This is a genomic window from Ruegeria sp. HKCCD4884 (genome assembly GCF_013110855.1).
In the GTDB taxonomy this organism is placed as follows: Bacteria; Pseudomonadota; Alphaproteobacteria; order Rhodobacterales; family Rhodobacteraceae; genus Ruegeria.
The window spans coordinates 56593-113217 of record NZ_WVRJ01000009.1 but is presented as its reverse complement, the minus strand read 5'-3'; the positions used below and the strand labels follow the sequence as shown (position 1 = coordinate 113217).

Here is a 56625-nt window from a genome sequence, read left to right as displayed (position 1 = left end):
ATCCCGGGTTTTGGACGGTATTGCCGGTTTCCTCTTGCCGGACCTGATCCTGCGAGAGGACGAGTTGGCGACAGCACTTCCCGCACTGGCACGCGAAGTTGGACATTCGAACCCGTCCGAGCCGGGCCCATGCGCACCCGATGTGCCATTTACGTTGAGCCAGATTTACGACGCAGAGCTTGAGGCGCTGGCAGCAGAGGTCTACCAGCGCGACTATGAAGTGTTTGGGTTTGGTGCCTGGGCGCCGGACGCCACTAAGGGCGCAAGGTGATAAGCGTACCTTTGTTCACCATGGCATAGATCTCTTCCATCTCGGCATTCTTGACCGCGATGCATCCCGCCGTCCAATCCGGTGTTTTGCGCGCACGCTTGAACTCGGACCGAAGATTGGGCTGGCCGTGGATGAAAATATCGCCCCCCGGATCAACGCCCGCTGCCTTGGCCTGCGCGACATCCTGAGAATTGGGGTACGAAATACCCAGCGACAGATGATAGCGGCTGCGGGGGTTCCGGCGGTCGATCAGGTATGTGCCCTCGGGCGTTCGACCATCGCCTTTCTTAGTCTTTGTTCCGCGTGGCGCAAAGCCCAAATCAACTTCATATTCACGCAATACCTGCTCATTATGCAGCAGATAGAGTTTGCGCGCGCCCTTGTTGACCACCAAAGAGGTCACTTCGGGTCCATTATATGTCAAAAATCTTGGGCTGGCGGAGGCACAAGCCGAAAGGCTCAGCGTTGCCATCGCCCCCAATCCGAATGCTCGACGATCCATTTTTTCACTGCCTGCTCTGTTTTTTGGGATTAATATGCCAAAAACCTTCAGAAACGGAAATCACTTTTTGCTGTTCATCTGCTCGGTCAGGCGACGTTCGATATTTTCTAGCCGTTCCAGCACCTCATCACGATAGGCGTCGGTTTTGACTTCATCCTCGGCGTGATGTGCATCCTGCATCGAGTTCACGATCAGACCGACCAGCAGGTTCACCACGGCAAAGGTCGTGACCATGATAAATGGCACAAAAAACAGCCATGCGTAGGGATAAACCTCCATAACGGGGCGGACGATGCCCATGGACCAGCTTTCCAACGTCATGATCTGGAACAGGGTGTAAGCCGACAGGCCCAGATCACCGAACCAAACGGGAAATGACACCGAGAACAACTTGGTCGAGATCACCGCACCGATGTAGAACAGGATGGCCATCAGCAGGAAGACGCTGGCCATTCCCGGCAGGGCCGAAATGAATCCTTCGACCACGCGCCGTAGACGGGGTGCAACAGAGATAACCCGCAACACCCGCAGAATTCGCAGGGCCCGCAGCACAGACAAGCTGCCGGCACTGGGAACAAGTGCAATGCCCACGATAAGAAAGTCGAAAATATTCCAGCCGCTGGTAAAGAACCTGCGCCCGGTCGCAATCAGCTTCATCGTGATCTCGGCAACAAAGATCGCAAGGCACAGCTTGTCCAGCGTGACAATCAGCGGTCCTGCTGCCTCCATCAGGGTGGGCGACGTCTCCATCCCCAAGAGAATCGCGTTGAAAATGATGACAGCCGTGATGAAACGTCCGAAAGCCGGGGCTTCGATGATGGTCAGCAAGCGCTGTTTGACGCCCATGTGTCGCGTTCTCCTGTCTGGTCAAGATGCGGCGTTCAGGACGAACCGCGCAGCAAGTTCCGTATGTGACGACCACCGAAATTGGTCAACGACCTGTACCCATTCAAGGGTGTAGCCTGCGTTAAAAAGGATTTTCGCGTCCCGCGCAAAGCTCACCGGGTTGCACGAAACGTAAGCAATCACCGGGCGCTTGGCTTTGGCCAGCTCTTCCACCTGCGCCTCGGCTCCGGCACGGGGTGGATCCAACACGATCGCGTCAAACGCCTTCAACTCATCGGGCATCAATGGACGACGGAACAGGTCGCGGGCCTCAGTCGTTACGCGCTTCAAACCATGCGCCTTGCGCCAACCCTGATCCAATGCCTGAACCATGGCGGACTCGCCTTCCACAGCATGAACTTCAGCAGTTTGGGCCAAGGGAAGGGAAAACGTACCGCTACCTGCAAACAGATCGACAACGCGCTTGGCGCCCTGTGTAGCCTCTGAAACAGCCTGTAATAGAGCCTGTTCTCCGTCCTTTGTCGCCTGCAGGAACGCGCCGGGTGGCGGTGTGACTTCAGCCGTTCCAAAACGTTGAAGCGGCGCTTGTCGCATGGCGATCACTTCATCATCCCAACTCAGCCGCGCCAAACCGTGTTTCTCTGTCGCTTGAGCCAGTGCCAGTTCCAACGGCCCGTCCAATGGTTTGCCGCCTTTGACGGCTACATCCAATCCCCCTTCGGAGAGTGTAAGCGTCACCGCCAGAATACCCTTACGGCTTCCTCCCAGAACGGCCAGCGCCTCGGCCACAGGAATGGCCGCGATCAACTCGGGATCCAGCAACCGGCAGTCGGGGATTTCCGTGATCGTGTCCGACGCGCGACCATGAAACCCGGCCAATGTGCCCTTCTTTGTTCGCCTTACGGCAACCGTTGCACGCCTGCGCGACTGTTCGGGTGACGTGTGGATCGGGCGCATCTGTGCATCCAGACCCTGCGCGGCCAAGGCGTTACGCACAATTTCAAGCTTCCAATCGGCCACAAAGGCGTCAGAGGCATGCTGCAACTGACACCCGCCGCAGGCTTTGTAGTGCCGACAAGGCGCCTTGACCCGATCTTCGGATGGCGTTTCCACCCGGATATCGGTCAGCACTTGACCCGTCAAAGTGCCGCTTACGACCTCACCGGGCAGGGTGCGCGGGGCATAGACCGGGCCATCGGCAATACCATCGCCCTGATGGCCAAGCCTTGTGATTGTGAATTGCTGCGTCATGAAGGGCCTGATAGCCGGGCTTTCACGTCAACAAAACCCCTTAGGGCACTTTGCGCTTGCATTGAATCGCAATACGCTGTCTCTCCCTCCGGTCGAACGCGCATTCCGATACGGTGTGGTTAAGAAAACCGCAAAGGTTCTTATTCCGCAGCTTCCGCCTGAATGAAGCCGCCTGATTGACGATGCCAGAACCGCGCATAAAGCCCGCCTTGATCCAGCAGCGCCTCATGCGTTCCGCTTTCGACAATCCGCCCCTGGTCCAGAACAACGATCCGATCCATCTCGCTGAGGGTGGACAGGCGGTGCGCAATGGCCAGAACGGTCTTACCCTCCATCACCCGATGCAGCGCGGTCTGAATCGAGGCTTCAACCTCGGAATCCAGCGCCGAGGTCGCTTCGTCCAGAACCAATATCGGCGCGTCCTTCAAAATGGCACGGGCCAAAGCGATCCGCTGACGCTGCCCGCCGCTGAGTTTTACACCCCTTTCGCCCAGATGAGCGTCATAGCCTTGGCGACCATTGGCATCCTCAAGGCTGAGGATGAATTCATGCGCCTCGGCCTTTTTCGCGGCGGTGATCATCTCATCCTCGGACGCATCCGGGCGACCGTATAGGATGTTTTCGCGCGCCGAACGGTTGAACATCGCCGTTTCCTGCGTGACCATACCGATCTGGCGGCGCAGGCTGTCTTGTGTCACCTGCGACACGTCCTGCCCGTCAATACAAATAGCGCCATTTTCCCTGTCATAGAGTCGAAGCAGCAAGGAAACGAGCGTCGATTTCCCCGCCCCTGAAGCGCCGACAATACCCAGTTTTTCGCCGGGTTTTATGGTCAGGGACAGATCGATGACGCCACCAACATCCCGACCGTAAGCAAAACTGACATGCTCGAACGAAATAGATCCGTCGTTCACGGCCAGGTCTTTTGCGTCCCCCACATCCTCGACCCGGTCCCGCTTGGCCAGCGTTTTCATCCCGTTTTCGATTTCGCCCACATTGGCATACAGACCCATCAGCGTGAAACTGACCCAACCCGTCATTTGCGCGATGCGGATTGAGACCGCACCGGCCGCAACAATATCTCCTGCGGTTGCCATGCCGAGTTGCCACAACCAAAGCGTCGCTCCCAACAGCAGCACGGGCAGTACCCCGGCCAGCGTCATCAGGATGAACCGGAAACTGGCGGACAGTTTTCCAAAATCCAGCGACCGTTCGCGCAGTTCCACCATCGAGTCGCGCGCAGCCTGATCTTCGAAAGCCGAATGCGCAAACAGCTTTACGGTCTTGATATTGGTGATCGTATCGACCACCTGTCCCGACACCATTGCTCGCGCCCCGGCTCGTGCGGCTGAACGTTTTCGGATACGCGGCAGATACCAGCGGACCAGAATAAAATAGACAACTAACCAAGCGGCAAAGGGCAGCATCGCAAGCGGGTGAATAGACCCTAACAAAAGCAAAGATCCCGCCAAAGACGCCAAAGCGAACACAATGGCGCTGATCGTTTCCGACACGACGGAAGCCATCGCGTTCGACGTTTGCATCTGCTTCTGCGCAATGCGCCCAGCAAAATCATCGTCGAAATACGTCACCGACTGGCCCAGCGTCCAACGGTTCAGCTTGGCCAACACCAAAGGGGTGATGTTGGGCATAACGATGTAGTTGTTCGACAAGGACGACAGGCCAAACAAGATCGGACGCACCAGCATAAAGAACGCAACCGCGCCGAAAATCATCCACATGTTTTGCGCGGTCAGAAACTGTTCGGGACCGCTGGACGTTGCCACATCAATCACGCGACCCAAAATCCAGGCCGTGCCAGCCTCCATCGCACCGGCAGTGGCCGAGAAGAAGGCTGCAACAAACAACATCGGCCAGGCCCCGGACAGACTCCAGCGAATGAACGCCCCCAACGTCTGTGGTGGGGGCGTTTCAGTGGTTTTGAACGGTTGGATGAGGTCAGCAACCCTCATTCCGCGGCCTCCGGATTCATGAAGCCGCCAGATTGCCGCGCCCAGAACTGCGCGTAAAGGCCACCTTGCGCCAGAAGGTCAGAATGCGCGCCTTCTTCAACGATACGGCCACCGTCCATGACCAGAATACGGTCCATCTGCGCGATCGTGCTGAGCCTGTGCGCAATGGCGATCACGGTTTTGCCTTGCATCATGCCGTAAAGGGTTTCCTGAATTGACGCTTCAACCTCGGAATCTAGGGCGGATGTCGCCTCATCCAACAACAAAATCGGTGCATCTTTTAGGATCACCCGCGCCAGTGTCACGCGCTGCCGCTGCCCGCCGGACAGCTTTACACCACGCTCTCCAACATGCGCATCGTACCCGGTGCGTCCCTGCGGATCTTGCAGGTCAAGGATGAAGTCATGCGCTTCGGCCTGCTTGGCGGCCTCTATCATCTGTGCTTCGGTCGCGTTGGGGCGTCCATAAAGGATGTTGTCCCGAACCGACCGGTGCAGCAAAGCGCTGTCCTGCTGAACCATGCCGATATGGCTGCGCAGGCTGTCCTGCGTGACATCCGCGATGTTCTGCCCGTCAATCAGGATCGCACCGCGTTCGACGTCATAAAACCGCAAAAGCAGCTTGACGAGGGTCGATTTACCAGCGCCAGACCGCCCAATCAGACCGATCTTTTCGCCGGGCTGAATGGTCAGGTTGATATGGTCCAGGCCACCGGTTTCACGGCCGTAATGGTGCGACAGGTCGCGGATTTCGATCTCGCCTTTGTTCAGCTTTAGCGACTTGGCATCAGGCGCATCCAGCAACTGGATCGGCTGGGCAATCGTCTCCAACCCCTCGGCAACTACGCCAAGCTGGCGGAACAGGCTGGTCAGCGCCCACATGATCCATCCGGTCATGGCATTCAGGCGCAGGGTCAACGCGGTTGCCGCTGCGACCACGCCAACCGAGGCTTGGCCCTGCATCCAAAGCACAATCGCCCAACCAACTACCCCGACGATCAAAAAGCCGTTCAGAGTGACCAGAAACGCATCCATAATGGTGAAAATCCGCATCTCAACCTGCACGGTTCGGCGGGTTTCTTCGATTGCCTCGCGGGCATAGGTCATTTCTTGATCCGCATGCGCGAACATTTTGACCGAATGGATGTTTGTGTAGTTGTCGACCACACGCCCCGTCACAGTCGAACGTGCATCAGATGCCGCCTTGGACGCCGGACCAACACGCACGATCGCCCATCGGACCAACACCGCATATAGCGCAAACCAGATAACCAACGGCAAAAGAAGCCGCGGATCGGCGGCCATCAGCAAGACAGCAGCCCCAATCAGATAAGCCAGCGAGAAGGAAATCGCGTCAAAGACCTGAAAGACCACCTCACCTGCGGCAGGCGGTGTCTGCATGATCCGGTTGGCAATCCGCCCGGCAAAATCGTTTTCAAACCAACTGACCGACTGACGCAAAACGTGTTTATGCGCCCGCCAGCGGAACAGAGTGCCGTATTGAGGTAGGATCGCATTGTTGATCACCAGCACATCCAGAATATGCAGAACCGGCCGCAGCAGAAGGATGAACGCCGCCATCAGCAGCAATTCGGTCCCGTGATCCTGCCAGACTTCGGTGGGAGAGCCGACAAGCAAATCTACGACGCGCCCCATGTAATAGATCAGACCGACCTCAACCCCCGCCACAACAATGGATAGCAGCGTGGCCCAGACAAACACGCGGAAAAACGGCCGGGAATAGTCCAGCATGAACGGCCACAGCTTTGTCGGTGGCGCGTTGGACTCTTTGTAGGCGACAAAAGGGTCAATGAGGTTTTCAAAATAGCGAAACATGGAGAGTGCTCCGATTGAGCAGAAATGTAGACGTGCGAAGAAGAATGGCGCCTGAACACCACCCTTTACGGGGCAAGTGTCCTGGCTTTAGCCGAACCAGATCCCGTAATACATTCGCTGTCCTCCATCCATGTGACAGCCGCACGTAAGCACAATCTTTTTGATTTGTCATCCCCTTTTGAGACTTAGCGCTAACTTGCCAGCAACTCCTCGCGCGACAACGCAAAGCCGGACGCGATCCAGCGGCTTTCAAGCTCGGCCAGTTTCTGGCCCAGCGCTGGGCCTGTGAAGTTGGGGATCAGATCTTTGGCTTGAATTGGGAAACGGGCAGCCGCCCCTGTATGTAAGTCATGCCTCAGGTCTTCGGACCAAGGTTGTTCCAAAAAGGCGCAACGCAAAAGTGTCTCGTGCAAACCGCCTTCATCGCCATAGCGATAGCCCAACTCGGCCACGCTGGTGGTGGCTTGTGCCTCCTCTCGCATCCGGGTCAGACGTTGCAGCTGCGAACGGCTCAACCGCAATGTCGCTGCGTCTTCGGGCGTGGCAATGGCTGCCAGCCGTCGCACCGGATCGGGATCAGCACCTGCGGCTTGTTCGAGGGCGACAAGAGGCGAAAGGGATCGGTCATTTGCACCCGGCAACAACTGTGCCAAGACACCCGTGCTGCGCATTGTTGCAATGGCAGGGGCGGGATCGGGCGCTGCCAGTAGTTTCAGCAGTTCCGCCCCGACCCGTTCGCGCGACAGTGATTTCAACCCATCAAGATTGGCACCAATGGCGGCCAGAGCGTCGGGATCAAATCCAGCGCCCGCGTCACCATACCAGGCATGAAACCGGAAATACCGAAGCGAGCGCAAATAATCTTCGCGGATACGATTCTCTGCCGTTCCAATGAACCGAACCCGACGTGCCTGTAGGTCGGGTAATCCACCGAGCGGGTCTAACACTGCGCCATCGGGCCGTGCGTAGATCGCGTTCATGGTGAAATCGCGCCGGGCCGCGTCTTCCTCGACGTGATCAGAGAACGCAACAACAGCGCGCCGCCCGTCGGTTTCCACGTCACGTCGGAAAGTAGTGATCTCGTGAGGGATACCGGCACTGACGACCGTGATCGTTCCGTGATCGATACCCGTTGGAATAGCCTTGAGCCCCGCAGCCTGCGCCATCTCAACAACCTGCTGGGGTCGCGCGTCGGTGGCAATATCGATATCCGAGACAGGTGCGCCCAAAAGCGCGTTGCGCACACAGCCACCCACAAAAAGTGCCTGCGCACCAGATGCAGTCAGGGCGGCGCACACCAGTTGGGTCGCTGGTTCACTGACCCAAGGCTCGTTTATCTGCATCATTCATTCACCCGTGCTGCAAGCCCGCGCAATATGCGGGCCGTCGCGCCCCAAATATAATAAGGGCCGTACGGAACTGCGTAGTATCTGCGTTTCTGACCACGCCAGCGACGCGACTCAATCAGATAATTCTCGGGATTTAGAAGATGGGCAAGAGGGGTCGAGAAAACCTCGTCCACCTCGCCGGGCTCGGGCACAGGCTTGAATGTGTCTCGCACGATTGCGACCACAGGGGTGACGTTGAAAGAGGTGACCGTTTCATGCATGGGCAGAAACCCCAAAACCTCGGGCTGGTCAACGGGCAGCCCAATCTCTTCCTGCGCCTCGCGCAGGGCTGCCGCGGTTACGTCGGCGTCACCTTCATCCTGCTTACCGCCCGGAAATGCGATCTGACCGGGGTGATGCTTCAGGGCTGAGGACCGTTTGGTCAAAAGCACCCGAGGCGTTTCATAAGCCAGAGAGATTGCCACCAGAACACCGGCAGGGCGCAGCCGCCGCCCGGGTGGCAAAACAGTGTCAGGGTTCAGGTCAAAGTCGCTGGACCCGTGACCGGGGCGGCGCAAGGCCGCCCGGATCTTTTCAACCGGATCATGCACCTTTGCTGTCTTCAGCTTCAAAGCCCACAGTTGCCGGATCCAGCACGTAATGCGCACCACAGAACTGGCAATCAGCCGTAACCAGACCTTCAGGCGTTGTCATCTTTTCGATGTCCTTCGCCGAATAGATCGACAAGCTCTGGCGCACTCGGTCCTCGGAGCAGGTACAGCCAAATTGAACCGATTGCGCATCATAGACACGTGGATGTTCCTCATGGAACAGGCGAACCAAAAGGTCGGTCGGCGCAACCGAAGGGCCGATCATTTCCAGATCTTCGACAGTATCCAGCAGGATATTGACGCGGCCCCAGTTCTCACCCTCTTCGCCGTCTACCAGATCGCTGGCGGTCAGGATCTCACCGGTACCTTCGCCAGATGCTGCAAAGGGCGACGCTTTGGGCATGTGCTGCAACATGATGCCGCCAGCGCGCCAATGCTCGCCCACGCCGGGCTCGGTCGATTTACCAAAGCTCAGCGAAAACCGCGTCGGCAACTGCTCAGACTGGGCGAAATACGCCTCGGCACATGCGCTCAGCGATCCACCCGCCAGCGGCGTGATGCCCTGATACGGTTGCGTGCCTTCGCCCTGGTCGATCATGATGGCGAAATACCCCTCGCCCACCTGATCAAAAGGCGCCGCGTCGGTCAGCCGGTCGCGGTCAAAGCTGGCATATGCGCGGATTTGAGCGGCTTGGCCCTCTTCCTGCGGCGCGTAATAGTCGGTTGCGATCATGCGCACCGCCCCTTTGGACTGCACCTGCAACGACAGCTTCCAGCGCAACGCAACGGTCTGGCCGATCAACGCGGTCAGCAAGGCCATTTCAGCCACCAGCGCTTCGACTTGCGGCGGATAGTCGTGCTGCTTCAGGATGCCATCCAGCACGCCATCCAAACGGGCCACGCGGCCGCGCATGTCGGATGCATCAAGTTGAAAGGGCAGGACGGTATCGTCCCACGCGATTTTTGTTCCAAGAGACATGGGGTTTCCTTACACGCCACAGGTTGGCATACCGGCACCATATAGGTCGTACAGATTGGGTTTTAAGGGGCCTTACATGATCAGACGGTTTGGCGAAACCCCTCAGGCAGGGCAGAAATACACGCATCGACCCGGCGTGTACGTGCTTTTGCCTCGTGGACGATCATTGCTGGTGACATGGTATGACGACGGCCTCAACCCAGAGCTGCAACTGCCGGGCGGAGGAATTGATCCGGGCGAATCGCCAATCACGGCCCTGCATCGCGAGGTATACGAAGAAACAGGCTGGCTGGTTGCCAACCCGCGCCGTGTCGGTACCTTTCGCCGCTTTACCTATATGCCTGAATACGATCTGTGGGCGGAAAAGGTCTGCATGATCTATCGCGCGCGTCCCGTCCGCCGCATCGGACCGCCAGCCGAGGCGTTTCACGAAGCACGATGGATAGATACGGCAGATGCGATTGAAAAACTGGGCAATGACGGTGACCGACATTTTGCCAGAATGCATCTTTGGTCGCTTTAAGGGCCGTTATATTCGAAGAACACGGCCGAAACGTCATCGCCGATTCCTTCTTTGGGCGACATGACCTGGGTCAGTCGCCAGAACATGTCATCCAGAAACTCGGACCCGCCATTCTCTGAAACACAGTTTTGCGCCATTTCTTGCAAACCGCCTTCATCCAAAAGGCCACCATCTGCCAGAGGGCATTCGGTAAACCCGTCAGAATACAACAACAGCTTGTCCCCGGGTTGCAGTTTCGTCTCGATCTGATGGAAGCCCGCATCCTCGATCAAGCCTATCGGCAAACCACCGTCACCCAGAAATTCACTGCTGCCATCTTTACGTAACAAAAGGGGGTGCGGATGCCCGGCCTGCACCATCTTCATAAGCCCGTTGCGCAGATCAACAATGGCATAGACCATCGTGAAGTATTCCTCGATCCCCGTATCTGCCATCAGGCGGGAGTTGAGCGTTTTGGCGACATCCTCGGGCGGCAAGAGCGCGTAGAACTTGTTGAACCGCTGTTCCATCGCAACGTTCTGGTCAAAGTGCTTGCTGGACAGATAGCCTCCCAATCGGGCCGTCATCATGGCCGATGTGATGCCGTGGCCGGACACATCAATGCTGTAGAACCCCAACCGATTCACGCCGGGCGAGAACATGCCAACAAGATCGCCGCCAATATGGCCGCATGGCTTTAGCAAAAGGCTGACGCGCGAGTTGCCAAAATCCCGAGATAGCTCGGGCACCAGGGATTCTTGAATCTTACGCGCCTGCATCAGATCTTTGTCGATCGCGTCATGCGCCAGTTTCAGCTCTTCCAACGCGGATTCGATCAGGCGGTTTTTCTGCGAAAGCTCGCGCTGCATGTCCAGAATACGCGCCCCGGCGGAAATGCGCGCCCGCAATTCGTCGGCTTCTAGAGGTTTGATCAGAAAATCATCCGCCCCGGCATCCAGACCGCGTGCGACCTCTTGCTTTTCGCTTTTGGACGTTAGCAGGATGAAATAGCTGTATTGATCCGTTTCCAGAGCGCGAAATGCGCAACAGAACTCCAGCCCGCTCATCCCCGGCATAACCCAGTCGCTGAGCACAAGGTCGGGCGGGTCTGTCCGACACAGCTCCAACGCGGCCTCCCCAGTATCAGCCTCGACTACATCAAACCCCCATTTTCTGAGCGAAGCCACCAGGATGCGCCGCTGCAAACGGCTGTCATCCACAACCAGCACCTTGCGGATCGCGCCGAAGTCCAGATCTGATCTGGTGTCCTCAAGACTCGCCCCTGGCACCATTTACCCTCTGCTCTCATGAGATTGACCGGTCAGGGCGACCCTAGCCTTCGTGGGTTTAACATCCGGTGAAGACATGACCCACGTTCAGACATTGCCGTTAACTGGGCTTTTACCAGCCGTGGCTTACCCAGAACCTTACAGATAGGTCGACGGGTAGCGCATCATGATCCACTGGGACAGAGTCAGGCAATTGCGGGACGAAGTTGGCCCCGATGAATTTGACGAGGTGGTCGAGATTTTTCTGGAAGAGGTGCAAGAGGTCATTGCGCGCCTGCATCACGACACCAACCGGATCGAATTGGAACAAAACCTGCATTTCCTGAAGGGTAGCGCGCTCAGCCTTGGCTTCGATCAGTTCTCGAAACTCTGTCAGGACGGCGAACGGCAGGCCGCAGCAGGTCAGGGTGCGGAGGTTGATCTGCCAGCCCTGCTGGCCGTTTATGACAGCTCGAAACTCAAATTCGTATCAGAGCTGTGCGAAAACCTGAGTTAGATTACAAACTGCGCAAGTGTCTCGTCTTCGGTGATGTCGGTATAGGTGAACCCGGCCTCGTCCAGATGCGCAAACAAGCGCATGAAGTTTTCAGGCTTGCGGGTTTCAATCCCGATCAGGACCGAGCCGAAATTGCGCGCTGATTTTTTCATATACTCAAAGCGGGCGATGTCATCTTCGGGGCCAAGAATGCCCAGAAACTCTTTCAACGCGCCCGGGCGCTGCGGCAGGCGCAGGATGAAGTACTTTTTCACCCCGGAATAGCGCTGCGCGCGTTCTTTGACCTCGGGCAAACGTTCGAAATCGAAATTACCGCCGGACGTCACGCAGACTACGGTCTTGCCGCGCACAAAGCTTTGAACATCGCCCACTGCTTCAATCGCCAAAGCCCCAGCCGGTTCAAGCACGATGCCTTCGACATTCAGCATCTCAATCATGGTGGCGCAGATACGGTCTTCGGACAGGACCAGCACATCCGACAGGTGGCGCGATTTCAGCAAATCGAACGGCTTCTCACCAATTCGTCCGACCGCCGCGCCATCGACGAAGGTATCCACATGATCCAGCGCAACGGGATGCCCCGCCGCCAATGCGGCACGCAGACATGCGCCCCCAGCGGGCTCGACAAACAAGCAATGACTGCGATCCCCGAACCACGTCGCCACGCCGGAGGACATTCCGCCACCACCAACCGGCAAAACGACATGATCCGGTACACCGCCCAGTTGCTCTTCGATCTCGACCGCCAATGAGGCCTGACCTTCGATTACATCCGCGTCGTCAAACGGTGACAGGAAATGCCCGCCCTGCTGTGTGCACCAAGCTTGGGCAGCAGCCAGCGTGTCATCAAAATAATCGCCGGTCAGGTGAATCTCGATATTGTCGCCGCCAAAGATTCGGGTCTTTTGGATTTTCTGCTGTGGCGTCGTGACCGGCATGAAGATCACGCCTTTGACCCCCAGATGCTTGCACATGAACGCCACGCCCTGCGCGTGATTACCCGCACTGGCACAAACGAACAGATCCTGGCCCTGCTGCTTGCGCATCGCATTGAACGCGCCCCGGATCTTGTACGACCGCACCGGGCTGAGGTCTTCGCGTTTGAGCCAGATGTCCGCACCATAACGGTCGGACAAATGGGCGTTCCGCTGCAACGGCGTTGCTGGAAACACAGAGCGCATCGCCTGTTCGGCGGCGCGGGCGCGGGTCATGAAATCAGTCATGACCGTTTCACTGCCGCATCACCGCGTTAAGGGCAAGGAATACATATGTGTACGCGGGTCAGGAGAGTTCGCGTTTTTCGATGAACACGCCGTACATGGTTGTAAAAATGCTGACATTGATCATCGGAAGGATAAGCGTGCCGAAAAACACGGTCAGCAATATCCCCAGAACCGGAATGAAGGCCAGCAATGTAAAAACAAGCTGAACAGCAAACTGAAACAGAAAGGCTACGATGAGCAGGACTAGAATCGCACCGGCAGTTCCTGCTGTGTTTTTCCAAGCTTCGCCAAGTGTTATGGGGCTGCCAATAGCTGCTGCGGGCAAAATAATGGAAAGCCGATACAAGCAAACGGCCAGAAACAGCAGATATGCCACAAGCAATAGAATTCCGAGAACAGGCGAACTTTGAACGAAAGTGCCGAGAACCACGCCACCCGGAAGCCACGCGATTGCCATCAATAGTACAAGCAATATAGCGCGCCCGAAATATGCGAGAATTCGGTCAGAACGGAATGTTGGCAATATACCGTTGGGATACTCTTCCAGCAGAATGAACCTGTGCCACGACACCGCAATCCAGAACATGGTTACAAAGATCACCGCAATCAGCCCAAAAACCAAAAGCAGGATAGAGCCAGGCGACGTGCCGGGCGGCAATTCTCCCGTTTCTGCTTCAAACGCTTCCAGCGGAACGCCTGACACCATGAACAATGCGACAATCAACGCGGTGGCAATCAACGCAGGACCAAATGTGATCTGTAGCACCTGCTTGAGATTTCCAAAAACCATCCGCACCGAATGCACAAAAATCTGCCATCCCAACATCCGAATACTGCCCCTTCAACCAAACATTGTTTTAATTGCGTATGTTTCACCTTAATTCCCGTTCTGCGTCAATCCACACAGCTTGCCCCCGCGTTCAAAACCCGCTAGGGGCCAATCGTTCTACGCATAAAGGGAAGTCAGATGTCCGCGCCCAAGAAAGTTGTTCTGGCCTATTCCGGTGGCCTTGATACCTCGATCATTCTGAAATGGCTGCAGACCGAGTATGGGTGTGAGGTCGTGACCTTCACCGCCGATCTGGGTCAGGGAGAAGAGCTAGAGCCCGCACGCCAGAAGGCCGAGCTGCTGGGGATCAAGCCCGAGAACATCTATATCGAGGACATCCGCGAAGAATTTGTACGCGACTTCGTGTTCCCAATGTTCCGCGCCAACGCGCAGTATGAAGGGCTGTATCTGCTGGGTACGTCCATCGCGCGCCCGCTGATCTCGAAACGTCTGGTTGAGATCGCCGAAGCCACCGGCGCCGATGCCGTGGCCCACGGCGCGACCGGCAAGGGCAACGATCAGGTGCGGTTCGAACTGGCAGCATACGCGCTGAACCCCGAAATCAAGGTCATTGCCCCCTGGCGTGAATGGGACTTGACCAGCCGCACCAAGCTGCTGGAGTTCGCCGAACAAAACCAGATCCCGATTGCCAAGGACAAGCGCGGCGAGGCGCCCTTCTCGGTCGATGCGAACCTGCTGCACACCTCGTCCGAGGGTAAGGTTCTGGAAGACCCTGCCGATATGGCACCCGACTATGTCTATCAGCGCACCGTCCACCCCGAGGATGCGCCGAACGAGCCCGAGTTCATCGAGATCGGCTTTGAAAAAGGCGACGCGGTCAGCATCAATGGCGAGGCGATGAGCCCGGCCACCATCCTGACCAAGCTGAACGAATATGGCGGCAAGCACGGCATTGGCCGTCTGGACCTGGTCGAAGGCCGGTTCGTGGGCATGAAATCGCGCGGCATCTATGAAACACCGGGCGGCACCATCCTGCTGGAAGCGCATCGCGGGATCGAATCCATCACTATGGACCGCGGCGCAATGCACCTGAAAGACCAGCTGATGCCGCAATATGCCGAGCTGATCTATAACGGCTTCTGGTATTCGCCCGAGCGTGAGATGCTGCAAGCCGCCATCGACAAATCGCAAGAGCATGTCACCGGCACCGTTCGTGTGAAACTGTACAAGGGTCTGGCCTCGACCGTAGGCCGCTGGTCGGATCACTCGCTGTACTCTGAGGCGCACGTGACCTTTGAGGAAGACGCTGGTGCATACGATCAGACAGACGCAGCCGGTTTCATCCAGCTGAACGCACTACGCCTGAAACTTCTGGCCGCACGCGACAAGCGTTTGTCCAAGTGATCGACGAAGACGATAACGACGACGAACTCGATATGTTCATCGAGGCGCAGGACACGGTTTGGGCCGATGTCCTGCGTGAATTGGAACAGGGGCAGAAAACCAGCCACTGGATGTGGTTTGTGTTTCCGCAACTGGCCGAGCTGGGCCAATCTCATATGGCGCAGCTTTACGGCATAGAAGATCTGGACGAGGCAACGGCCTATTTGGCCCACCCCGAACTGCGCCGTCGGCTGACGGAAGCAGCGTCGCTGATGCTGTTGCACAAAGGGCGAGATGCGGCTGACGTCCTGGGTGGGGTTGATGCAAAGAAGCTGCGATCTTCGATGACGCTGTTTTCTTCTGTCGCGGATGCTCCGGTCGAGTTTCAGGCCGTTCTCGACGCCTTTTACGATGGTCGGGCCTGCGATCGGACAACGCAGATACTTGGTGCGTCATAAAGCCAAGCTCCCGTTGGGTCAGCCTTGCCTGCGCGCCGTCTGACCCTTTACGCATTCGGAAACTGCGAAAGGAACCCGGATGCTTGAAGACATCGCTGATGGAATTCAAAAGGGCTTAGACGGCAAAACCTTTGATGGCTCGTTGAAATTCGACTGTGGCGCAGACGGGGTGATTGTTCTGGCCGACAATCAGGCCACGACGCAGGATCAGGACACGGATTGTACCATCCGTATCTCACAAGACAACCTGACCAAGCTGCTGACAGGGAAACTGAACCCGATGACGGGTGTCGCTATGGGCAAGCTCAAGATTTCGGGCAATATGGGCGTCGCGATGAAGCTGGGTCAGCTGCTCGGCTAAACTCAGCGCAATTCTGCAATGGATTTCTGCATTGCCAGAATCAACGCGTCCCGTTGCTCGGACAGCTCGGCTTGGGTTTTCCCTGCGGCCTCAGCCATCACACCTTCTGTAAGCTGCTGGGCGACATCATCAGTCAAATAGACCTGACCCAAATCATCCCACCATCCATTGAACGTATCGGTGAAATGGTCGCAAAAGGCTTTCAACCCACCCTTGCCAGCGCCGAGGTTGAATAACATGGTCGGCCCCATCGCCGCCCACCTTACACCCGGTCCTGCCCAGACGGCTTTGTCCACATCTTCGACCGACGCAACACCCGACACCACAAGATGAATGGCTTCACGCCACAAAGCAGCTTGCAACCGGTTTGCTACATGGCCGGGCACCTCTTTGTTGACCCGGATCGTGGTCTTACCCACGCTTTCATAAAACGCCTGTGCCGCATCAACCACACCATCGGAAGTTTTCTCATTCCCCATCACCTCAACCAGCGGGATTAGGTGCGGTGGGTTGAAGGGATGTCCCAAAACAAAATGCGACGGGTCAGACCATCCAGGCTGCATTTGGCCAAGTGTTAGACCCGATGCAGAGCTGGCGACGATTGCGCCCTTGGACAAAGCAGGCTCAATCTCGGCAAAGGTTGCATGTTTTATCTGCAAACGCTCAGGCACATTTTCCTGAACAAATCCCGCATCAGCCACTGCGGCAGCAGCGCTGGAATGAAACGTGATGGCGTCCGGGTTTCCATTCTCTGTCAAGCCCAGCGCACCAAGGGTCGACCATGCATTCTCTACATACTGGCATACTTTCCTTTCGACGTTCGGGTCAGGATCAAAGAGGGCAACAGAACGCCCGGATGCCAGAAAAAGAGCTGCCCAACTAGCGCCAATGACGCCTCCGCCCAAGCAGGCCGTGTGTTGTATTTCCATCAGAACAATCCCGGGTTCAAAGGTGAAGCTGCTGTCATACCACCATCCACGGTGAAAAGCTGACCTGTGGCAAAGCTTGCCTCATCCGAAGCCAGCCAGACCGCCATGCTCGCAATATCCTCGGGTTTCCCAAAACGACCTGCAGCATGGCGGGCAATCGCATCCTTGTGCGCGGCATCAGGGTCATTGGCCAACTCGAACGCGGCGTCCAGCATTCCTGTTTCAATCCATCCGGGGCAAATCGCGTTGCAGCGGATCTTTGGCCCGTGATCGACCGCAATAGAACGGGTCAAGCCATGCACAAATGCCTTGGACGCGTTGTAAAGCGCCATGGACGGATCAGCGGTATTCCCTGAAATAGAGCCTATATTAATGATCGCAGCGCCCTCATCCATCCGAGGTATGTAAGCCCGGCACATATTGAAGACGCCCTTGCAATTGGTGCCAATCACAGCTTCCCAATCCGCGTCCGAACTGTCTGGAACAGTCTTTTCGACCTGCACACCAGCATTATTCACCAGAATGTCGATGCCGCCTGCGGCCTCGGCCAACGCTTCGACAGCGTCCGTGTCCGTGACATCCAGCGGACACCAGATGATGTCGTCAGCCAACCCATCAGGCCGCGCCCCGCGTCCACATGTCGTCACTGTCGCGCCTTCACGGCGAAAGGCTTCGACTATTCCGCGACCAATGCCTTGCCGCCCACCTGTCACAAGCGCTCTTTTCCCAGCCAACCGCATCAGTGTGCCACCATCACATGGCGCACGGAAGTGTAGGCATCCAGCGCATAAACCGACATGTCACAACCCGTGCCTGATCCTTTCATCGCAGCCCAGGGCATTTCCGCCGCTGGCATTCCGTGCGTATTCACCCAGGTCATGCCGTACCGCAGCTGCGCCGCCATTTTCATCGCGGTCGAGACATCCTTGGTCCAGACAGACGACGCCAACCCGTACCGCCCCGCGTTTGCAATCCGAAGGGCTTCGTCCGCCTCGGTAAATCGCGACAGAGTCACGACCGGGCCGAACACCTCGCTGCATGCGATCTCAGCGTTATTATCCACATTTGCGACGACGGTCGGCTGATAGAAGAACCCTTCCCCCTCACCAACCTTGCCACCTACGGCGATCTCAGCGCTGCTGCGGGCGCGATCGACAAATCCGGCGACCCGGTCGCGTTGGGCGGCTGATACGATAGGCCCCATTTCTGTACCATCGGACTTTGGCGCACCGATCCTGATCTGAGCAACCTGATCAGCGACGGCAGCAACCACTTTGTCGTATACATCATCCTGCACCATCACCCGACAGGGCTGAGCGCAATCCTGACCTGCGTTGAAGAACGAACCGTATCGGATCGTCTCGGCCACGGCGTCGATATCAGCATCATTGAACACGATGACCGGCGCCTTGCCCCCAAGTTCCAGATGTACATGGCGGATCTGGTTGGATGCAGCCCGCATCGCGGCCATTCCGGTCGCAGGTGAGCCGGTGATTGAGATCCCTTCAATCCGAGGGTCATTGATCAGGCTGTCACCAACCGACATGCCCCGACCATGGACTACGTTCAACACACCTTTGGGCAATACATCTGCCAGCAACTCTGCCAGCCGCAGCGTGGCCAGCGGCGTGATTTCGGACGGTTTCATAACAATGGTGCAACCTGCCGCCAGGGGGGCAGCGATCTTCCATGCCGCCATCATAAGCGGATAGTTCCATGGCGCGATGGAAGCCACTGGGCCAATCGGATCCTTGCGGATCATTGACGTGTGGCCCGCTGCGTATTCTCCGGCCACCGACCCGCTCATCGTGCGTGAGGCACCGGCCATGAAGCGGAAAGTGTCGATGGTCAGAGGCATCTCTTCATCGCGGGCCATCGGCCATGGCTTGCCAACATCAAGCGTCTCTAACTCAGCCAATTCATCGATGTTTTCTTCCATTACATCCACAATCGCGTGCAGATATCCCGACCGTTCGGAAGGCGTAACAAGCCGATAGGCGTCAAAGGCTTCATGGGCAGCACACGTTGCGGCTTCGATCTGCTCGGGCGTCGCCTCGGGCACATGGGCCACGGTTTCACCGGTAGATGGATCCAGAACGGGCAGAGCATCGCCCTGACCTTCTACCATCGCTCCGTTAATCAGCATCTTTGTCTGCATGTCGTCCCCCGTCAAAAAGCTGTCTGGTCGTTGCCCTTCAGACCCAGCCGTTGGCGGGCCTCGTCCGGCGTTGCGACCGTCAGGCCAAGATTTTCGATGATTGAGCGAATCTTGCGGACCTGATCAGCGTTGGACTTCGCCTTTTCGCCGGGCCCGATGTAAAGGCTGTCTTCCAGCCCAACCCGTAAATTGCCACCAAGGATCGCAGCCTGTGTCGTGAAGGCCATTTGGTGGCGACCTGCGGCCAGCACCGACCATTCATAGCTGCCGCCAAACAACTTTTCGGCAATTGTGTGCATATGCATCAGGTTGTCGGGATCAGCCCCCACGCCACCCAGAATGCCAAACACCATCTGGATGAAAAATGGCGGTTTCACCCAGCCTTGATCTACCACCCAAGCCAGGTTGTAGAGGTGCCCCAGATCATAGCATTCAAACTCGAACTTCGTGCCGTGACCTTCGCCCAATTCCTTCATCGCGTATTCGATATCGGCAAACGTGTTACGGAAAATGAAGTCGCGGGTCATGTCCAGAAATTCGGGTTCCCAGTCATGTTTCCAGCCTGAATATTTCTGCATCATCGGGAAGATGCCGAAGTTCATCGACCCCATGTTCATGCTGGCCATTTCGGGGCTGGCTCGTAAAGCCGCGCGCAGGCGTTCTTCGCGGGTCATGCCCAACCCGCCACCGGTTGAGACATTCATCACAGCACCGGTTGCTTGTTTGATGCTGGGCAGGAACTGCATAAAAAGGTCAGGGTCCGGATCTGGTTGACCGTTTTCCGGATTGCGGGCATGAAGATGGATGATCGAAGCCCCGGCCTCGACGGCACCAATACTGGCCTCGGTTATTTCGCTTGGCGTGATGGGCAAGTGTTCTGACATGGTCGGCGTATGAATCCCACCAGTTGGAGCACAAGTAATGATAACCGGTTTGCTCATAGCTTCATCTGCTGGACTTGTGCGCTCAGCCCTCCGTCCAGAACCCAAAGTTGACCGCTTGCATAGCGCGCCTCGTCCGAAGCCAGCCAATTCACCAGATTGGCGATATCATCCGGCGTGCCATATGTGCGCATCGGGTGCACATCGCGCACGGCCTGCTGCAACTGGTCGATGGTCTTGCCGCCGCCACCCGAGCCATCGCCTGTGAAGAAGCTTTGCAACATGGGTGTGTCGACATAGCCGGGGCATATGGCATTCACGCGAATACCCTCCGGCCCGTGATCACACGCCATAGCACGCGTCAAGGCATGAACCGCACCTTTGGTCGCGCAATAGGCGGCAAGGCCGGGGTCCGCAATGAACCCATCGTAACTCCCGAAATTGATAATCGAGGTTGACGTTCCCGACGCGGCCCCTTTGCGCAACAGCGGCAATGCATGTTTTGAGGTCAAAAATGTACCCGTGACATTCACAGCGAAGGACAGGTTCCATTCCTCTAGCGTTGTCTGTTCAATCGTCTTTTCAATCTCGATGCCAGCGGCGTTGACCAGAATGTCCAATTGGCCAGCCTCGGCCGTAACCTGTTCCATCGCGGCTATTGCATCAGCTTCTTGCGTGACGTCCAGCTTTACAAAGATGCTGCCATCGTCATCATGAGCCGCCAGGGACCCTTCTGGCGTCAGATCAGCCGCATAGACCCGCGCACCTTCCCGCAGAAAACGTGCCACGATCGCGCGCCCGATCCCGCCGCGCCCACCGGTTACAAGCGCTGTTTTGCCGTCCAGCATCATTCTTTGGTCTCCTTCAATGGCGGATAGCGATAGCGAGTCGCTGCAACTGTCCAATCCATGTGATTGCGCACATATTCCTGCGTTGCATCTCGTGGCGGGGTGTAATCCCAGGCCTCTCCGGCACCCGCCTCCATCGCGGCGTGCAAGGCGCGCCGGGACTTTTGCGTTGCAATGACGTCCGCACGCAGGTTTTCGCTGTTCCAACGTCGCGCTACTTCTTCAGCAAACTGCGCGGACTGCTCAGCGTAAGCCGGGTCATCGGCCACATTCACCTTTTCCAACGGGTCCTTGGACAGGTCATAAAGCTGAGGTGGGTCCGGGTCGCAGTGAATATACTTCAACGGCCCGCGCCGGATCATGAACACCGGATAGGGCGTCATCTCGGCGCAATACTCGCCGACGGCTTCATCCACAGGGTCGGTTTCTCCGCGTGCCAGCGGCATCAAGGACCGGCCATCAATCGGCTCCCCGAAGATCGCATCAGAACCCCCGGCGATGTCCACGAATGTCGGCAACAGATCGAGCAGGGAACAGGCGTTGGCAGCACAGCCTTTGGCAACACCGGGGCCAGCCATGATCAGCGGCACACGGGCCGAGTGTTCAAAGAAATTCATCTTGTACCACAACCCACGCTCACCCAGCATGTCGCCGTGGTCTGCGGTGATGATGACGATGGTATTGTCTAACGCACCGATGTCTTCCAAGGCTTTGACCATCGCGCCGACTTTGCTGTCGAAGTAACTGACATTGGCCAGATAAGCGCGACGCGCGCGGCGGATTTCTTCCTCGGTCAGAGGGACATAGCTTGCCTCGATTCCATCCATCACGCGACGTGAAAACGGGTCTTGCTCCTCGGGCGTCAGTGTAAACTCCGGCATCGGGACGTCTGCGTCGGAATACAGGTTCCACCACTCGGGCTTGGCGACATAGGGGTCGTGCGGATGGATAAAGCTGGCCACCATACAGAACGGAGCATTGTCCCCAGCCGCCCGGTCCCGACCCCTGTCGATCAACCAGCGGCGCGCTGCAAATTCGACCTCGTCGTCATAATCCGTCTGGAAGGTGGCGACCGCCTCACCGCTTTCCTTTACGGTTTGCATGTTGTGATACCACTTATCGATCCGCTCGTCCGGGGCTTCCCAGTCCGGGGTCCAGGCAAAATCGGCGGGGTAGATGTCGGTGGTCACACGGTCCTGAAACCCGTGTTTCTGGTCCGGCCCAACAAAATGCATCTTGCCCGACAGGCAGGTCCGGTAGCCCAACGCCTTTAGGTAATGCGCAAAGGTCGGGACCGAGGCGCGAAACTCGCTGGCGTTGTCATAAGCAGCGATCCGGCTGATCAGCTGCCCGGACATGAACGCAAATCGGGACGGCGCGCAGAGGGGTGAGTTGCAATAGGCTGCGTCAAATCGCATCCCGCGCGCGGCAAGCGCGTCGATGTTCGGGGTCTTGACCGTTGGATGGCCGTACGCGCCGCAAAAATGCGGCGCCAGTTGATCGGCCATAATCACAACGATGTTCGGCCGTGTCACGGTGCGGCCTTTGCATATGCATCCAGTACAAGCCCGTGGAAATGATGCACCGCATGTTCCGATTTGCCCGAGCCATTGGGATCATGCACGATCCGGCCTTGCGTAAAGGCCGGGGTGTTCATCCCGCGTTGTACGCTTTCGACAATGTCGATGTCTTCGCGTTGCAGAACCTCATCAAGATACCGGATCGCTTCCAGCTCGGCCTCATCAGGTTCCGGGGTTTCAAGGAAGAAATCATAGGTTTCGAGCGTCCGGTCAGGACCAATCGGGATAATATTCAGCACGATCATCGAAGACCGTCCCGGATAGCGCATCAGACATGTCGTGGGCCACAACCACCAAACTGCATGGGTTCGTACTGTGGCATTGGACACGTCATAAGCGGTGTTAGCACCCTTACCCGCCTCGGCCATATGGCTGGAGTAGATGCCGTATGTGGTCACCTTGTAGGTGTCCATATCGACCAGATCACAGAAATCCTTGTGCGCTGTCGGGCAGTGGTAGCATTCAAGGAAGTTGTCGACGACGTTCTTCCAGTTCGACTTGATGTCATAGGTCAGGCGGTGACCAAATGTCAGCTGCTCGATATCCGGTGCCCAATGGCGGATTTCGGTTTCCAGATTCCCGGAAACTTCGCGCAAAGGTGCTGCGTTAGGGTCTAAACTGACGTAAATGAACCCGGCAAACTCTTCGACCTGTACTTGGTCCAGACAGATATCCGACGTTTTGAAATTAGCCAGGCTCTCGGTCTCGGGCGCGCGCACCAATTGGCCGTCCAGCTTGTAAACCCAAGCGTGATATGGGCACATGATGCGCGTGGTTTCGCCCTCGCCCGATAGCAAATGATGGGCGCGGTGTTTGCAGACATTATAGAACGCACGCAATGTGCCCTCGCGGTCGCGCACGACAGCAATCGGACGTCCGGCGATTTCGACGGTTGTGTATGACCCCGGAGCGCGCAGCTTTTCAACGTGGCACACCCATTGCCAGGTCTTGGCTAGCACTTCGTTTTGATCGACCTGATACCAGGACGGATCGACATAGGCTTCGGCCTTCAGGGAACTGGTATTGAAGGGATCGGTGCTAAAACCATCGGAAATCCGCTCGAACTGGGTTTTGGACGGCAGCTGGCTCATGGGTGGCTCCACAGCTCTGGGGCGGGCTTTGCCCCAATGATTGACGTGTGGCGCGTATGATCTTCTGAGTCTTTGTCGGCTACTTAACTTTTTCCGCCTGATTATTTTCTATTTTAGCCAAATTGATGATCGTGATGCCGCTAGTCTTTAGGTTTGCGATGCATCGGCCAGGCGCGGAACTCGAATGGAACCCTGCCCTCGACCCGGTCGCGCGTCGGGGGCAGGCCAAATCTTTCTTTATAAGCCCGGCTGAAATGCACGGGGCTGGAAAAACCCGACGCCAGGGCGACCTCTGCAATGGGAAGCTCGGTCTGCGTGACCAGGCCGCGCGCCCGATCCAGCCGAATATCGCGGTAATAAAGCGCGGGCGTTTTCTTGATGTAGGTCGCGAACAGCCGATCCAGTTGGCGATGAGAGATTCCCGCGCGTTTGCAAATCTGGGGAACGGAAATGGGCTCCTCAAGATTGGCCTCCATCACCTGAATCGCCGTTTTAAGCTTGGCAGGCACTGTCGTTCCCAAAGGCTCGGTTCTTTGGGGTTGCTGTTGTTCGGAAGGGCCGCGTAAACGGTCGTGAAACACGTATCTGGCCGCTGCATTGGCAAGGGCGCTGCCATGTATCCCCTGAAGGATTTGTAGCCCAAAGTCGGTCGCTGCAGACCCACCGCAACACGTAAGCCGATTGCCGTCCATAACATAGAGATTCTCAACGACCTCAATCCCTGGATAAAGCTCCTGCAGGGCATCGATATGCTCATAATGAACGGTGGCGCGCCGCCCATTTAACAGCCCTGCCTGCGCCAGTATGAAGGCACCCGTATCCAAAGCGCCCAAAGTCGCGCCGCTGCGGGCAAGTTGGCGCAAAGTTGTTCCCAGTTTAGACGTCAGGTGCCGTTCCGGTGTCCAACTGGAAGATACAATGACAATGTCGGCCTCGGTGAACGAAAGCGCGTCAAGCGGTTGAGTTTCGATGCCAGCACCGTTGCTGGACACACAGAAACCACCTGCTTCTGACACGAAGTCCCATTTGAAATAAGGCTTTCCGTCCAGATAGTTGGCGGCGCGAAATGGATCTATGAACGCCATGGTGGCCGCCATATTGAAGCTGGGCGCAACTATGACCAGCACGCGCGTCGAAACCTGCATCTCCTGTGTCATCGATCCTGAATCCAAGCTTGCATCACCACATCTCAGAAAAAGTCTTTTGACTGCGATACACAAGGTTTCTTCGGACTTGGCTGAAGTTGATAAACTCGTCTCACCAGCGCGTTACATGAGATGTCAGGCAATTGCATGTTGGTCCAAGTCGGGTCACCTTGTATCTGAAAGGAGACCTGACATGACACGGACTGCTTACCTCGACACGCTTAAACCAGCCCTTCTGTTAACGCTGATCGCCCTGGCGGCAATGCTGCGCGCTTTGCCTGCGCCGGCGGCGGGAACAGAAACACTGACAGTAGCCGGAGGATGTTTCTGGTGCGTTGAATCTGATTTTGAGTCTGTCCCCGGCGTCATCGAGGCCGTTTCAGGCTATACCGGCGGCAAATCAGCAAATCCCACATATGATCAGGTCTCAAAAGGAGGAACCGGCCATTACGAAGCGGTTCAGATCACTTTCAACCCAGCTCAAGTCTCACGTGAAACGCTTCTGAACATGTTCTTCCGCTCGGTCGACCCCACAGATGCCGGGGGCCAATTCTGCGATCGCGGTGATAGCTACCGCACTGCAATATTCGTCTCTGACACAGGGGAAAAAGCTTTGGCCGAGAAGGCAAAAGCAGATGCACAGCGGGCTTTGGGCCAGACGGTTGTAACGCCGATCCTGAACGAAGGCACTTTTTACCCAGCCGAGGCGTATCATCAGGATTACTACAAGGGGAACAAACTGATCTTGACCCGCTTTGGGCCCAAGCGACAGCACAGCGCGTACAAAGCTTACCGCGAAGCCTGCGGCCGTGACGCGCGCGTCAAACAGCTGTGGGGTACTGACGCGCCGTTTGTCGGATCTTAGTCAAAGGACGCGTCGCGCACCTCTTTCAAATCGGGGATAACATCAGCCGTTCCGTGCCGCGTGACCATCAGGGCCGCGGCGCGGTTTGCTTGCAGAATAGCCTGTTCCATCGGCATCCCACGATCCATGCCTGCAAGTACATAGCCAGTGAAGGTATCGCCCGCCCCCGTGGTGTCGACGGCCTGCACCTTGTGCGCTTCGAACTCGACCGGATCACTGCCATTCTGCAAATACCGCGCGCCTTTTGAACCCAGCGTGACAATCACGTGCCGCACTGGCAGATCAGCGGCATTTAACCCAGTTTCCTGACGTAGCTGGTCAGCCTCGACCTCGTTGAGGATCAGAAAATCCAGATAGGGCAGAACCGCCTTTACCGCCTGGGCCTGAAACGGAGCAGCAGCATAGCACACGGTTAATCCCATCCGGTGCCCCAACTGCGCGGCCTCAACCTGTGCGTTGGTTTCATTCTGCAGGATCAGCAGGTCACCCGTGCTTGCCGAAGACAGCGCCTGTCCCAGATCGCTGACCTCTAACGCATGATTGGCACCGGGATACAGGATGATCAGGTTTTCGCCCTCAGCATCCACGGCAATAATCGCGTGCCCGGTTGGTACATCTGCCTCTGAAATATAACGCGTATCTACGCCATATTCAGTCAATCGGTCTTTCGCCCAGCTCCCATCATGGCCGACAGCGCCAATATGGCTGACACGCGCACCCGCCCGTGCCGCTGCAACCGACATATTGGCCCCCTTGCCGCCTAGAAACCGGTCCAGTCCAAGGGCGGCCAGAGTTTCCCCCGGCGCAGGCAAATGCGGCAGGTCATAAACCATATCCGCGTTGATCGAGCCGAGGTTCCAGATCGTCATGACTTATCCAATATCGCATGAGGCCAAAATGGCCATGTTGAGAATGTCATTCGCAGTCGAGACGGTGGAACAGATCTGAATTGGCTTATCCACGCCCGAAAGGATCGGGCCAATCACGGTCGCGCCACCCATTTCCTGCATCAGCTTGGTTGAGATCGAGGCAGAGTGCCGCGCCGGAACGATCAAGATGTTCGCCGGACCTGTCAGACGCTGGAAAGGATAAGCTGCTTGCTGATCCACGTTCAGGGCCACATCAACCGTCATCTCGCCTTCATACTCGAAATCCACGCCGCGCTGGTCCAACACTGCGGGCGCGCGGTGCATCTTTTCGGCGCGTTCCGAGACCGGGTAACCAAAGGTCGAGAAACTGACAAACGCAACCCGTGGCTCCAGACCCATGTGTCGGGCGACGGCTGCGGAACGCTCGGCGATATTGGCCAGATCGTTTTCGTCCGGCCATTCATGCACTAGGGTGTCCCCAATCAAGACAATCCGACCTTTATGCAAGAGGGCCGTCACACCAGCAGCCCCGTGCGCAGCATCGGCATCAAAGACGTGGTTGATCCGGTCCAGCACGTGGGCCGACTTACGCGTCGCGCCCGTGACCAGCCCATCCCCGTGACCATGTGCCAGCATCAACGAAGAAAACACATGCCGATCCCGTGCGGCAAGGCGGTGAATGTCCTTGCGGTCAAAACCCTTACGCTGCAGGCGCTCATAGAGGAAATTGGAATAGGTTTCGAGATGGCTGGTATTTGCGGCGTTCACAACCTCGATTTCTCGTACCGCATCCCCAAGACCTGTGGCTTCCAGCTTGTCTTTGACGTCATCTGCCCGACCGACCACAAGCGCTTTACCAAAGCCTGAACGCTGATACATGACCGCAGCGCGCAGCACCCGTGGATCGTCGCCCTCGGCAAAGATCATCCGGCTTTGGGCCTGACGCGCACGGGCGTTCAAACCGCGCAGGATGCTCGCGGTCGGATCCATGCGAGATTTCAGGCTTAGTTCATACGCGTCCATATCAATGATCGGACGCCGCGCTGCACCAGTGTCCATTCCGGCCTTGGCAACGGCTGGTGGAATACGGTGGATCAGCCGCGGGTCAAACGGTGTCGGGATGATATAATCGCGCCCGAACGTCAGTGATTTGCCATAGGCCATGGCGACCTCATCCGGTACATCCTCGCGCGCCAGATTCGCGAGCGCGTGGGCGCAGGCAATCTTCATCTCATCATTGATGGCACGGGCATGGATGTCCAAAGCGCCACGGAACAGATAGGGGAAGCCAAGCACGTTGTTGACCTGATTGGGATAATCGCTGCGCCCGGTGGCAACGATGGCATCCACGCGAACCTCGTGCGCTTCTTCCGGCGTGATCTCGGGGTCAGGGTTCGCCATCGCGAAAATCACCGGGTTGTCCGCCATGCTGGCAACCATCTCTTGCGTGACCGCACCCTTGACCGAAACGCCCAGGAACACATCCGCGTCCTTCATCGCATCTTCCAGTGTACGCAAATCTGTGGTGATGGCGTGGGCGGACTTCCACTGGTTCATACCTTCGGTCCGGCCCTGATAAATAACGCCTTTGGTGTCACAGACGATGCAATTCTCGTGCCGTGCGCCCATCGCTTTCAGCAACTCGATACAAGCGATCCCTGCCGCGCCCGCACCGTTCAGGACAATCTTTACATCCTCGATCTTCTTACCCGAGATGTGCAGCGCATTCAGCAATCCAGCGGCACAGATAACCGCCGTGCCATGCTGGTCATCATGGAAGACAGGGATATCCATCTCTTCCTTCAGGCGCTGTTCGATGATGAAACACTCGGGCGCTTTGATGTCTTCCAGATTGATGCCACCAAAAGTCGGCCCCATCAGACGCACTGCACGGCAGAACTCATCCGGGTCTTCGGTGTCCAGCTCGATGTCGATCGAGTTCACATCGGCGAACCGCTTGAACAGAACGGATTTCCCTTCCATCACCGGTTTTGAGCCCAGCGCGCCAAGGTTTCCCAGACCAAGTACCGCCGTCCCATTCGAGATCACAGCCACCAGATTGCCCTTGTTTGTATAGTCATAGGCGGTCTCGGGCGCTTCGGCGATAGCTTCACAGGGAACAGCCACACCAGGGCTGTAAGCCAGTGACAGGTCTCGCTGCGTGGTCATGGGAACAGTGGCTTGCACTTCCCATTTGCCGGGGGTGGGGTCCAGGTGAAAGGCCAGCGCCTCTTCTTTGGTGATCTTCGCTTTGGGCATCGGAAATGTCGTTTCTTTGCATCTGTTGGGCTGTTGCCTCATAGCGCAGGCAGGGGCGCGCCTCAACGACAATACGTTTTCGCCTTTCGTCGCAGGGGCCGGGTTTGTAAGGTCACGCCCGGAAACGCCAAAAGGGGGCCGCCTTTGTCCACAGTCACGCCGATGATGGCGCAATATCTCGAAATCAAAGAGGCCCACGCCGATGCCCTGCTGTTCTATCGCATGGGCGATTTCTACGAAATGTTCTTCGAAGATGCCGTCAATGCCGCCGAAGCGCTGGACATCGCCCTGACCAAGCGCGGCAAACACAATGGCAACGATATTCCCATGTGCGGTGTGCCAGTGCATTCAGCCGAAGGGTATTTGCTAACCCTGATCCGCAAAGGCTTTCGCGTCGCTGTCTGCGAACAAATGGAAAGCCCTGCCGAAGCGAAGAAAAGAGGCTCTAAATCAGTCGTAAAGCGCGATGTTGTGCGTCTGGTGACGCCCGGTACGCTGACCGAGGACGCCCTGCTGGAGGCCCGCCGCCACAACTTTCTGGCCGCCTATGCCGAAGTCCGGGACGAGGCCGCTTTGGCCTGGGCCGATATCTCGACCGGTGCATTTCACGTGATGCCTTTGACCGGCGCGCGCCTGAGCCCGGAACTGGCACGGCTGGCCCCGTCCGAGTTGATCGTGGCAGACGGGGCTCAGGACAAGTTGCAGGAACCCGTTCGCGATCTTGGGATTTCTCTGACGCCGGTGGGACGTGCCAGTTTTGACAGCACAGCGGCGGAAAAACGTATATGCGGTTTGTTTCACGTCGGTGCATTGGATGCATTCGGGAACTTCGGTCGCGCCGAAGTCTCGGCGATGGGCTCGCTGATCGACTATCTTGAGATCACGCAAAAAGGCAAATTGCCTCTACTGCAAACCCCTCTCAAGGAATCAGAAGACCGTGTTGTCCAAATTGATGCTGCAACACGCCGCAGTCTGGAACTGACGCGGTCGCTCTCAGGTGGTCGCGCCGGATCGTTGTTATCTGTGGTCGACCGTACCGTCACACCCGGCGGCGCACGGTTGCTGGAACAACGCCTGTCCAGCCCATCGCGCAATCTGGATGTGATCCATGCGCGCCTGGATGCGGTAAGCTTCGCAGTTGAGGACAGCCTGATTGCGTCAGACCTGCGTGAAGCACTGCGCAAAACACCGGATCTGGACCGCGCCTTGTCGCGGCTGTCGCTGGACCGAGGCGGTCCGCGCGATCTGGCTGCCATTCGAAACGGGTTGGCGCAGGCGGCTAAAATTGCAGAATTGTGCGAAACCCAAGATTTGCCAGTGCTGTTATCGACCGCCGTCCAAAACCTGACCGGGTTTGACGACCTTCTCGGCCTGCTCGACGAGGCACTTGTCGCCGAGCCGCCCCTGCTGGCGCGCGATGGTGGTTTCATCGCCCCTGACTTTGACACCGAATTGGATGAGGCCCGCACCCTACGCGACGAAGGTCGCTCGGTCATTGCCGGATTTCAGCAAAAATACGCGGAACATACTGGCATCACCTCGCTGAAGATCAAGCACAACAATGTGCTGGGGTATTTCATCGAAACCACCGCGACCCACGCCGAGAAGATGCTAAACCCGCCGTTCAGCGAAACCTATATCCACCGTCAGACCACCGCCAATCAGGTACGGTTTACAACCGTCGAACTGTCAGAGATCGAAACCCGCATCCTGAACGCGGGTAATCTGGCGCTTGAGATCGAAAAGCGGCTCTATCAAAAGCTTTCTGATGAAATTTTAGCCCTTGCCGCCCGACTCAACCAAGCCGCCCGAGGGCTGGCTGAACTGGATTTAACAACGGCATTGGCCGATCTGGCGCATGGTGAAAACTGGTGTCGGCCACAGGTCGACAGCTCTCGCACCTTCGACATTCAAGGCGGCCGCCATCCGGTTGTAGAGCACGCCTTGCGTCAGCAAAGTGGCGATGCCTTTGTCGCCAACGACTGCGATCTTAGCGCTGAACAGGGTGCCGCCATCTGGTTGCTGACCGGCCCCAATATGGCCGGTAAATCGACTTTCCTGCGCCAGAACGCCCTGATCGCGCTTCTGGCTCAGATGGGAAGCTATGTACCCGCCGAACACGCCCATATCGGCGTTGTCAGCCAACTGTTCAGCCGCGTTGGTGCATCGGATGATCTGGCCCGAGGCCGCTCGACCTTCATGGTCGAAATGGTCGAAACTGCCGCGATTCTGAACCAGGCCGATGACCGCGCGCTGGTTATTCTGGACGAAATCGGACGCGGCACCGCCACCTATGACGGCCTCTCAATCGCATGGGCCACACTGGAACATCTACACGCCTCCAACAAATGCCGCGCTCTGTTCGCAACGCATTACCACGAACTCACCGCATTGGCCGGTAAACTGGAGGGCGTGGACAATGCAACGGTTGCAGTCAAAGAATGGGAAGGCGAGGTGATCTTCCTGCACGAGGTTCACAAGGGCGCCGCCGACCGTTCTTATGGTGTGCAAGTTGCCCAACTTGCCGGCCTGCCAGCCTCGGTCGTCCAACGCGCCCGTGTCGTTCTGGATCAACTCGAGAAAACGGAACGCGAAGGTGGAAAGCAAAAAGCATTGATTGACGATCTGCCGCTGTTTTCAGCCGCACCACCGCCTCCGCCACCTGCCCCCAAGGCCTCTCCAGTCACGGATATGCTGGACGATGTCTTGCCTGACGAGCTCACCCCTCGTGAAGCACTCGACCTGATCTACAAACTGAAAGAGGCGGCCAGACCCTGACCGCCCTTTCATCTTTTCTAAAATACTCTCGCCGAAGGCTTGGCCTCGCAGGGGCCAATCAGCTTGCAGGCGTCGACGACACCCCAACCTGCGCCGGACGCAGCAGACGGTCATGCAACATGAACCCCTCGGCAGACACCTGAATGATGTCCCCCGCCCTGGTGCCGGGCACCGGCGCTTCGAACATCGCCTCATGCACATTTGGATCGAACCGGTCGCCGACCTCAGGCGTGATCACTTCAATCCCGTGCTTCTGGAACACGTCCTTCAACGCACGCATGGTCAGCTCAACACCTTCCAGCAACCCAGCGGCCACTTCTTTCTGCTCATCCGTTGCAGCTTCAAGCGCACGCTTCATGTTGTCATAAACCGGCAGCATGTCTCGGGCCAGTTTCGACCCACCATACTGTTCCGCATCCCGGCGCGCCTTGTCGCCACGCTTTCGCGCATTCTCAGCATCCGCCAACGCGCGCATGAACTTGTCTTTGTAATCATCCCGCTCGGCGCGCAGCTCATCGAGCTCCAGCGCTTCGTCGCTGATCTCTGCAAACTCTTCGGCCAGCTCTTCCGCTTCCGCAGCCATGATATCGTCCAGAAAATCTTCGTTCTTGGGCTCTGCCATCTCTTACCCTCTAGCTCCGGTCGGATATCAACTTACCGACCAGTTGCGCCGTATAATCCACGATCGGCACGATCCGTCCATAATTCAGACGCGTGGGCCCGATGACCCCGACCGCACCGATTATCTTACGATCAGCGTTCATATATGGAGACACCACCAAAGAGGAACCCGAAAGTGAGAAAAGTTTGTTCTCAGACCCAATAAAAATGCGCACACCTTCGCCATCCTCGGTCAATTCAAGGAATTCCGCGATGTCACGTTTGCGTTCCAGATCGTCAAACAGGGTTCGAATCCGGTCAAGCTCCTCGGCCTGACCCGGTTCGTTCAACAGATTCGCTCGCCCACGCACGATCAATCGGGCCGAGTCGCCGCCGTCTCCGTCCCAGGCAGCCATGCCACTTTCCACCATCTCACGCGCCAGAATGTCTATTTCCTGCTTGCGTGCATCGATCTGCGTCTGCATCTGCCGACGCACTTCGCCAAGGGTCCGCCCCTCGATCAGCGCATTGAGGAAATTCGCCGCCTCGCGCATTGAACTGGGGGTTTGCCCCGCTGGCGGGGTGAACAGACGGTTTTCCACATGACCATCCGAGAAAACCAGAACCACCAAAGCCTGGTCATGACCCAGAGAAACGAACTCGATATGTTTGATTTCCGATTCACGCTTGGGCGTCAAAACCAGCGAGGCGCCTTGTGTCACGTGTGACAAAGCAGAGCCCACTCGGTCGAGCATCCCACCCACATCGCCCGTGTTAGAGCCTAATGTCTGTTCCAGTTTCTGCCGATCATCGGCACCCAGATCGCCAACTTCAAGCAACCCGTCCACAAACATCCGCAAGCCCTGCTGCGTTGGAATTCGACCTGCACTGACATGTGGGCTGTCCAGAAGGCCCAAAAATTCCAGATCCTGCATCACATTGCGAACGGTCGCGGCGCTGACTTTTTCGGACAAGGTACGCGTCAAGGTGCGGCTGCCAACCGGCTCACCGCTTTCCAGATAACTCTCGACAATCAACCGAAACACTTCGCGCGACCGGTCGTTCATCTCATCCAGAATCTTGCTCGCTTCGCTCATGCGTCGTCCCCTGCTCGTTCGTCATTAAATAGCAGGCAAATGAAAGGTCAATCGGGGTTGCATCGTAACGCTGCGGGGCGTTATCCCCAACCCAGCAAACAAAGGAATTCCGATGCGACCCTCTGGAAGAGATTTAAGCGAAATGCGCACCGTTTCAATCGAAACGGGGTTCACCAAACATGCCGAAGGTTCCTGCCTGATCAAAATGGGCGACACTCATGTGCTTTGCACCGCAACGATCGAAGATCGCGTGCCGCCCTTTATAAAAGGCTCGGGCCTGGGCTGGGTCACGGCAGAATACGGTATGCTGCCCCGCGCCACCAACACCCGGATGCGGCGTGAAGCTGCCAGCGGCAAGCAAGGCGGTCGCACCGTGGAAATCCAGCGCCTGATCGGCCGCGCCCTACGCGCTGGTGTGGATCGGGTCGCGCTGGGTGAGCGTCAGATCACTGTGGACTGCGACGTGATCCAAGCCGATGGCGGCACCCGATGCGCGTCGATCACCGGCGGCTGGGTGGCCCTGCGTCTGGCCGTTAACAAGCTGATGAAAGCGGGCGACGTCATCTCTGATCCCCTGGTGGATCCAGTTGCGGCTGTGTCCTGCGGTATTTATGCTGGTCAGCCAGTTCTGGATCTGGATTACCCGGAAGACAGCGAAGCGGGTGTTGATGGCAACTTCATCATGACCGGATCCGGCAAGCTGATCGAAGTGCAGATGAGCGCCGAAGGCTCGGTCTTTAGCCGCGCGCAAATGGATCAGCTGATGGATTTGGCCGAAAAAGGGGTCGGCGAATTGGCTGCCGCGCAAAAGGCCGCAACCGCATGACCCGCAAGTTCGATGGGGACAGGCTGCTGGTTGCCACCCACAACAAAGGCAAGCTTGAGGAGATGGCGCATCTCCTCGAACCTTTTGGCGTCACTGTCGTCGGCGCGGGCGAGATGAACCTGCCCGAGCCGGAAGAGACCGAAGACACATTTGTCGGCAACGCGCGGATCAAAGCCCATGCTGCCGCCAAAGCCACCAGCCTGCCTGCCCTGTCGGACGATTCCGGGATCACCATCGACGCGCTGGACGGCGCGCCGGGGGTTTACACTGCTGATTGGGCGGAAACGGCAAATGGTCGTGATTTTCTAATGGCCATGACCCGCGCACATAATGAGCTGGAGGCTAAAAACGCCCCTCACCCACGCACTGCGCAATTCCGTTGTACATTGGTTCTGGCCTGGCCCGACGGACATGATGAAGTATTCGAAGGCATCGCACCGGGCCACCTGGTCTGGCCGATCCGCGGCAAGGACGGATTCGGCTATGACCCGATGTTTGTTCCGGACGGGCACGACATTACCTTTGCCGAAATGGATCGCTGGGAAAAGAACAAGATCAGCCACCGCGGCCGCGCGGTTGAGAAGTTCGTGAAAGGCTGCTTTGGCGGATGATTGGCGCAACGGGGGCTTTGGCCTTTATATCCATTGGCCTTTTTGCGAGGCCAAATGCCCCTATTGTGACTTCAACAGCCATGTTTCAAAGAAAATAGATCAGAAACAATGGCTTACTGCTTATCTGAGCGAGCTGCGCCGCGCTGCCTCTGAAACGCCGGGTCGGGTACTGAACACGATTTTTTTTGGGGGTGGCACCCCGTCTCTGATGGACCCGGAAACCGTTTCTGACGTGATTGATGAGGCGCGCGCGCTCTGGCACCCGTCCAATGACATGGAAATCACGCTCGAGGCCAATCCCGGATCGGTCGAGGCTGGTCGGTTTGCAGCCTATCGGGACGCAGGCGTTAACCGAATTTCGATGGGCGTTCAGGCCCTGAATGACGAAGATTTGCGTCGGCTGGGCCGGATCCACACAGTCACCGAGGCCCGAGCGGCATTTGACATTGCTCGTGCCTGCTTTGATCGTGTGAGTTTTGACCTGATCTATGCCAGACAGCACCAAACACCCGAAGCTTGGCGCACGGAGCTGAACGAGGCCCTGTCAATGGCCGTGGACCACCTGTCGCTGTACCAATTGACGATCGAGGACGGAACGGCTTTTGGTGATCGCTATGCCGTTGGAAAACTGCGTGGCTTGCCCGAGGATGACAGCGCCGCCGACATGTATCTGATCACGCAGGACATTTGCGAAGCCAACGGTTTGCCCGCCTATGAAGTATCCAATCATGCGCGCGCAGGCGCGGAATCCCAACACAACCTGACCTATTGGCGTTACGGAGACTATGTCGGCATCGGACCAGGTGCTCATGGACGGGTTACCTTGAACGCCCAAAGATACGCAACCGAAACATACCTGAATCCGCAACGTTGGCTTGATGCGGCCGAGCGCGGCAACGGGGAAAAAGATAGAACGTTACTGTCCTACGAAGATCAGGCAAACGAATACCTTATGATGGGTATGAGAATTTCAGAGGGGCTAAATATAGACAGATGGGAAACCCTATCCGGTCGAAAACTTCCAAAGAACACTATTGATCATCTCTCTGAAATAAAAATGATTGAACATAGTAACGACAGGCTTCGGGCGACTGCGGACGGCCGGGCCGTTCTGAATGCCGTCATCCGGGAACTATTGAGCTAGCCATGCACTACCTGTGGGCAGGACTGGGATTATTATGCGTTGCTTTGGCGATGGTTGGGGTTGTTCTTCCCCTTCTGCCAACCGTGCCATTCCTGCTATTGGCAGCGTTTTTCTTTGCCAGATCATCGTCACGCCTTCACACTTGGCTGCTGACTCACAAACTGTTCGGACCGTTGATACAAGATTGGCAAAGCTCCGGTGCTATACGGCCTGCGGCAAAAAAGGCGGCAACTGTTTCCGTCGCCGCCGTTTTTGGTCTCTCAATTTGGATGTCCGCCCCGGTTTTCGTTTTGGCCATTCAAGCCGTTGTCCTGGGCGGTGTATTGGTCTTTATCTGGACGCGGCCTAACGGCTGAGTTTGGCGCACAAATCGTCAAGCTGGTCCAGGTTCTCATACGTCAGAACAACCTGACCCGTTTCTGTTCCAGTCTTGTGATTGATCGAGACCTTCATCGCCAGAATTGCAGACAGGTCTTTTTCCAACGCCCTCGTATCGGCATCCTTACCCGCATCCAAGTTTCTGGACCGAGGCGCAGGGCGTTCGGCGTCACCTTGTTGTTGTTTTTTAACCAAAGCTTCGGTTGCACGCACCGACAAGCCTTCTTTGACGATCTGCTTCGCCAATTCCGAAGGGTTTTCGGCAGTAATCAGAGCTCGCGCATGTCCAGCAGATATTTTTCCTTCAATAACAAGGGCTTGAACATCCATTGGCAAGGACAAAAGACGCAGAAGATTTGCAATATGGCTACGGCTCTTACCCAAAGCTTCAGCCAGCTTTTCCTGCGTGTGGCCAAAACGATCCATCAGCTGCTTGTAACCAGCGGCCTCTTCCACAGCGTTCAGGTCCGCGCGCTGGATGTTTTCGATAATCGCAACTTCCAGAACTTCGGTGTCGTCAAAATCGCGCACAATGACCGGAATATCATGCAGTTGTGCCATTTGCGCCGCCCGCCAACGACGCTCCCCTGCAACGATTTCGTATTCATCAGCTCCGGTCGACCGGACAATCAGAGGCTGGATAATACCCTTTTCCTTGACCGAGGCAGCCAATTCGTCCAGCTGCTCGGGCAGAAACGTGCGGCGCGGCTGATTGGGGTTCGCTTTCAGCTTTTCGATTGGAACCTTCAGATCAGGCCGGCGCGCGTCGGTTGGTGCCCGCCCTCCTTCTTCGGGGTTCACATCCGCCATAAGGGCCGACAGGCCGCGCCCCAAACCTCGGGATTTTGCTTTCTTGGCGCTCATGTCGCCCTCCTCACTTCCGCCTACGCAGCGGTTTTATTGTTCTTGTGCATGATCTCTCGGGCCAGATGCCGATAAGCCATTGCGCCAAGCGAACCCGAGTCGTATTGCAGGACCGGCAACGCATATGACGGAGCCTCACTGACCCGCACGTTTCTGGGTATCTTTGTCTTAAAGACCATCTCACCCAGATTGTCACGCGCATCCTTTTCGACCTGACGGGACAAGTTGTTGCGGTTGTCATACATGGTCAACACAACACCTTCGATTCTCAGGTCAGGATTTGCGGTTTGCCGAACTTCTCTGATCGTCAGCATTAGTTGCGACAAACCTTCCAGGGCAAAGAACTCACTTTGCAGCGGTACAAGAACGGAATGTGCCGCCACCATTGCGTTGACGGTCAGCAGATTCAAAGAAGGTGGGCAATCGATAAGGATGAAATCCAGATTAAAGACATCGACCGCAGTTTGCCGCAACGCATCGTGCAACAAATAGCTGCGCTTCTCATTGGATATCAATTCAATGTCGGCAGAACTCAGATCAACGGTTGCCGGAACAACCAGAAGGTTTTCGATCTCGGTCTCTTGAACAACGGCCTCTAACGGCGCGTCGTCTAAGATGAGATCATAGGTTGTCCAATCCCGATCCTCTACACCCAATCCGGTGGACGCATTCCCTTGAGGGTCAAGATCAACCACCAGAACCCGGCAACCGGATTCCGCCAGCCCTGCTGCCAGATTGATCGCCGTTGTTGTCTTCCCCACTCCGCCCTTCTGATTGGCGACCGCAATAATCCGAGGTCCTGAAGGTCGGGACAGATCAACCACGTGATACTCCTTTGATTTTAAGGATAACGGCCTGAGGTTCAGTTAAACTTGTAATCGGCTCGGCGTCGAATTTCCATTCCTCTTGCGCCTCTGACAGTTCTTTTTTCCAGTTTGCGCCTTTGGGCAACAAGGCCGTACCATTTTCACTTAAATGCCTGTCACAGAACGACAATAACACCCGCAACTCTGCCAATGCGCGCGCTGAAAGAACATCAGCACCCAATGGATCGACACTTTCGATTCGTTTGGAAATCACACGGCATTTAATTCCACACTCCCGAGCAACACTACGTAAGAAGGCAGACTTCCGTTGATCGCTTTCAACAAATGTAAATTGCGATTTTGGTGACTGATCTGCCGCGATCAACGCACAAACCATACCCGGAAACCCGCCCCCACTGCCTAAATCCACCCAGCTTACGAACTGTTCCGCACAGCCGAAAACTTGTACGGAGTCAAAAATGTGGCGCTCCCAAATGTGTTCAAGACTGTTGCGAGACACAAGATTGATCTTGGGATTCCAACGCTTCACCAGTTCAACGTAGGCCTCCAGGCGCTCGAATGTTTCACGTGAAACATTCAACCGTTCAAATGCAGAATAGTCGGGCGTCATGCCTGTCGAACCCTCTGGTCCCGGCGGAGTTTTGCAAGAACAAGGGTCAGCGCAGCAGGTGTAACCCCTTCTACACGACCCGCCTGCGCAATATTTTCAGGCTTGGCTTGCGAGAGCTTCTGTTTTATCTCGGACGATAGACCATCCAACGCGAAATAGTCGAAATTCCAGGGAATTATGTATGATTCGTCCCTCTTCATTGCTTCCACATCGCGCTTCTGGCGCGCTATGTAGTTTGCGTAAAGCGCATCGCGCTCAATCTGTAGTCTGATTTTTTGGTCTACGTCTTGGAGGTCCGGAATCAAATGCAATAAATTATCGAAGGATACGTCCGGAAAAGCCAAGATCGCCATTCCATCCCTGCGATTTCCATCCTGGTTAACGTTTATTCCGGCGGACAACACTTCTTTTGGTGTATAGGTACGTTCTGCCAATTTGGTTTTTACAGCATCAAGTTGAGCCATCTTGTCTTCAAATTGTAGCCGACGGCTGGACCCAACGCATCCAAGATCAATGCCAATCGGTGTCAAACGCTGATCTGCGTTATCTGCGCGCAAGGAAAGACGGAATTCAGCTCGAGACGTAAACATACGATAGGGCTCAGCCACGCCGCGCGTGGTCAAATCATCTATCATCACACCGATGTAGCTGTCAGATCTGGTGAAATGCACAGGATCACGGCCTTGAACCTCCAGCGCGGCATTAAGGCCAGCGACCATCCCCTGAGCAGCTGCTTCCTCATAACCCGTTGTTCCATTGATCTGGCCCGCCAAATACAACCCGGGAACATCGGGCAGCGACAGAGTCGCGGTCAAGACACGAGGGTCAACGTAGTCATACTCAATTGCGTATCCGGGCTGCAGGATCTCTGCGTTTTCAAGGCCTTTGATGGACCGAACATATTGCAACTGCACGTCTTGAGGTAATGAAGTCGAGATACCATTGGGGTAAATAGTATGATCATTGACGCCTTCGGGTTCCAGGAAAATCTGATGAGATTCCTTGTCAGCAAACCGTACAATTTTATCCTCAATAGAGGGGCAATACCGAGGACCGATGCCGTCAATATGACCGCCATACATGGCTGACTTCGAAAGATTGGCCTCAATAATCTCGTGCGTTTTCGCGTTGGTATGCGTGATTCCACAAGAAATCTGAGGTGCCACCACGTCTGTCGATAGAAATGAAAACAGTGTTGGCTCTTCGTCCCCGTCTTGACGCTCGAGATCAGACCAGTCGATTGTCCGCCCATCCAAACGCGGCGGCGTGCCTGTTTTCAACCGACCCAGTGGCAGATCATAACTATCCAAACGTTCCGCAAGCTTGATGGAAGGGCGATCACCCATGCGGCCACCGGGGCGAGATACATCTCCGATATGAATAACACCGCGTAAAAACGTGCCAGAGGTCAGAATGACGGCGCTCGCGGAAATCTCTGAGCCATCCGCAAGCGAAACTCCGGAAACGCGCGAGCCGTCCATGATAAAATCAACGACCTCACCGACAATAACAGACAGGTTGGGTTGAACTTGTGTTTCTTTTTGCATTGCTGCCCGGTAAAGGGCGCGGTCCGCTTGCGTCCTGGGGCCCTGCACCGCAGGACCCTTTCGGCGATTCAGCAGACGGAACTGAATGCCAGCTTGGTCTGCAACACGTCCCATAACGCCGTCCAGGGCGTCAATCTCGCGTACCAGATGGCCTTTCCCTAAACCACCAATCGCAGGATTGCAGGACATAACTCCGATATCTGATGCAGACAGCGTTACCAGCGCGGTACTTGCCCCCATCCTGGCAGACGCGTGCGCAGCCTCGGTACCGGCGTGCCCGGCTCCAATAACGATCACATCGAACTTTGAATGTTTCACGTGAAACACTCCTTACTTTCCCAAACAGAAGCTAGAGAAGATTTCGTCCAGCAGTGTTTCGACATCTATTCTACCAACCAGAGATTCAAGAGCTCGAATGGCAGTTCTCAGCTCTTCTGCCGCGATATCATACAGGTCCGGACCTGATTCCAGAACCGCGATTGCAGATTGAAGCGAATCCAGCGCCCGACCAATTGCAACGCGATGGCGTTCCCGCGTAGCGATACCATGGGTAGTGGTTTTTTCATTTAGAACACACGAAATCTGGTCAACAAGCGCATCAATCCCCTGCCCAGTCTTGCCAGATACACCCAGACCTTCATCACCTCGAAGATCAGCTTTGGGCAGAACATGAATGTCACCAGCTTGCATCCCAACACCCAATTCTTCCGGCTTTTCCGATAGAAAAACACGAAGGTCGGCCGCCTCCGCTCTTCCGCGTGCCAGCTCGATGCCCAGGTTTTCGACGTGATCTTCGGTTTCTCTCAACCCGGCCGTGTCCAACAAGGTCACTGGCAATCCTGCCAGATCCATTCGCACTTCGATCACATCCCGCGTGGTTCCAGCGTATTCCGAGGTAATCGCCGCCTTCCGACCGGCCAGCGCATTTAGAAGAGTGGACTTTCCTGCATTCGGAAGACCAACAATTGCGACTTCAAACCCTGTCCGGATACGCTCAGCGATTTTCACACCGTCGGCTTCACGTCTGAGATCTGACATCACACCATGGATCAATTCTCGTACCTCAGGTGTCACATCTGTTGGCACCTCTTCATCGGCAAAGTCGATGACAGCTTCCAACAAGGACGCTGCTCGTATCAAATCCCGGCGCCACCGTTCTGCCAGTGTACCCAGTTCGCCAGCCAGAATGGTTTGGGCCTGCTTACGCTGAGCTTCGGTTTCCGCGTCTATCAGATCCGCCAGACCTTCGACCTGAGTCAGGTCCATCTTACCGTTTTCAAGCGCCCGGCGCGTGAATTCACCCGGTTCGGCGATGCGCAAGCCGTCAATGTCTGACAAACACCGCAACACAGCGTTCACAGATGCAGTGCTGCCATGGATCTGCAGCTCCGCCACATCCTCACCGGTGAAACTGGCCGGGGATCGGAATGTCAGAACCAACCCGTCATCCAGACGCGCACCTTTCTCGTCCCGCAACGTACGCAGGACCATGCCACGTTTTGGAAGCGCATCTCCTGTAAGGCGTGCCGCCGCAAAATGAGAGTCAGGACCAGAGAGGCGGATCACAGCCACTCCAGCTTTACCTTGCGCGCTGGCCAAGGCGAATATCGTATCCATTCGAAGGCCTCGCTTGGGTCTAAGACCTGTTTCAGGTGTTCATCGAATCGAAGAACTCGCCGTTTGTCTTGGTCTGTTTCAACTTCGACAGCAGGAACTCGATTGCGTCGGTGGTACCCATCGGGTTGAGGATACGGCGCAGAACGAAGGTCTTGGCCAGATCGCCCTTGTCGACCAGCAGGTCCTCTTTCCGGGTACCGGACTTGAGGATGTCGATGGCCGGGAACACGCGTTTGTCTGCGATTTTACGATCCAGAACGATTTCCGAGTTACCGGTGCCTTTGAATTCTTCGAAGATGACTTCGTCCATCCGGCTGCCGGTGTCGATCAGCGCGGTAGCGATGATGGTCAGCGAACCACCCTCTTCGATATTCCGTGCCGCACCAAAGAACCGCTTGGGCCGTTGCAGAGCGTTGGCGTCCACACCACCGGTGAGAACCTTACCTGAGGATGGCACCACGGTGTTAAACGCTCTACCAAGTCTTGTGATTGAATCGAGAAGAATAACAACATCTCGTTTATGTTCAACCAAACGCTTGGCTTTTTCGATCACCATTTCGGATACGGCCACGTGGCGCGTTGCCGGTTCGTCAAAGGTCGAGGACACAACCTCACCCTTCACCGAACGCTGCATGTCCGTCACCTCTTCCGGGCGTTCGTCGATCAGAAGGACGATCAGGTAACACTCTGGATGGTTCTGTTCGATCGAGTGCGCGATGTTTTGCAGGATCACCGTCTTACCGGTCCGCGGAGGCGCCACGATCAGCGAGCGCTGGCCTTTACCGATGGGCGAGACCAGATCGATCACACGCGCCGACTTGTCCTTGATGGTCGGATCTTCGATCTCCATCTTCAGACGTTCATCCGGGTACAGAGGCGTCAGGTTGTCGAACAGGATCTTGTGCTTGGCCTTTTCAGGATCTTCAAAGTTGATCTTGGTGACCTTGGTCAGCGCAAAGTAACGCTCGTTATCGTCGGGCGCTTTAATCTCACCTTCGACCGTGTCGCCGGTGCGCAGCGAGTGCTGACGGATCATATCGGGCGAGACATAGATGTCATCAGGACCCGGCAGATAGTTCGCTTCGGGCGAGCGCAGAAAGCCGAAGCCATCTTGCAGGACTTCCAGCACGCCGTCACCGCCAACGGTCCAGCCCTCATCCGCGCGTTCGCGCAGAATCTGGAACATCATCTCACCTTTCCGCATGGTCGAGGCGTTTTCGATCTCCAGCTCTTCGGCCATTGCCAGAAGGTCTTTGGGGCTTTTGGCTTTCAGGTCGGCCAGATTCAGGGCGTCAGTTGTCATGATATATACCTTCACCGCGATCAGCGCGGCACGAAGTGGAATTTCAGTACGGAAGATACGCCGCCCGGACGGGCGTGTTGATCCCTACATAAGCGCGACAGCTTTCAGAGTCAAACGGGCCTTCAGAACTTCAGAATGACCGCCAGAACGATGATAACCATCAAAACGGTCGGAACCTCGTTCATCATGCGATACTGCCGCCCAGTGAGCTTATTTCGGCCTTCCAGGAAATCCTTGCGCCGGGCCATCAGCCAGTGATGGAACCAGGTCATGCCGATCACGGCCGCGCCTTTGACCCAAGGCCAGGACCAATCCCATCCAACAATGCCCGGTGTGAACACCATGATCAGGCCACACACCCACGCCACGATCATCGCAGGGCGCATAATCACACGCAGCAGCTTTTCTTCCATTTCAAAGAAAATTTCTTGTGCCCCGTCGACAGCCTGAGCTTTCTCAACGTGATAGACGAACAAGCGTGGTAGATAGAACAGACCTGCCATCCACGAGATTACGGCCATGATATGAAGTGACTTCACCCACGGGTACAGCGTGAAAAGAAGATCAGTCATTTTGGCTCCGAGCGTTGTTCGGAACTCTCCCTAATAAAAAAATAAGAAAAGAAAAAGGAAGATGGTTTTGTAGGGCGTTCAAAAACCGTGGATTACTGTTTTACCCATGTGTTTTCCCCAAGGTGGACAGAACAATCTCACTTTCCGATGATTCTGTTGAAGTTATCTTTTTTATATTTAAAAACAATGTACTATCCCAGAACAACAGGCTGATGATCTGGGGATAAATCTTTGGCTATCTTGGGATGGTTCAGTTATCCCGGTGATCAGACTTATCCTTGTCCCGGTTGGATGGGATTTGAGCGACTCGGGGATCTTTGACACGATTTTCCCGGGGTTGCGTGTCAACCGGAAAACCATACAAAGCACCCCAGAACTCTCATCGACTTGCACACGGGGTTTTCCACATGTCTGTCCCCATTCTTCTGGCATCGGGATCTGCGATACGGGCGCAGCTGCTTGAGAATGCAGGTGTACCATTCACCGTTCAAACCGCGCGCGTGGATGAAGACACAGCCAAGCGCGCCTTGCTGGCTGAAAATGCGTCACCACGGGATATTGCCGACACGCTTGCTGAAATGAAAGCGCGCAGGGTCAGTGACAAAAACCCTGGCGCTATGGTGCTGGGGTGTGATCAGGTTCTGGATTTTGACGGTCAGTTGCTGTCAAAACCTGAGACCCCGGAACAGGCAGTCGCTCAGCTAAAAGAGATGCGCGGCAAACGGCACATGCTTTTGTCTGCGGCCGTGATCTATCAGGACGGCGAACCGATTTGGCGGCATGTAGGACAGGTACGGTTGCGGATGCGGGCCAGCTCTGATGCCTATTTGAAGGATTATGTTTCACGGAACTGGGACAGTATCCGCCATGCCGTTGGAGCATATAAGCTGGAAGAAGAAGGTGTCCGGCTGTTCGCCACCATTGACGGCGACTATTTTAACGTTTTGGGTATGCCCCTGTTGGAGCTTCTCAACTTTTTGGCTGTCAAAGGGGTGATCGATCAATGACGGACTACCGGGTTCCACTGGCCGGGGTGATCGGACATCCCATTGGGCATTCGCGTTCCCCCAAACTGCATGGCCATTGGCTGAAGACGTATGGCCTTGCCGGGCATTATATCCCAATGGATGTTGCCCCTGCCGACCTGGAAACCGTGCTACGTACGCTGCCCAAAGCAGGTTTTGTCGGGGCCAATGTGACTGTTCCCCACAAGGAAGCAGCGTTGAAGATTGCGGATCACGTATCCGACCGCGCAACGGTGATCGGCGCTGCGAATACACTGGTGTTCCGCGAAGATGGCTCGATCCATGCAGATAACACAGATGGGTACGGGTTCATGGAAAACCTGCGCAGCGGCGCGCTGGACTGGAATGCCAAAGACGGCCCGGCCGTAGTGTTCGGGGCCGGCGGGGCAGCTCGCGCCGTTCTGCATGCGCTGTCTGATGCAGGTGTGCCGGAAATCCTGTTGACCAATCGAACGCGCGCCCGGGCGGATCATCTGAAAGAGGAATTTGGTCAACGAATCCGCGTTGTAGATTGGGTTCAGGCCGGAAACGTCATCGAAAACGCGGAACTGGTGGTCAACACAACCTCATTGGGGATGCGGGGCCAGCCGGAATTGCGGGTTCCTCTGGATGGGTTGCAGCCCGGCGCCGTTGTCACGGATCTGGTTTATGCCCCGTTAAAGACAAACCTTCTGAAAACCGCGGAAGAAGCAGGATGCACGACGGTTGATGGTTTGGGCATGTTGCTGCATCAGGCGGTTCCGGGGTTTGAGCGGTGGTTTGGCGTGCGTCCCGAAGTGGATGCAGAGACGCGCGCGGCGGCTTTGGCATGAGTTTTGCCCTTGGCCTGACCGGTTCTATCGGCATGGGGAAAAGCACCACAGCACAGATGTTTGTCGAGGAAGGTTGTGCTTTGTGGGATGCTGACGCGGCTGTGCATCGGTTGTATGCGCCCGGGGGCGCAGCGGTTGAACCTATGCGTGCAGTTTTCCCTGCCGCTATTGTCGATAGAGCTGTAAGCCGAGACGCGTTAAAGCGGATCATTGCTGCCGACCCCGAAGCGTTGAAAGCAATCGAAGCGATTGTGCATCCTCTGGTCGCGAAAGATCGCGCAGAATTTCGTGAAAACACAACAAGCGACATTTTGGTGTTCGACATACCTCTTCTTTTCGAAACGGGCGGAGATGCAGCCATGGACGCCGTCGCCTGCGTTTCGATCCCGGCTGACGAACAAAAGCGCCGTGTTATGGAACGGGGAACAATGTCCGAGGCGCAGTTCGAACAGATCCGCGCCAAGCAGATGCCGAATGCAGAGAAATGCGCGCGGTCCGATTTTGTAATCGTAACAGACACGCTGGACCATGCCCGTCAGCAGGTGCAGGATGTGGTCAGGCAGATACGGGCGGGAATGAAAGATGCGTGAGATCGTACTCGATACCGAAACCACCGGGTTCGATCCCGAAAGCGGGGACCGGATTGTTGAGATTGGTGCCGTTGAACTGTGGAACCACGTCGCGACGGGTGAAACCTATCACGTCTATATCAACCCTGAACGCGGTATGCCGGATGAGGCGTTTGGCGTGCATGGCATCGGCCCGGACCTGTTGGAAAACCCGCGTCCACCGGAAAAGGGTGAGGTAACGCTGAAAGACAAACCGGTGTTTGCCAAGGTGGGTTACGGGTTTCGTGAATTTGTTGGGGATGCGCGGTTGGTGATCCACAACGCGTCGTTCGACATGAAATTCCTGAACGCGGAACTGAAATGGATGGGCGCGCCGTTGATCCCGATGGAACAAGCGCTGGATACGCTGGCAATCGCCCGCAAACGGTTTCCCGGATCCCCAGCATCTTTGGATGCGCTGTGCCGTCGATTTAACATCGACAACTCGAACCGTGTTCTGCACGGCGCTTTGCTCGACTCTGAAATACTGGCCGAGGTTTATCTTGAGCTGATCGGAGGGCGACAGCCTGATTTTGGCCTGTCCACGTCCGCATCATCCGCATCCGGTGGCGGTGAAGACTGGCGACCAACACCGCGTAGCGCAGCATTGCCATCCCGGATCACCGAAGATGAACGCGCAGCACATGAAGCGTTTGTGGAGAAGTTGGGCGAAAGCGCCCTGTGGACCCGCGCCTGATCCGGTCAGGCGCGGGTCAAAGCCTTAGGCGTCGGTCTTTTCGGCCTGAGCGGCCTGACGACGCATCAATTCGTTGCGATACAGCGCCACGAAATCGATATTGTCCAGGTTCACCGGCGGGAAGCCGCCATCACGGGTGATGTCGCTGACGATGCGGCGCAGGAACGGGAACAGCATCCGCGGGCACTCGATCATCAGGAACGGGTGCATCTGATCTTCTGGCACGCCTTCCACGTGGAACAGCCCGCAATAGTCCAGTTCGCACAGGAACAGCACATCATCCATGCCTTTGGCTTTGGATGTCAGGTTCAGCTTGATGGACACTTCAAACTGATGTTCAGCGCTGCGCTTTTTCGCGTCCAGGTTCACCTGAACAGCGATTTCCGGCTGCACGTCGCCTGACACACCCTTTTGCGCCATCACGTTTTCAAAAGACATGTCACGGATGAACTGCCCCAGAACCCGCATTTGAACCTGCGGGGCGGCTTGGGCCGCAGTGTTTTCTGCAGCGTTTTCTTCGGCCATGGATCTACTCCAAAATTAAATTTCGCCACTGCTTAGCAAGTTGGGCGCGGCACCTCAATGCTGGTGGGGCCCTTCCACCCATTTCGACGGCTTAGAAGGGTCTTTTTTCGGGCGAACTTCGCTGAATTCACCGTCAATAATGTCCCCCTGCTCGAAAGGGTTTTGTCGCGATTGAAATCCTGTGCCCGGTCCCATCTGAAACTGTGCCACGGTGACTTTCGACTTCAGGTAGCGGAAAACAGCGACACGAACGCCCGGTACCAGCAAGGCAAATCCTATGGCATCGGTGAAAAAACCCGGTGTCAGCAGCAATGCGCCGGACAAAAGGATCATAGCACCATGGGCCAAAGGTTCGGTCGGGTCGTCCAGTTCAGCGAACGATCGCTGCAAATTTACCAATGCCATGCGACCTTGTGTCCGCACCAGAACCGTGCCCAGAACGGCGGTCAGTACAACAATGGCAAGGGTTGGCCAAAGTCCAATCAGACCACCCACCTGAATAAACAGCGCGATCTCGATGATAGGCACCAACAAAAATGCCAAGAACAGATACATTTGCGTTATCCTTTCCCTAAGGCCGGGCTGTGGACTTGCCACCCACGCTCACCTACATAGTAGCATGAGGCCGCGTATACAAAGTCGCGGTTCTGAAAAGAGGATGAAATGAACGAACCCATGATCCAGCTACTGGTCCTGGCCGGAGTTGCCGTTTTCCTGATCCTGCGCCTCAAAAGCGTGTTGGGTACGCGTGAAGGTTTTGAGAAACCACCTTTGCAGCAACAGCCTGAAGCGCATAAATCGCGTCGCGATTTCGAGGTAATCGAAGGCGGCCCGGATCATGACATCACTGACCATGTCGCTGAAGACAGCGAACAGGCGCAAACCCTGGCCGCGATGAAACGGGTTGAGCCCGCCTTTTCCGTCAATGAATTTGTTCAGGGCGCACGCGGTGCCTATGAAATGATTGTGATGGGGTTCGAAAAAGGCAATCTCGACGAGATCCAGCCGTTCCTGTCGGAAGAGGTATTTGAAACATTCGTCTCGGTCGTCGCTGCCCGCGAAGATCAGGGCCTGACCATCGAGGCCGAGTTCATCGGCGTGCGGGAAACCACCCTGTCGGATGTCAAATTCGACAAAGACACCAATGAGGCCGAGATCACCATGAAATTCGTGGGTGAACTGACCTCGGTCGTGCGGGATCGCGGCGGTGATATTGTCGAGGGCAACCCCAACACCGTGAAACGCCAAAAGGACAGCTGGACCTTTGCCCGTGTGATGGGCAAGGACGATCCGAACTGGCTGCTTGTTGCCACGGACGCATGATTGCTACGCTCCGGTCGCTTTTTCTGGTGGGTGCAATGACCGCCGCCAGCGCTGCCGGAGCCGAGGCAACGCGATCCATTCTGTCGTTTGACGATCTTCAGGGCTGGGCCGAAGATGACCACGGCGCGGCCCTTTCCGTTTTTCTGAATACTTGTGGCGATCTGAAGGACCCGGACTGGGGTGCATTATGCGGAGTTGCCGGGACATATGAAGCGGATGCTGCGCGAGCGTTTTTTGAACTCTTTTTTCGCCCCGTGTTGGTCGAGGATGGCAAAGACGCCCTGTTCACGGGGTATTTTGAGCCAGAGCTTGATGGTGCGCGCAGCCGGACTGATCGTTTCAAGTACCCCATTTACAAGATGCCCCCCGAAGCGCGAAACGGGCCATGGCTCAGCCGTCGGGAAATCCTGAGTGGTGATGTGATGCAGGGGCGCGGGCTTGAAATTGCCTGGGTCGATGACCCGGTCGAGCTGTTTTTTCTGCAAATTCAGGGTTCGGGGCGTGTACGGCTGCCCGATGGTGGTGCCTTGCGTGTGGGATACGGGGGCGCAAACGGTCATCCGTACAGATCCATCGGTGTCGAACTGGTTCGGCGTGGGATTTTAGGTGCGCATGAGGTCAGTGCTCAGATGATCCGGGCGTGGGTGCGCAAGAACCCTGAGGCCGGTGCCGAGCTGCTGTTCCACAATCCTTCCTATGTGTTCTTTCGTGAAGTCTCGCGCGTTGCGCCCGAACTTGGGCCATTGGGGGCAATGAACCGATCGATTACAACGATGCGCAGCATTGCGGCGGATCCGGCCTATACGCCATTGGGGGCGCCGGTCTGGGTTGAGAAGGACGGCAAAAATCCATTGCGTCGTCTGATGATCGCGCAAGACACAGGGGCCGCCATCAAGGGTGCCCAGCGGGCAGACATCTTTTTCGGAACGGGTGACGAGGCCGGGCAAGCCGCCGGCAGGTTAAAAGATCCGGGTCGGATGATCGTTTTGTTGCCGATACAGCGGGCTTATGCCCTGCTGCCGGATGAGTTCTGATGACCCGGCGCAAACTGACGACAGAAGAGATCGAGCTGTGGCGCAAGGTCGCCAAACAAGCCGAACGGATGCATCCGGAAATTCCACAGACGGTCCATCCGACCTCCTTGCCGAAACCCAAGCCGAAAAAAACGCCGAGACCTCGGTTCGAAGCGTTTGAAATTGGTGAGACTCATCAGACAAAACCAAAGTCAAATGATTTGAAGCCATCGGTCACAGATGCGCTGCGCAGAACGCCGGTTCAGATGGACAACAAAGCCTTTGGCCGAATGAAGCGCGGTAAGCTCAAACCGGAAAGCAAGCTGGACTTGCACGGTATGCGGGTCGACACGGCGCACCCCGCGCTGATCCGTTTTGTCCTGACTGCGCAAGCCCAAGGCAAACGGTTGGTTCTGGTTGTGACCGGCAAAGGAAAGGATCGGGACGAACCGGGCCCGATTCCGACCCCACGCGGAGTACTCCGCAATCAGGTGCCGCATTGGCTGACCATACCGCCACTGGCACAGGCGGTGATGCAGGTTACGCCCGCCCACATAAGCCATGGTGGGGATGGAGCTTATTACGTTTACTTGCGGCGTCTTCGCTAAAGGGATCGTGCCGCACGGGTGACACCAACACGGACCAGCGTGCAGACCAGAACAAAAAATCCTCCGGTCCACAGGAACTGAGTATCCAACGAAACGCCCCAATCGATCAGCACTCCGGTCAGACCCGGACCGATCGCCGAACCCAGAACCATGACCGCTGTTGCCATCGCTTTGATCGCACCGATGTGTCGGGTGCCGTAGAACTCGGCCCAGAAGGCGCTAGGTAACGTGCTGTTTGCCCCGGCGGTGAGCGCCAGAAGAACCAGCCCAAGCGTCGCCCCGGCAATCGAGGTCGTCAGGGCAAGAGTCACAAAACCCAGCGCAATCGGCAGCTGGTAATAAGGCATCATCCGTGCTGTGCCCCATTTGTCCAACGCCCAGCCGGCCGCAAACATCGAAAGCAGCGATACCCCGGTGTAAACGGGAAACAAGGCGACCAATTGGATGTGAGCCCATCCTTTCACTACGGCCAAATGGACCTGATGAAAAAAGAAGGCCGTGACAAAAGCCGAAGGCCCAAGGACAGCGGGTGCCATAAACCAGAACAACGGGTGTTTTAGCGCATCACTCCGAGTCCAGTGACGGCCTTGCATACCGGTGGCTGAATACTCGCTGGCAAGGCTTTGCGGTGTGCGTTCTTCCCTGAGAAGGCGCATCAGAATTGGAATACCCAGCAAAACGATAATGGCTGCAAGCCCCCACAGCCACCGCCAGTCCAGAAACACCATGGCGGTGACAAATGCCAGCGGCAGCAGCGCCTCTCCGATCGCGTATCCGACCGAGGCAATGGACAAGGCCTTGCCCCGTGTTGCGGTGAACCAACGGGCCATTGCAACCATCGCAAGATGGGTGCTCATGCCTTGCCCAAACAGGCGCAAAAGAAAGATCACCGCGGGCAGCAGCAATACCCAGCTGTTCAGCGACATGGCCAGTGCCGCCAACGCCAACCCGGCCAGAACCACAGGTCCCAACATTCGGACGCGGAAAACATCTGTCAGCCCGCCCGCCCAGATCATCACCAGTGCTGCTACGAGCGTGCCCAGAGAATACAACCCACCCCAGGCCCCGTGGCTGAGGCCGTAAGCAGTGCGAATTTCACCGGCAAAGACCGAGATAAAGAAGGTCTGCCCAAAACTGGACAGGAAGGTCAGCAGGACTCCGGCTCCCAACCACGCCGCATTGTCAGTTAGAAACCGACGCAGATTAAACTGCGTCACGGTGTGGTCACCTCGGCCTGTCCGGTTTCGGTCAATACAATTTCAGTGGCGCCATCGGGATTGCGTTCGCTGGGCGGCACGAGAATATCGATGGCCTGCCGATCTTCGCGCCCGAACGTGCTGTTGATGCGCCGCAACGAGCTGAGGATCGACAGCAGTGCAGGAGAGGTTGCGGCGACGAAATGCGAGGACGCTGCATCGCTGTTGAATGCGGTGGTATCGATTACGCTGATCGGGAATTCTTCAAGCGAGGCGATCGAGCTGATGTTTCCAAGCCTTTCACCCTCATCCGTGCCGCGCAGACGAGCCGAGATATTCAGGATTTTGTCCTTTTGGGATACCATAACAAGAAACGGGTCGGGTGGATTGTCGATGCGTTTCATTTGCGAGCGAAACAGATCCAGATCCAGATCCGGTGAGATCAGCACGACACCTTCGAGGTTTCTTTTCGCCCACCCGGGTTCCTGCAGCTCAGCTTGTCGCATCATTTCCATCGACAAGGCGCCGCCCATGGAATGTGCAACCAGAATAACGCGCTTTACGCCCATGGCCTTGAGTTCGCGGATGGTCTGCTCTAGCCCGTCGCGGGCGAACAGCATGCTGTCCAGGTCATAGGCATACCCATAGCCGGTTGCTCGGCTTGGCCATGAATACACCAGCGTAGATCCCGGAAGACCAATGTCATGGGTCAGCTGAGCGGCGCGGAAGATGGTTTCGGTCTGAGTCGAGTTATAGCCGTGTACAAAAATCGTAACGTCATCCTGACCGCGCAGGTGTTCGCGCAGACCTCGCGGGCCGTCCAACTCAGTCACGCCTGTCAGTACGAATTCTTTCTGCGGGTTGGGGTTTGCATACGAGAATTTGAGCGTACCCGGAGTATGTGTTGGCGGAATTGAAACCGTCGTTTCCAGAAACTGGAGCGACTCGCCACGCCGGAACCCATAAGATCCATCGACTTCGCGCGCTCGGGTCGTACTGGCAAAAATCGTTTCAGGTGTACCAACAGTCACAGCCGATGGAACAATTTCGGACACAGTCCGATCAACACAGGCGCTCAGCGAAAGGAACAAGAGTAAAACGATGAAATAGCGCAGCACGTGCCAGCCCTCGGGTTGAATCGTGCTTACGCTATCTTATTCTCACTCCGCGTCCAGCGTCGAACGTCTGAAAGAGCGGCAAAAAACGGCTGGCCCTGTTACAAAACGTAACGGCTCAGGTCTGCGGACTTGGTCAATTCACCAAGATTGTCACTGACGAATTGCGCATCGACAGTGATCTCCGTTCCGGCCTTATCCGGTGCAGCAAATGAGAGGTCTTCGAACACCCGCTCCATCACCGTGTAAAGCCGGCGCGCGCCGATATTTTCAACGCTCTGGTTCACGTCTGCAGCAATCCTAGCCAGTGCGGCAATGCCGTCTTCAGTAAAGCTGACCGTGACCTCTTCGGTCCCCATCAGGGCGGTGTACTGTCTGGTCAGGGCGTTGTCGGTTTCGGTTAGAATGCGCACGAAGTCCTCTTCGGTGAGCGCACGCAGTTCAACGCGGATGGGCAGACGGCCCTGCAGTTCTGGCAGAAGGTCCGAAGGTTTGGCGATGTGGAACGCGCCTGAGGCGATGAACAGGATATGGTCGGTTTTTACCGGGCCGTGTTTGGTGCTGACGGTGGTGCCTTCGATCAGAGGTAGCAGGTCGCGCTGCACCCCTTCGCGGCTGACATCGCCACCGCGCGCGTCCGAACGGGCGCAGACTTTGTCGATCTCATCAAGGAAAACGATCCCGTTTTGCTCGACCGCCTCGAGGGCAACCCGATTGACGGTTTCGTCATCCAGCAGCTTGTCGGCCTCTTCTCCGATCAGCGCGTCATAGCTTTCAGCGACCGTCATGCGTTTCTTAACGGTTCGTCCGCCAAACGCCTTGCCGAAAATGTCACCCAGATTCATCATGCCCATCTGACTACCCGGCTGCCCGGGAATGTCGAACATCGGCATCGGGTTTGAAGTGTCGGAGAGCTCCAGCTCGATCACCGTGTCGTCCAGTTCTCCGGCTTTTAGTTTTTTACGGAACATCTCGCGCGTGCCTTCGCGGGCGTCTTCGCCTGCGATTGCGGCAATCACACGATCTTCGGCGGCCTGATGCGCGCGCGCCTTAACATCCTCGCGCATGTATTCGCGGGTCTGGACAATGGCTGCATCCGCCAGATCACGAATGATTTGCTCGACATCTCGACCGACATAACCAACCTCGGTGAACTTGGTGGCCTCGACCTTGATAAAGGGCGCACGGGCCAGTTTGGCCAGACGTCGGCTGATCTCGGTCTTGCCGACACCGGTCGGGCCGATCATCAGAATGTTCTTGGGGTAGACTTCGTCCCGAATGTCATCGGCCAGCTGTTTGCGCCGCCAACGATTACGCAAGGCAACGGCCACCGCTCGTTTGGCATCCTTCTGGCCAATAATAAAGCGGTCCAGTTCCGAGACAATCTCGCGCGGGGTCAGGTCGGTCATGTGTATTCAATCCGGTTGTTTCGAAACGGAACCTAATCATAAGACGGGAAAACACAAGCTGATCACGGAAAACTCACGCCAACTCACGGGGTGCACACGGAAATTCGTGCCGATGTGAATCGCCATGGGTGCAGCACGTACGGCATAGTTTTTGCGACGGGCAAACCTGCCTGCATCTATCAATGGAGATATCAAATCATGATGACTCGTCGATCGCTTTTTGTGAAAGCTGCTGCCACGGGCGCAGCGCTCACCCTGGCCGGTACCACGACTGCCCTGGCCGGCGGCGCCAAAAAGAAAGGCTCGTTCGAGGGTCGCTCGAACCACATCACCACCGGTTCGGTGAAACTGGTCAAGGATGGCGACCGTTACATCGTTGAACTGGGCGAGGACTTCTCGCTGGACAACGGCCCCGACCCGCGTGTCGCATTTGGTAAGGATGGCAAATATGCCCCCGACAGCAAACTGGGCGCACTGCTGCACCTAACCGGCAAGCAATCTTATGCCGTGCCGCCGACCATGGATGTGTCGGGTTACAACGAAGTGTACATCTGGTGCGAAGTCGCCGGTGTGCCGCTGGGCGTTGCATCGCTGAAGTAACCACTCAGGTCAGAGGCCGACCCCCCCGGCCTCTGACAAGCCTTAACGCGCTTCGGCTTTAACTTGCGACGTGAATACCCTGCCACGCTTCCGGCGTTCTCGGGACTTTCGCGTCGCAGTTTGATTCAGATAAAACCCGAAACGCTTTAGGTAACAGAGCAACTGTCTGTTACACTCGCCTCAAGGTATTGGAACCGGGGGCGTTTTTAATGACCAAGATTGCCAAGATCACCTTATTGTTCGTGGTATTTGTCGACCTGATCGGGCAAGGGCTGGTCTTTCCGATCATCAACTCGCTCATCATGGAGACCAAGTCCGGGTTCCTGCCAGACAGCACACCAGTGGGGCGACGCCACTTTTATTATGGTCTCGTGATTGGATGTTTCTTCCTGTCCTGGTTTCTTGGGGTCGTTTACGTCTCCAAAGTCTCGGATTCCATCGGGCGCAAGAACGCGCTGTTGGTCTGTCTGGGTGGAGCACTGGTCGGTTATGCACTGACCATCGCGGCGCTTTACATGAATAGCCTGTTGCTGCTGATCGTCGGGCGCTCGATCACCGGGTTCACGGCTGGCAACCAGCCCATCGCGCAGGCGGCGATGATTGATGGCAGCACCGATGCGGCCGACCGCGACCGCAACATGGGCTATATCGTGACCGGCGTCAGCTTTGGTCTGGTGGGCGGCCCGATTATCGGAGCGGTCCTGTCCGACGCGGCCTTGTTGGGCAGTTACGCAACCCTGAAAACCCCGTTCTACGGCGCATTTGTTCTGGTTCTGATTGCCATCTTCCTGGTCACAACCTTCTTCAAGGACACCCGGACCGAGCGCGAACCCTTTGTATTCCGCCCACGTGATATCACCGACAGCCTGATCGCCGTGCGTGGGCATCCGATGGTTCTGAAAATCCTGCCGGTTTACGCATTCTTCATGATCGCCAACGTCACTTTCTATGTTTTCGTCGACAACTTTCTGACGAGCGCATTTGGATACGGTGTGATCGGTGGCAGCATGGCCATGGTGGTGATCGGCTTTGCGCTGGCGTTCTCGAGCACTTTCCTCGTCAAGCCGGCACAAGAACGTTTCAGCAAACACCAGATCATCTATACGTCTCTCATCGTGATGGTGATTTGCGGCCTGGCCTTTGCCTTCAGCCCCAGCGGTGTGCTCAGCTATGTGCCGGTCTTCTTCTTCTACTTCCTGTTCGGTGTCGCATATCCAACCATGCTGGGCCTGTTCTCGTCCAGCGTCAGTGAGACGGACCAAGGCTGGGTCATGGGCGTGACCACGGCGGTCTTCTGTCTGGCGGGTGGGATTATGTCCCTGATCGGCGGCGGGTTGATGAGCATCGACATCCGCGTGCCTTACTACATCGTGGTCATCGCCGCGATCTTCGGGTTGATCGGAATGCACCGTCGCTGGAAAGGGAAAGAGATCAAGGCGCTGTTAGCCTGAAATGGTTTCAACTGTCAGATTGCCGTTTGTATAAACGCAAATATCGGCGGCAATCGCCATGGCTTCGCGCGCGACCTGCTCGGCTTCTTTGTCGCTGTCCATCATCGCGCGGGCCGCGGCCAGTGCAAAGTTTCCGCCCGATCCGATGGCCGCCACGTTGTGCTCAGGCTCCAGCACGTCCCCTGCCCCGGTGATGACCAGCAGATCCTTGCCGTCGGTGACGATCAGCATCGCCTCAAGCTTTTGCAGGTATTTGTCGGTGCGCCAGTCCTTGGCCAGTTCGACCGAGGCGCGCGCCAATTGGCCGGGTGTGGCCTCAAGCTTGGCTTCCAAACGTTCCAGCAGTGTGAAAGCATCTGCGGTCGATCCGGCAAAACCTGCCACAACCTCGAATCCGCCGGGCGACAAACGGCGCACTTTGCGGGCCGTTCCCTTGATCACGGTCTGACCGAGGCTGACCTGACCATCACCGGCTATGACAACCTGACCGTTCTTTTTGACGCCAATGATCGTCGTGCCGTGCCAACCGGGAAAGTCGTTATCTGCCATGATCGTCTCCGTTTTCGCTGGCGGTATATATGGGCCGGGTAAGGTGTTGGCGCAACCCGTTCTTAAAGTGCCCAAAAGATATGCAGAAAATGCAATCCGGGGTTACCAGACCAGCAATTGTGAGTCCAAGCGCGCGGGATTACATGAGGCTTACAACCGACAACGGGTCGGCTGTTTCACATCTAAGGACTGCGCAC

General features: G+C 56.4%; 57 protein-coding genes (1 of these 57 only partly in view). 21 read left to right on the top strand and 36 right to left on the bottom strand.

What is annotated here, in order from left to right; genetic code table 11:
- Nucleotides 1-271 carry the end of a nodulation protein NodH gene (locus tag GS636_RS14440; RefSeq protein ID WP_171670098.1) on the top strand. 1181 nt of this gene lie to the left of the window's left edge, so the window shows 271 of its 1452 coding nt (coding positions 1182-1452); the start codon falls outside the window, past its left edge; its stop codon occupies nt 269-271.
- Here the strand turns inward: GS636_RS14440 and GS636_RS14435 are convergent.
- The 8 genes from GS636_RS14435 to GS636_RS14400 form a co-directional block, all read right to left on the bottom strand.
- Nucleotides 255-773 (bottom strand): murein L,D-transpeptidase family protein, encoded by a 519-nt coding sequence (locus GS636_RS14435; RefSeq protein WP_171670096.1) that lies wholly within the window; start codon nt 771-773, stop codon nt 255-257. The two genes, GS636_RS14440 and GS636_RS14435, sit on opposite strands and share 17 nt — an antisense overlap.
- 60 nt (nt 774-833) lie before the next feature.
- Nucleotides 834-1619, bottom strand: a complete 786-nt coding sequence (locus tag GS636_RS14430; RefSeq protein ID WP_171670095.1) for an ion transporter — start codon at nt 1617-1619, stop codon at nt 834-836.
- 21 nt (nt 1620-1640) lie between these two features.
- A complete protein-coding gene (locus GS636_RS14425) occupies nt 1641-2870 on the bottom strand; it encodes a class I SAM-dependent RNA methyltransferase (protein WP_171670094.1) in 1230 nt (409 codons plus the stop codon).
- Nucleotides 2871-3010: 140 nt separating this feature from the next.
- Nucleotides 3011-4843, bottom strand: coding sequence for an ABC transporter ATP-binding protein (locus GS636_RS14420; RefSeq protein WP_171670093.1), 1833 nt, complete (start codon nt 4841-4843; stop codon nt 3011-3013).
- The gene (locus tag GS636_RS14415) at nt 4840-6678 is read right to left on the bottom strand and encodes an ABC transporter ATP-binding protein (protein WP_171670092.1); all 1839 of its coding nucleotides are present in this window, start codon (nt 6676-6678) and stop codon (nt 4840-4842) included. The genes GS636_RS14420 and GS636_RS14415 overlap by 4 nt, the downstream gene beginning before the upstream one ends.
- Before the next feature lie 191 nt (nt 6679-6869).
- Entirely contained in the window at nt 6870-8024 is a 1155-nt protein-coding gene (locus tag GS636_RS14410) for a CCA tRNA nucleotidyltransferase (protein WP_171670091.1), read from the bottom strand.
- Nucleotides 8021-8617 (bottom strand): CoA pyrophosphatase, encoded by a 597-nt coding sequence (locus GS636_RS14405; RefSeq protein ID WP_171670090.1) that lies wholly within the window; start codon nt 8615-8617, stop codon nt 8021-8023. Before GS636_RS14405 ends, GS636_RS14410 begins: the two co-directional genes overlap by 4 nt.
- Nucleotides 8610-9596 (bottom strand): Hsp33 family molecular chaperone HslO, encoded by a 987-nt coding sequence (locus GS636_RS14400; RefSeq protein WP_171670089.1) that lies wholly within the window; start codon nt 9594-9596, stop codon nt 8610-8612. Before GS636_RS14400 ends, GS636_RS14405 begins: the two co-directional genes overlap by 8 nt.
- 76 nt (nt 9597-9672) lie before the next feature.
- Here GS636_RS14400 and GS636_RS14395 point away from each other — a divergent pair, with 76 nt between their 5' ends.
- The gene (locus tag GS636_RS14395; protein WP_171670088.1) at nt 9673-10119 is read left to right on the top strand and encodes an NUDIX hydrolase; all 447 of its coding nucleotides are present in this window, start codon (nt 9673-9675) and stop codon (nt 10117-10119) included.
- Here GS636_RS14395 and GS636_RS14390 read toward each other — a convergent pair.
- On the bottom strand, nt 10116-11390 hold the full coding sequence (locus tag GS636_RS14390) for a PP2C family protein-serine/threonine phosphatase (RefSeq protein WP_171670087.1): 1275 nt from the start codon (nt 11388-11390) through the stop codon (nt 10116-10118). The genes GS636_RS14395 and GS636_RS14390 overlap by 4 nt on opposite strands.
- 163 nt (nt 11391-11553) lie before the next feature.
- Here GS636_RS14390 and GS636_RS14385 point away from each other — a divergent pair, with 163 nt between their 5' ends.
- Nucleotides 11554-11883 carry an Hpt domain-containing protein gene (locus GS636_RS14385; protein ID WP_171670086.1) on the top strand — a complete coding sequence of 110 codons (330 nt, stop codon included), beginning with the start codon at nt 11554-11556 and terminating at the stop codon, nt 11881-11883.
- On the opposite strand, the gene ilvA is transcribed toward GS636_RS14385, so the two are convergent.
- Together ilvA and GS636_RS14375 are read right to left on the bottom strand one after the other, a co-directional pair.
- Nucleotides 11880-13106 (bottom strand): threonine ammonia-lyase IlvA, encoded by a 1227-nt coding sequence (gene ilvA / locus GS636_RS14380; protein ID WP_171670085.1) that lies wholly within the window; start codon nt 13104-13106, stop codon nt 11880-11882. The two genes, GS636_RS14385 and ilvA, sit on opposite strands and share 4 nt — an antisense overlap.
- A 58-nt stretch (nt 13107-13164) precedes the next feature.
- Nucleotides 13165-13932 (bottom strand): hypothetical protein, encoded by a 768-nt coding sequence (locus GS636_RS14375; RefSeq protein WP_171184644.1) that lies wholly within the window; start codon nt 13930-13932, stop codon nt 13165-13167.
- 141 nt (nt 13933-14073) lie between these two features.
- Between GS636_RS14375 and GS636_RS14370 the strand changes: the two genes are divergently transcribed.
- The 3 genes from GS636_RS14370 to GS636_RS14360 all read left to right on the top strand — a co-directional run bounded on the left by GS636_RS14370 (nt 14074) and on the right by GS636_RS14360 (nt 16098).
- The gene (locus GS636_RS14370; protein WP_171092834.1) at nt 14074-15300 is read left to right on the top strand and encodes an argininosuccinate synthase; all 1227 of its coding nucleotides are present in this window, start codon (nt 14074-14076) and stop codon (nt 15298-15300) included.
- A 32-nt stretch (nt 15301-15332) separates the two neighbouring features.
- On the top strand, nt 15333-15737 hold the full coding sequence (locus GS636_RS14365) for a DUF1810 domain-containing protein (protein ID WP_171670255.1): 405 nt from the start codon (nt 15333-15335) through the stop codon (nt 15735-15737).
- Between the two features lie 79 nt (nt 15738-15816).
- Nucleotides 15817-16098, top strand: a complete 282-nt coding sequence (locus GS636_RS14360) for an SCP2 sterol-binding domain-containing protein (RefSeq protein WP_171670084.1) — start codon at nt 15817-15819, stop codon at nt 16096-16098.
- A 2-nt stretch (nt 16099-16100) separates the two neighbouring features.
- On the opposite strand, the gene GS636_RS14355 is transcribed toward GS636_RS14360, so the two are convergent.
- The 8 genes from GS636_RS14355 to GS636_RS14320 all read right to left on the bottom strand — a co-directional run bounded on the left by GS636_RS14355 (nt 16101) and on the right by GS636_RS14320 (nt 24742).
- The gene (locus GS636_RS14355) at nt 16101-17027 is read right to left on the bottom strand and encodes a 3-hydroxyacyl-CoA dehydrogenase NAD-binding domain-containing protein (RefSeq protein ID WP_171178641.1); all 927 of its coding nucleotides are present in this window, start codon (nt 17025-17027) and stop codon (nt 16101-16103) included.
- On the bottom strand, nt 17027-17767 hold the full coding sequence (locus GS636_RS14350) for an SDR family NAD(P)-dependent oxidoreductase (protein WP_171178644.1): 741 nt from the start codon (nt 17765-17767) through the stop codon (nt 17027-17029). The genes GS636_RS14355 and GS636_RS14350 overlap by 1 nt, the downstream gene beginning before the upstream one ends.
- Nucleotides 17767-19185, bottom strand: coding sequence for a gamma-aminobutyraldehyde dehydrogenase (locus GS636_RS14345; RefSeq protein ID WP_171670082.1), 1419 nt, complete (start codon nt 19183-19185; stop codon nt 17767-17769). The genes GS636_RS14350 and GS636_RS14345 overlap by 1 nt, the downstream gene beginning before the upstream one ends.
- A gap of 11 nt (nt 19186-19196) precedes the next feature.
- Nucleotides 19197-20126 carry a 3-keto-5-aminohexanoate cleavage protein gene (locus GS636_RS14340; protein WP_171670079.1) on the bottom strand — a complete coding sequence of 310 codons (930 nt, stop codon included), beginning with the start codon at nt 20124-20126 and terminating at the stop codon, nt 19197-19199.
- Nucleotides 20123-20917 carry an SDR family NAD(P)-dependent oxidoreductase gene (locus tag GS636_RS14335; RefSeq protein ID WP_171670077.1) on the bottom strand — a complete coding sequence of 265 codons (795 nt, stop codon included), beginning with the start codon at nt 20915-20917 and terminating at the stop codon, nt 20123-20125. The genes GS636_RS14340 and GS636_RS14335 overlap by 4 nt, the downstream gene beginning before the upstream one ends.
- On the bottom strand, nt 20914-22449 hold the full coding sequence (betC, locus tag GS636_RS14330; protein WP_171670074.1) for a choline-sulfatase: 1536 nt from the start codon (nt 22447-22449) through the stop codon (nt 20914-20916). The genes GS636_RS14335 and betC overlap by 4 nt, the downstream gene beginning before the upstream one ends.
- Nucleotides 22446-23585: an SRPBCC family protein gene (locus GS636_RS14325; RefSeq protein WP_171670071.1), complete on the bottom strand. Its 1140-nt coding sequence runs from the start codon at nt 23583-23585 to the stop codon at nt 22446-22448. Before GS636_RS14325 ends, betC begins: the two co-directional genes overlap by 4 nt.
- Before the next feature lie 140 nt (nt 23586-23725).
- Nucleotides 23726-24742: a GlxA family transcriptional regulator gene (locus GS636_RS14320; RefSeq protein WP_216602910.1), complete on the bottom strand. Its 1017-nt coding sequence runs from the start codon at nt 24740-24742 to the stop codon at nt 23726-23728.
- A gap of 181 nt (nt 24743-24923) precedes the next feature.
- On the opposite strand from GS636_RS14320, the gene msrA reads away from it, so the two are divergent.
- On the top strand, nt 24924-25595 hold the full coding sequence (gene msrA / locus GS636_RS14315) for a peptide-methionine (S)-S-oxide reductase MsrA (RefSeq protein WP_171670068.1): 672 nt from the start codon (nt 24924-24926) through the stop codon (nt 25593-25595).
- Here the strand turns inward: msrA and GS636_RS14310 are convergent.
- Together GS636_RS14310 and GS636_RS14305 are read right to left on the bottom strand one after the other, a co-directional pair.
- The gene (locus GS636_RS14310; RefSeq protein WP_171670065.1) at nt 25592-26464 is read right to left on the bottom strand and encodes a ribokinase; all 873 of its coding nucleotides are present in this window, start codon (nt 26462-26464) and stop codon (nt 25592-25594) included. The genes msrA and GS636_RS14310 overlap by 4 nt on opposite strands.
- Nucleotides 26465-26467: 3 nt before the next feature.
- A complete protein-coding gene (locus tag GS636_RS14305) occupies nt 26468-28723 on the bottom strand; it encodes an NADP-dependent malic enzyme (protein WP_171092812.1) in 2256 nt (751 codons plus the stop codon).
- 162 nt (nt 28724-28885) lie between these two features.
- Between GS636_RS14305 and mutS the strand changes: the two genes are divergently transcribed.
- Nucleotides 28886-31501, top strand: coding sequence for a DNA mismatch repair protein MutS (mutS, locus tag GS636_RS14300; protein WP_171670250.1), 2616 nt, complete (start codon nt 28886-28888; stop codon nt 31499-31501).
- 58 nt (nt 31502-31559) lie between these two features.
- Here the strand turns inward: mutS and GS636_RS14295 are convergent, their stop codons facing one another.
- On the bottom strand, nt 31560-32123 hold the full coding sequence (locus tag GS636_RS14295) for a nucleotide exchange factor GrpE (protein WP_171670063.1): 564 nt from the start codon (nt 32121-32123) through the stop codon (nt 31560-31562).
- A 10-nt stretch (nt 32124-32133) separates the two neighbouring features.
- Nucleotides 32134-33198 carry a heat-inducible transcriptional repressor HrcA gene (gene hrcA / locus GS636_RS14290; protein WP_171670061.1) on the bottom strand — a complete coding sequence of 355 codons (1065 nt, stop codon included), beginning with the start codon at nt 33196-33198 and terminating at the stop codon, nt 32134-32136.
- Between the two features lie 112 nt (nt 33199-33310).
- On the opposite strand from hrcA, the gene rph reads away from it, so the two are divergent.
- Genes rph through GS636_RS14270 form a run of 4 tightly spaced genes read left to right on the top strand, consistent with a single transcriptional unit; the run spans nt 33311 to nt 36135 of the window.
- On the top strand, nt 33311-34024 hold the full coding sequence (gene rph / locus GS636_RS14285) for a ribonuclease PH (RefSeq protein ID WP_171184670.1): 714 nt from the start codon (nt 33311-33313) through the stop codon (nt 34022-34024).
- On the top strand, nt 34021-34635 hold the full coding sequence (rdgB, locus tag GS636_RS14280; RefSeq protein WP_171670058.1) for an RdgB/HAM1 family non-canonical purine NTP pyrophosphatase: 615 nt from the start codon (nt 34021-34023) through the stop codon (nt 34633-34635). The genes rph and rdgB overlap by 4 nt, the downstream gene beginning before the upstream one ends.
- Complete coding sequence (gene hemW, locus GS636_RS14275; protein ID WP_171670056.1) at nt 34625-35779, top strand: radical SAM family heme chaperone HemW; 1155 nt, start codon at nt 34625-34627, stop codon at nt 35777-35779. Before rdgB ends, hemW begins: the two co-directional genes overlap by 11 nt.
- Before the next feature lie 2 nt (nt 35780-35781).
- Nucleotides 35782-36135 carry a YbaN family protein gene (locus GS636_RS14270; protein ID WP_171670053.1) on the top strand — a complete coding sequence of 118 codons (354 nt, stop codon included), beginning with the start codon at nt 35782-35784 and terminating at the stop codon, nt 36133-36135.
- On the opposite strand, the gene GS636_RS14265 is transcribed toward GS636_RS14270, so the two are convergent.
- The 7 genes from GS636_RS14265 to GS636_RS14235 form a co-directional block, all read right to left on the bottom strand.
- Nucleotides 36125-37021, bottom strand: a complete 897-nt coding sequence (locus GS636_RS14265) for a ParB/RepB/Spo0J family partition protein (RefSeq protein WP_171670050.1) — start codon at nt 37019-37021, stop codon at nt 36125-36127. The two genes, GS636_RS14270 and GS636_RS14265, sit on opposite strands and share 11 nt — an antisense overlap.
- 20 nt (nt 37022-37041) lie before the next feature.
- Nucleotides 37042-37845 carry an AAA family ATPase gene (locus GS636_RS14260; protein WP_171092798.1) on the bottom strand — a complete coding sequence of 268 codons (804 nt, stop codon included), beginning with the start codon at nt 37843-37845 and terminating at the stop codon, nt 37042-37044.
- Nucleotides 37838-38458 (bottom strand): 16S rRNA (guanine(527)-N(7))-methyltransferase RsmG, encoded by a 621-nt coding sequence (gene rsmG / locus GS636_RS14255; protein ID WP_171670047.1) that lies wholly within the window; start codon nt 38456-38458, stop codon nt 37838-37840. The genes GS636_RS14260 and rsmG overlap by 8 nt, the downstream gene beginning before the upstream one ends.
- Complete coding sequence (gene mnmG, locus GS636_RS14250; protein ID WP_171670045.1) at nt 38455-40323, bottom strand: tRNA uridine-5-carboxymethylaminomethyl(34) synthesis enzyme MnmG; 1869 nt, start codon at nt 40321-40323, stop codon at nt 38455-38457. The genes rsmG and mnmG overlap by 4 nt, the downstream gene beginning before the upstream one ends.
- 12 nt (nt 40324-40335) lie before the next feature.
- Nucleotides 40336-41622: a tRNA uridine-5-carboxymethylaminomethyl(34) synthesis GTPase MnmE gene (gene mnmE / locus GS636_RS14245; RefSeq protein WP_171670042.1), complete on the bottom strand. Its 1287-nt coding sequence runs from the start codon at nt 41620-41622 to the stop codon at nt 40336-40338.
- Between the two features lie 31 nt (nt 41623-41653).
- A complete protein-coding gene (gene rho / locus GS636_RS14240; RefSeq protein ID WP_171092791.1) occupies nt 41654-42925 on the bottom strand; it encodes a transcription termination factor Rho in 1272 nt (423 codons plus the stop codon).
- A gap of 122 nt (nt 42926-43047) precedes the next feature.
- Complete coding sequence (locus tag GS636_RS14235; protein WP_171670039.1) at nt 43048-43497, bottom strand: CopD family protein; 450 nt, start codon at nt 43495-43497, stop codon at nt 43048-43050.
- A 407-nt stretch (nt 43498-43904) separates the two neighbouring features.
- Here GS636_RS14235 and GS636_RS14230 point away from each other — a divergent pair, with 407 nt between their 5' ends.
- From GS636_RS14230 to dnaQ, 4 genes are read left to right on the top strand one after another with little or no spacing between them, the layout of a single operon-like run.
- Entirely contained in the window at nt 43905-44504 is a 600-nt protein-coding gene (locus GS636_RS14230) for a nucleoside triphosphate pyrophosphatase (RefSeq protein WP_171670037.1), read from the top strand.
- On the top strand, nt 44501-45334 hold the full coding sequence (locus GS636_RS14225; protein ID WP_171670034.1) for a shikimate dehydrogenase: 834 nt from the start codon (nt 44501-44503) through the stop codon (nt 45332-45334). Before GS636_RS14230 ends, GS636_RS14225 begins: the two co-directional genes overlap by 4 nt.
- Entirely contained in the window at nt 45331-45924 is a 594-nt protein-coding gene (gene coaE / locus GS636_RS14220) for a dephospho-CoA kinase (protein ID WP_171670032.1), read from the top strand. The genes GS636_RS14225 and coaE overlap by 4 nt, the downstream gene beginning before the upstream one ends.
- Nucleotides 45917-46639 (top strand): DNA polymerase III subunit epsilon, encoded by a 723-nt coding sequence (gene dnaQ, locus GS636_RS14215; protein WP_171670029.1) that lies wholly within the window; start codon nt 45917-45919, stop codon nt 46637-46639. Before coaE ends, dnaQ begins: the two co-directional genes overlap by 8 nt.
- A 24-nt stretch (nt 46640-46663) precedes the next feature.
- On the opposite strand, the gene secB is transcribed toward dnaQ, so the two are convergent.
- Both secB and GS636_RS14205 read right to left on the bottom strand, forming a co-directional pair.
- Nucleotides 46664-47164, bottom strand: coding sequence for a protein-export chaperone SecB (secB, locus tag GS636_RS14210; RefSeq protein ID WP_171092779.1), 501 nt, complete (start codon nt 47162-47164; stop codon nt 46664-46666).
- A 54-nt stretch (nt 47165-47218) separates the two neighbouring features.
- Nucleotides 47219-47719, bottom strand: coding sequence for an FxsA family protein (locus tag GS636_RS14205; protein ID WP_171092777.1), 501 nt, complete (start codon nt 47717-47719; stop codon nt 47219-47221).
- Nucleotides 47720-47827: 108 nt separating this feature from the next.
- Here GS636_RS14205 and GS636_RS14200 point away from each other — a divergent pair, with 108 nt between their 5' ends.
- Genes GS636_RS14200 through GS636_RS14190 form a run of 3 tightly spaced genes read left to right on the top strand, consistent with a single transcriptional unit; the run spans nt 47828 to nt 50108 of the window.
- Nucleotides 47828-48487 carry a Tim44/TimA family putative adaptor protein gene (locus tag GS636_RS14200; protein WP_171670026.1) on the top strand — a complete coding sequence of 220 codons (660 nt, stop codon included), beginning with the start codon at nt 47828-47830 and terminating at the stop codon, nt 48485-48487.
- Nucleotides 48484-49521 (top strand): murein transglycosylase A, encoded by a 1038-nt coding sequence (locus tag GS636_RS14195; RefSeq protein ID WP_171670024.1) that lies wholly within the window; start codon nt 48484-48486, stop codon nt 49519-49521. The genes GS636_RS14200 and GS636_RS14195 overlap by 4 nt, the downstream gene beginning before the upstream one ends.
- Nucleotides 49521-50108, top strand: coding sequence for a Smr/MutS family protein (locus GS636_RS14190; protein ID WP_171670021.1), 588 nt, complete (start codon nt 49521-49523; stop codon nt 50106-50108). The genes GS636_RS14195 and GS636_RS14190 overlap by 1 nt, the downstream gene beginning before the upstream one ends.
- On the opposite strand, the gene GS636_RS14185 is transcribed toward GS636_RS14190, so the two are convergent.
- The 3 genes from GS636_RS14185 to hslU form a co-directional block, all read right to left on the bottom strand.
- Nucleotides 50105-51325, bottom strand: coding sequence for an MFS transporter (locus tag GS636_RS14185; protein WP_171670019.1), 1221 nt, complete (start codon nt 51323-51325; stop codon nt 50105-50107). The genes GS636_RS14190 and GS636_RS14185 overlap by 4 nt on opposite strands.
- Nucleotides 51322-52422: an alpha/beta fold hydrolase gene (locus tag GS636_RS14180; RefSeq protein WP_171670016.1), complete on the bottom strand. Its 1101-nt coding sequence runs from the start codon at nt 52420-52422 to the stop codon at nt 51322-51324. Before GS636_RS14180 ends, GS636_RS14185 begins: the two co-directional genes overlap by 4 nt.
- Before the next feature lie 98 nt (nt 52423-52520).
- Nucleotides 52521-53828 carry an ATP-dependent protease ATPase subunit HslU gene (hslU, locus tag GS636_RS14175; protein WP_171092764.1) on the bottom strand — a complete coding sequence of 436 codons (1308 nt, stop codon included), beginning with the start codon at nt 53826-53828 and terminating at the stop codon, nt 52521-52523.
- 198 nt (nt 53829-54026) lie between these two features.
- On the opposite strand from hslU, the gene GS636_RS14170 reads away from it, so the two are divergent.
- Both GS636_RS14170 and GS636_RS14165 read left to right on the top strand, forming a co-directional pair.
- Entirely contained in the window at nt 54027-54428 is a 402-nt protein-coding gene (locus tag GS636_RS14170; protein WP_171092762.1) for a DM13 domain-containing protein, read from the top strand.
- Nucleotides 54429-54637: 209 nt separating this feature from the next.
- On the top strand, nt 54638-55879 hold the full coding sequence (locus tag GS636_RS14165; protein WP_171105754.1) for an MFS transporter: 1242 nt from the start codon (nt 54638-54640) through the stop codon (nt 55877-55879).
- Here the strand turns inward: GS636_RS14165 and hslV are convergent.
- Nucleotides 55871-56428, bottom strand: coding sequence for an ATP-dependent protease subunit HslV (gene hslV, locus GS636_RS14160; RefSeq protein WP_171670014.1), 558 nt, complete (start codon nt 56426-56428; stop codon nt 55871-55873). The genes GS636_RS14165 and hslV overlap by 9 nt on opposite strands.
- Nucleotides 56429-56625 lie beyond the last annotated feature (197 nt).

Bases quoted from the DNA above. Each gene is read 5' to 3' on its own strand.
- rdgB (WP_171670058.1), top strand. From the start codon at position 34,021: ATGACCCGCAAGTTCGATGGGGACAGGCTGCTGGTTGCCACCCACAAC.
- coaE (WP_171670032.1), top strand. From the start codon at position 45,331: ATGAGTTTTGCCCTTGGCCTGACCGGTTCTATCGGCATGGGGAAAAGC.
- GS636_RS14430 (WP_171670095.1), bottom strand. From the start codon at position 1,619: ATGGGCGTCAAACAGCGCTTGCTGACCATCATCGAAGCCCCGGCTTTC.
- mnmE (WP_171670042.1), bottom strand. From the start codon at position 41,622: ATGGATACGATATTCGCCTTGGCCAGCGCGCAAGGTAAAGCTGGAGTG.
- hslU (WP_171092764.1), bottom strand. From the start codon at position 53,828: ATGACCGACCTGACCCCGCGCGAGATTGTCTCGGAACTGGACCGCTTT.
- mutS (WP_171670250.1), top strand. From the start codon at position 28,886: ATGATGGCGCAATATCTCGAAATCAAAGAGGCCCACGCCGATGCCCTG.
- rsmG (WP_171670047.1), bottom strand. From the start codon at position 38,458: ATGACGCCCGACTATTCTGCATTTGAACGGTTGAATGTTTCACGTGAA.
- GS636_RS14410 (WP_171670091.1), bottom strand. From the start codon at position 8,024: ATGATGCAGATAAACGAGCCTTGGGTCAGTGAACCAGCGACCCAACTG.
- GS636_RS14265 (WP_171670050.1), bottom strand. From the start codon at position 37,021: ATGAGCGCCAAGAAAGCAAAATCCCGAGGTTTGGGGCGCGGCCTGTCG.
- dnaQ (WP_171670029.1), top strand. From the start codon at position 45,917: ATGCGTGAGATCGTACTCGATACCGAAACCACCGGGTTCGATCCCGAA.
- GS636_RS14375 (WP_171184644.1), bottom strand. From the start codon at position 13,932: ATGTTGGGATGGCAGATTTTTGTGCATTCGGTGCGGATGGTTTTTGGA.
- GS636_RS14225 (WP_171670034.1), top strand. From the start codon at position 44,501: ATGACGGACTACCGGGTTCCACTGGCCGGGGTGATCGGACATCCCATT.
- GS636_RS14190 (WP_171670021.1), top strand. From the start codon at position 49,521: ATGACCCGGCGCAAACTGACGACAGAAGAGATCGAGCTGTGGCGCAAG.
- GS636_RS14340 (WP_171670079.1), bottom strand. From the start codon at position 20,126: ATGAGCAAACCGGTTATCATTACTTGTGCTCCAACTGGTGGGATTCAT.
- GS636_RS14415 (WP_171670092.1), bottom strand. From the start codon at position 6,678: ATGTTTCGCTATTTTGAAAACCTCATTGACCCTTTTGTCGCCTACAAA.
- GS636_RS14365 (WP_171670255.1), top strand. From the start codon at position 15,333: ATGTTCATCGAGGCGCAGGACACGGTTTGGGCCGATGTCCTGCGTGAA.
- GS636_RS14420 (WP_171670093.1), bottom strand. From the start codon at position 4,843: ATGAGGGTTGCTGACCTCATCCAACCGTTCAAAACCACTGAAACGCCC.
- GS636_RS14435 (WP_171670096.1), bottom strand. From the start codon at position 773: ATGGATCGTCGAGCATTCGGATTGGGGGCGATGGCAACGCTGAGCCTT.
- GS636_RS14370 (WP_171092834.1), top strand. From the start codon at position 14,074: ATGTCCGCGCCCAAGAAAGTTGTTCTGGCCTATTCCGGTGGCCTTGAT.
- GS636_RS14385 (WP_171670086.1), top strand. From the start codon at position 11,554: ATGATCCACTGGGACAGAGTCAGGCAATTGCGGGACGAAGTTGGCCCC.
- GS636_RS14345 (WP_171670082.1), bottom strand. From the start codon at position 19,185: ATGCAGACAAAGATGCTGATTAACGGAGCGATGGTAGAAGGTCAGGGC.
- GS636_RS14170 (WP_171092762.1), top strand. From the start codon at position 54,027: ATGATGACTCGTCGATCGCTTTTTGTGAAAGCTGCTGCCACGGGCGCA.
- rho (WP_171092791.1), bottom strand. From the start codon at position 42,925: ATGACAACTGACGCCCTGAATCTGGCCGACCTGAAAGCCAAAAGCCCC.
- GS636_RS14395 (WP_171670088.1), top strand. From the start codon at position 9,673: ATGATCAGACGGTTTGGCGAAACCCCTCAGGCAGGGCAGAAATACACG.
- ilvA (WP_171670085.1), bottom strand. From the start codon at position 13,106: ATGACTGATTTCATGACCCGCGCCCGCGCCGCCGAACAGGCGATGCGC.
- GS636_RS14350 (WP_171178644.1), bottom strand. From the start codon at position 17,767: ATGCGGTTGGCTGGGAAAAGAGCGCTTGTGACAGGTGGGCGGCAAGGC.
- GS636_RS14200 (WP_171670026.1), top strand. From the start codon at position 47,828: ATGAACGAACCCATGATCCAGCTACTGGTCCTGGCCGGAGTTGCCGTT.
- GS636_RS14355 (WP_171178641.1), bottom strand. From the start codon at position 17,027: ATGGAAATACAACACACGGCCTGCTTGGGCGGAGGCGTCATTGGCGCT.
- GS636_RS14310 (WP_171670065.1), bottom strand. From the start codon at position 26,464: ATGACGATCTGGAACCTCGGCTCGATCAACGCGGATATGGTTTATGAC.
- GS636_RS14270 (WP_171670053.1), top strand. From the start codon at position 35,782: ATGCACTACCTGTGGGCAGGACTGGGATTATTATGCGTTGCTTTGGCG.
- GS636_RS14165 (WP_171105754.1), top strand. From the start codon at position 54,638: ATGACCAAGATTGCCAAGATCACCTTATTGTTCGTGGTATTTGTCGAC.
- GS636_RS14195 (WP_171670024.1), top strand. From the start codon at position 48,484: ATGATTGCTACGCTCCGGTCGCTTTTTCTGGTGGGTGCAATGACCGCC.
- GS636_RS14325 (WP_171670071.1), bottom strand. From the start codon at position 23,585: ATGAGCCAGCTGCCGTCCAAAACCCAGTTCGAGCGGATTTCCGATGGT.
- GS636_RS14360 (WP_171670084.1), top strand. From the start codon at position 15,817: ATGCTTGAAGACATCGCTGATGGAATTCAAAAGGGCTTAGACGGCAAA.
- GS636_RS14230 (WP_171670037.1), top strand. From the start codon at position 43,905: ATGTCTGTCCCCATTCTTCTGGCATCGGGATCTGCGATACGGGCGCAG.
- GS636_RS14205 (WP_171092777.1), bottom strand. From the start codon at position 47,719: ATGTATCTGTTCTTGGCATTTTTGTTGGTGCCTATCATCGAGATCGCG.
- secB (WP_171092779.1), bottom strand. From the start codon at position 47,164: ATGGCCGAAGAAAACGCTGCAGAAAACACTGCGGCCCAAGCCGCCCCG.
- GS636_RS14335 (WP_171670077.1), bottom strand. From the start codon at position 20,917: ATGATGCTGGACGGCAAAACAGCGCTTGTAACCGGTGGGCGCGGCGGG.
- GS636_RS14305 (WP_171092812.1), bottom strand. From the start codon at position 28,723: ATGCCCAAAGCGAAGATCACCAAAGAAGAGGCGCTGGCCTTTCACCTG.
- GS636_RS14295 (WP_171670063.1), bottom strand. From the start codon at position 32,123: ATGGCAGAGCCCAAGAACGAAGATTTTCTGGACGATATCATGGCTGCG.
- hslV (WP_171670014.1), bottom strand. From the start codon at position 56,428: ATGGCAGATAACGACTTTCCCGGTTGGCACGGCACGACGATCATTGGC.
- GS636_RS14235 (WP_171670039.1), bottom strand. From the start codon at position 43,497: ATGACTGATCTTCTTTTCACGCTGTACCCGTGGGTGAAGTCACTTCAT.
- msrA (WP_171670068.1), top strand. From the start codon at position 24,924: ATGACACGGACTGCTTACCTCGACACGCTTAAACCAGCCCTTCTGTTA.
- hrcA (WP_171670061.1), bottom strand. From the start codon at position 33,198: ATGAGCGAAGCGAGCAAGATTCTGGATGAGATGAACGACCGGTCGCGC.
- rph (WP_171184670.1), top strand. From the start codon at position 33,311: ATGCGACCCTCTGGAAGAGATTTAAGCGAAATGCGCACCGTTTCAATC.
- GS636_RS14400 (WP_171670089.1), bottom strand. From the start codon at position 9,596: ATGTCTCTTGGAACAAAAATCGCGTGGGACGATACCGTCCTGCCCTTT.
- GS636_RS14320 (WP_216602910.1), bottom strand. From the start codon at position 24,742: ATGACACAGGAGATGCAGGTTTCGACGCGCGTGCTGGTCATAGTTGCG.
- GS636_RS14390 (WP_171670087.1), bottom strand. From the start codon at position 11,390: ATGGTGCCAGGGGCGAGTCTTGAGGACACCAGATCAGATCTGGACTTC.
- GS636_RS14425 (WP_171670094.1), bottom strand. From the start codon at position 2,870: ATGACGCAGCAATTCACAATCACAAGGCTTGGCCATCAGGGCGATGGT.